Raw genomic sequence first — 54798 nt, forward strand, 5'->3', positions numbered from 1 at the left:
CCTCCGGGCGGCGCTCGACGTCCTCGCGGGCTCGGACGCGCACCTCGAGCGCGCGCGCGTCCTCTGCGAGCTCGGCGGCGACGAGCGCCGCCGCCACCGGCTCCCTGCCGCGCGCGACACCCTGCGCGAGGCGCTCGACATCGCGCATCGCCTCGGAGCGGATGCGCTCGCACGCCGGGCGGAGCAGGAGCTGCGCGCCGCGGCGGGGCGCCCCCGGCGGGCGCGGTCGACCGGCCCCGCCGGCCTCACGCCGCGCGAGCGCGAGCTGTGCGCGCTCGCCGCCGCCGGGCGGACGAACCGCGAGATCGCCGAGGACCTCTTCCTCACGACGAAGACCGTCGAGACCCACCTGCGCAGCGCCTACCGGAAGCTCGGCGTGAGGAGTCGCGGCGAGCTGCCGAAGGCGCTCGTGACCGAGTGAGGGCGGGCGTGCCGGTCGGTGCTAAACCCAGGGTGGGTACCCTGACGATTCGACCTTGCTGTGAGCGTACGGTCGGTGGTCGAGGTCCGTCGCGCGCTGTCGTCGCGACAAGCTCCTTGGACGCTCGGCAGGGGAAGGGGTCCGCGACGCTGCGCATCGGACGCAGCCGCCGTCGTGCCCCAGGAGAGAGAGCCCCATGCGCACCACCGAGAAGAGTCAGATCGACCGTGTCGGTGACCTGCTCCGCCGTGACCGCGCCCGTCGTGCGCGTGCTCGCGCCGCCGCGCTCGCCGGCGACGGGCTGGAGCGCCGCGAGAGGCGGGTCCCCGGCGGGCCGCGACCGCGCCCGGGCGGCTGGACGGAGCCGAAGCGACGCTGAGTCGCCCGGGGCAGCGTGCGCCCGGGCCGCGGCGCGTCAGCGCTGCGGCTCGGGCGCCTCGATGCGCTCGAAGTCGGGCTCGGTCGTGATGACGAGTGGGCACTCGGCGTCCGCTGGTGCCTCGTCGGGCGGAAGCTCCGGCTCGCAGCCGCCGAGCGTCTCCGTCGCGAGCGAGCGCCACTGGCGCCGCCCGTTCCAGGCCCAGCCGGCGAGCTGGCTCGAGCCGGCGGCGCGTCCGTAGGCGCCGGTGCGGATCTGGTGCCGGTAGGCGCCGCCGACGCCGCGCGTCGTGCATCCGCCGGGGTCGCCGAAGCACGTGATGTACCAGGCGACGCCGCCGTCGGCGAAAGACGGCGCGAGGGCGCCCTGGCCGCCGAGGCCGCTCGTGAAGTGCTGGAGCTGCCGCGTGCGCGTCCGGTCGACGGTCGTGAGGCGGACCTCGTTCTGGCCGAACCCGGCGGAGTTGTCGACCCGGTAGGTCCATGTCTGGCCGACCCAGCGGCCCCAGAGCTCGAGGTCACCGACGGTCGGCCGCTCGATGGGCCGGCACGGATCGGCCTCGAGCGCGACGCAGCGCTCGTCGGGGAGGTCCGCGAGGCGGTCCGAGGGCCGGGAGCGCGGTGCGATGAGCTCCTTCGTGTACGGCACGTCCTTCTCGTCGTAGCGGCGTGCGAAGGCGACGCGTCCGCGCCAGACGGTGGGCGAGTGCTCGTCGTGGCCGCGCGTGTTCGCGTTGTCGACCGGGCGCAGGTCGGCACCGGATCGGAGGTCGAGGACGTAGAGGTCGCATGAGCCGCGGCAGAGCGACATGATCGCCTGGGGCTCGCCGTTGGAGTTCGAGCCGACGTCGGCGTCGAAGCGCGTCGCCTGCGGTGGGACCTGCGGGAGGTCGGCGAGCATCCCGTCGCGATGGACGGCGAGCCGGAAGGCCGAACCGTCCCAGCGCGAGAACAGCGCGACGCCCGCGTGCTCGCGCACCTCCGTCGAGCGCGTGAGGGGGAGGATCGTCTGCGCGGAGGCGATGGCCGACGTCGCGAGGGTCACACCAGCCGCGAGGAGGACGAGCAGCGCGCGGCGCGGGCGCATCACTCCTGCGGCTCGGGCGCCTCGATGCGCTCGAAGTCGGGCTCGGTCGTGATCGTGAGCGGGCAGATCTGCTCGGCCGGCGGCTGCGGCGGGTTCGGCTCGCACCCTCCGAGCGACTCGGTCGAGAGGGAGCGCCACTGCAGCTCGCCGTCCCACGCCCAGCCGAGGAGCTGCGAGCGGTCGAAGGCGCGCGCGTAGTCGCCGGAGGAGATGCGGTAGCGATATGCGCCGCCGAGGCCGCGCGTCGTGCAGCCGCCGGGATCGCCGAAGCAGGTGACGTACCACGCCATCGCGCCGTCCGCGAACGACGTCGCGGTCGTCCCCTGGCCGCCGATGCCGCTGGTGAAGAACTGGACCTGCCGCGTCCTCGTCCGGTCGATCGTGGTGAGGCGGACCTCGTTCTGGCCGAACCCGGGGGAGCTGTCGACCGAGTAGGTCCACGTCTGGCCGACCCAGCGGCCCCACAGCTCGAGCGACGAGATGCGCGCGTCCTCGATCGCCCGGCACGTCGGCGGGTCGATCGCGATGCAGCGATCGTCGGGGAGGTCCGCGAGGCGGTCCGAGGGCCGGGAGCGCGGTGCGATGAGCTCCTTCGTGTAGGGCACGTCCTTGTCGGCGTAGCGGCGGGCGAACGCGATGCGACCGCGCCACACGCTCGGGGCCCGCTCGTCGTGGCCGCGCGTGTTCGCGTTGTTGACCGGGCGCAGGTCGGCGCCGGGTTCGAGGTCGAGGACGTAGAGGTCGCACGAGCCGCGGCAGAGCGAGACGATCGCCTGCGGCTCGCCCTTCGAGTTCGATCCGATGTCGAAGTCGAAGCGCGTCGCCTGCGCCGGGACCTGCGGGAGGTCGGCGAGGACCCCGTCGCGGTAGACGGCGAGCCGGTAGGCGGAGCCGTCCCAGCGCGAGAACAGCGCGATGCCCGCGTGCTCGCGCACCTCGGTCGAGCGGTCGAGCGGGAGGACGGTCTGCGCGCGGACCGCGGACGGGAGGAGGAGCGAGATGCCGACGAGGAGCGCGGAGGCGAAGAGGGCGAAGCGCATGACCCCCGAGTGCCCGGGCGCCGAGAACTCGAATCGTGCCCGTGGGCGACACGATCCGAGTTCTCGCCGCGCGGCAGTGCGCTCAGCCCCGCGTCACCGCCGGCGCGCCCTCGCGCTTGCGGGCCTGCATCGGGATGCCGTGCAGCGGGCGGACCGTCACCGTCGGGTCGAAGACGATCTTCGAGCCCGGGACGAAGTCGAAGCGGTAGCGCTGGGCGATCATCGCCGCGAGGATCGTCGCGTTCATCATCGCGAAGCCCTGGCCGACGCAGATGCGACGACCGCCGCCGAACGGGAGGAACGCGAAGCGCGGGATCTCCTTCGCCGCGTCGCCGATCCAGCGGCGCGGGTCGTAGCCGGACGGGTTCGGCCAGACCTTCGGGTCGTGGTGGGTCGACCAGATCGAGACCAGGACGAGCGTGCCCGCGCAGACGCGGTAGCCGCCGATGACGTCGTCTTCGACCGGCACGCGCTGGACGTGCCAGACGGGCGGGACGATGCGCATCGCCTCCTGGAAGCAGGCGGTGGTCCACGGGAGCCGGTCGACGTCCTCGGCCGTCGGGGGACGGCCGCCGAGGACCTCGTCGACCTCCTCCTCGAGGCGCTCGCGCGCCCACGGGTTCTGCGACAGGAGGTAGGTCATCCACGCGAGGCCGTGAGCGGTCGTCTCGTGGCCGGCGGCGACGAACGTCATGAGCTCGTCGAGGACCTGCTCGCGGTCCATCACCTTCCCGGTCTCCTCGTCCTCGGTCTCCATGAGGAGGCGCAGGAGGTCGTCGCGGTCGCCGTGCCCGTTCTGCAGGCGGTCGTCGATGATCGCGCGGCCGATGCCGGTGAGGACGCCGGCGCTCTGCATGCCGCGCCGCCAGCGGCGCGGGTTCGTCACCTTCGCGGCGGTCTGGATGTCCATGCCCGGGGCGTACTGCCCGATGGTGACGCTCGCCGACCGGCCGACCGCCCCCGCCTCGTGGAGGACGCTGCCGAGCGCCTGGCCGAACGCGCTCGCGTGGTCGCTGAAGTCGTGGCCGACGAGGGCGCGGCCGACGGTGTCGAGGCCGATGTGGAGGATCTCCTCGCTCACCTCGACGGTGCGGCCGTCCGCCCATGTCGCCTCCCACTCGTCGAGGGCGTCAGAGGCGGCGGCGGCCATGTGGTCGGCGAAGGGGACGAGGTGGCGCTTCGCGAACATCGGCTGGACGAGCCGGCGCTGGCGCTGCCACAGCTCGCCCTCGCTCGTCACGAGGCCCTTGCCGAGGACCGGCTCGAGCAGCTCGTACTGGTTGGACTTCTCGTAGTTGTCCTGGTTGGCGACGAGGACGTGGCGCACCGCCTCCGGACCGCGGACGACGACGACCTTCTGCTTCGGCGTGTCGAGGAGCGCGACGTCGCCGTAGCGGCGGCCCATCTCCTCGAGGAACTCGAGCGGCCCCTCCTGGGTCCGGATGCGCAGCAGCCAGCGTCCGACGGCGCGGCCCCGGGGGCCGGGGGGCAGAGGCGCCGTCGCGGGGTCGGGAGCCGGGGGGCGACCCGTCGTTGCGGCGGGCGGGGTCGTGACGTCCGTCATCTCGCTTCTCCTCGTGTCGTACGCGACAGGACGGAAGGTACAGATATGTACCTACGTTTGTGTAGTTCCCGTCACGCTCGCGCTCGACACCGATGTGAGGACGTCGGCGGCCGGACGCGACGGATCGTCCAGGAGACCGTCGACGCGTCCGCCCGAGAGCTCGCGCACCTTCGCGGCGAGCGCCGGGGCGTCGAGCGGCCGCTGCGGCGAGCCGAGCGCGGCCTCGACGCGCGCGACCTCGCGCCCGCTCGCGTCGAACATGCGCGCCTCGGACTCCAGGAGACCGTCGTCGGTCTCGACGACGACCTTGCGGGCATCGGCGCGGACCTCGTCGTCGACGTCGTCGAAGGCCGCGAGGCCGGGGACGCCGCGCCGCAGCGCGAAGGCCGCGAGGTACGGGATCGAGAACTTCGCCTCGAGGCCGGTCGTCACGTCGTCGAGCGCCGCGGCCCGCCGCGACACCGGATGGACGACGACCGTGAGCGCTTCCCCGGCCGCGACGGCGGCCGACTCGCGGGCGACGAGGGCGCCCTCGATCGCTCCGTGCGTCTGGAGGCAGCACGGGTACGCCTTGATCCACATCTCCTCGAAGGCCGACGGCGCCTGCCCGCCGCCCGGAGCGGCGAACGTGGCGGCGAAGGCCTCCTCGAAGCCCGCCGGACCCGTCTCGATGCGCGCGGCGTCGACCTGCGCCCCGGCGGCGGCGAGCCGCGCGGCGCGGACGCCCGCGGCGGCGGCGAGGCCCACCTGCAGCGACTTGCCGTCGGACCCGAACGCCGCCCGCAGTCCCCCCGCGCGGAGAAGCGCCAGGGCGGAGGCGGTCCGCGTGTCGGCGCCGAGGAGCCGCGCGGCGGCGACCGCGGCGCCCACGACGCCCGTCACCGCGGTCGGGTGCCAGCCGCCGTCGTAGAGCGCCGGGTGCGAGGCGCGGGCGAGGGCGCCCATCGCCTCGACGCCCTCGCGGTAGGCGTCGAGCATCGCAGCGACGTCCGCCTCGGCGTCGGCCGCGACCGCGACGGCCGCGGGCGCGACGGGGGCGCTGAGGTGCGCGAGCCCCGGGAGGTAGGTGTCGTCGAAGTCGAGGACGTGGCCCGCGGTGCCGAGCCAGGCGACGCGTCCCTCGAGCGAGTCCGCGACGGCGGCGGCGGCGCGCGCGGCGGGCTCCGTCGCGCCGCGGACGGCGCAGGCGGCCCAGTCGGCGAGGCACGCGGCAGGTTCCATGCCCCCATGATGCCGCGGCCGCGGAGTCGAACGCCATCTCTCGGCGTCAGGGCGGCGAGCCGGTGTCCGGCGGGGCCCCGCGCACCCGGGCGAACCACGTCCGGTGATGCGGCTTGATGCGGATGGATCGCCGGCGAGCGGGTGATGAGATGGCCGCGTGCGTTCCGCCCTCCTCGCGCTCTGCGCCGCGCTCACCGTCGCCGCGCCGGCGGCCGCCCTCGCCCATGAGCCCTCGCCGCCGACGCCGGCGCTCCTCGCCGAGCTCGACGAGGTGCTCGACGACCGCCGGGACGCGAGCGACGTCCCCGGGCTGTCGGTCGCGGTCGCGACCGCGGACGGCGTCATCCACGGCGCCGGCTTCGGCGAGGCGGACGAGGACGGGCGCGCCGTCACGGCCGACACGCCGTTCGTCACGGGGTCGAGCGGCAAGGCGTTCACCGCGCTCGCGGTGATGCAGCTCGCCGACGACGGCAGCGTCGACCTCGACGCGCCGGTGCGGCGCTACGTCCCCGAGCTGCGCCTCGCCGACGCCGACGCCGCCGACGCGATCACCGTGCGCCACGTCGTGCGGCACACGAGCGGGATCCCCGCCGGCGCGGGAGGGCCCGTCCTCGCCTCCGCACAGGACGGCACGCCGCTCGAGGCGGTCGCCGAGGTGTCGGACGAGTCGCTCGTGAGCGAGCCGGGGGCCGAGTTCCACTACTCCAACGTCAACTTCGTCCTCGCCGGGCTCGTCGTCGAGCGGGCATCGGGGATGCGGTTCGCCGACCACATGGAGCGCCGCGTCTTCGAGCCGCTCGGCATGACGCGGACCGCGACGGCGCTCCCCGACGGCGTCGCCACGGGCTCGCGCTACTGGTTCGGGATCCCACGCTGGCACGGACCGACCTTCCGCCCCGGGCTGCAGGCCGCGGGCTACTACGTCTCCACGGCGCGGGACATGGCGCGCTTCGCCAGGCTGTTCCTCACCGAAGGCGTCGTCGACGGCGAGCGGATCGTCTCGACGCGCGGCCTCCGCGAGCTCATGGCGCCCGGCCGCGACGCCGAGCTCGGGCCGTGGGCGGAGGGGGCCGAGGCGCGCTACGCGATGGGGTGGTTCGTCGGCGGGCCGTGGGACGCGCCGGTCGTCTTCCATCCGGGCAACACCCCGGACTCGAGCTCGATGCTCGCGGTCGTCCACCGCGAGGGCGTCGCCGTCGCGGTGATGACGAACGTGAGCAACGAGCTCCCCCTCCCGGGCAATCCGAGCGTGCCCGACCGGCTCGGCGCGACCGCGGTCGACGTCCTCCTCGGCGAGGAGGTGGGAGGGACGAGCGCGACGACGTTCTACGCGGTGTTCGACGCGATCGTGCTCATCGTGCTCGCGCTCCTCGCCGTCGCCCTCGTGCGCGCGGTCCGGCGGCTGCGCGCCGCCGAGGCGCCGGAGGGGCATCGGCGGCGACGGTCGGCCTCCGCGGCTGCGCTCGTCCTCGGCGGCATCGTCATCGCGCTCGCCCCGGCGATGACCGTGGGCTGGTCGGCGAGCTGGCTGTGGGCGCCGGACCTCACGCTCGTCCTGCTCGTGACGGGCGTGCTCGTCCTCACGATCGGGGTGCTGCGGATCGCGACGCTCGGCGCCGCGTCACGGCGGGCCCGGCCGTGAGCCACAGGAGCACGAGCGGCCACGTCCGCCCGCGCCGGATGTCGTAGTCGGCGAGCATCTCGTCCCAGGAGAGCTTCCCGACGACCCGCCCGAGCGTGAACTCGAACGCGACGGTGAGGACGAGCCACGCCGATCCGACACGGAGCGCCTCCCCGTCCGAGCGCAGCGGCCAGCGCCGCTGCAGCACGCGGAAGTAGAGCGCGAACGCCCCGATCGCGGTCGCCGTCGAGACCTGGTGGCGCACGGGCTCGGGCATGCCCTGCCCGAGCACCTTCTCGCGCGCGATCCCGTTGGCGACGCCGATGCCGGCGCCGCCGAGCCACGCCTGGATCCACCGGCGGGTCATGGGGGAAGGGTAGTGGCGAGGGCGTGCAGCTCCGCCCGCCCGCGCCGCTCTGCGGGTCAGCGCGCGCGGGCCTGCACGCGCTTCCGGATGTTGAGGAGCTGCCGGCGCTGCATGCCGAAGTGGATCGGGTGCCAGACGAGCTCGAGCATCAGGCGCGCGGCGAGGCTCTCGTGCCACCCCCGCACCCGGGTGAGGAGGCGCGTGCGGGTCTCGTCGATCGGCTCGAGGACGAAGGTCCAGCTCATGGAGCCCGTCTCTTCGCCGAGGACGAGCGCACGCTCGGGCTCGATGCCGCGGACGATGAAGCCGTCGTCCGCTGTCGGCGTCCATGGAAGGACGTCCCCGACCTCGAGGTGCTGGAACTCGGGGACGATCCGGTCGGCGCTCGGGACGCCGCCGTTGTCGAGACCGTCGTAGCTGTAGACGCCGGCGCGCCTGCACCCCGCCTGGACGAGCCACGGCCAGATGTCGCTCGGCCGGCCGTGGATCGTGATGCCGTTGGTCCACTGGACCTTCGCCGGCACGATCTCGTCGCCGGGCAGCGGCCGGCGAGCCTCGTCGCCGAGGGGCCGCACCGGGCGCCGCGACCAGCGACCGGTGACGATCACCGCCGCGAGCCGTATGCCGTCGCGGAGGCGGTTGACGAGCGACGGATCGCCGCCGCGCAGCCAGCGCCATCCGATCTCCCAGTTCTCACGCCGGGTCCGGGACTGCTGCTCCATGCCTGTCGCGGTCATCGAGGTCACCTCGGTTCCTCGTCGGAGGCGCCTCCCGTCGCAGCGTGGAACCCGCAGCGTGGAACCGCGACCCGTGCGGCGCATCGGGGAGGACCGCGGATGCACCCTCAGGGGTTCTCCGCAAGGCCCGCGAGCAGCACGGTGGCCCGCCGCCCACGCCTCCGCCTGCATCCTGGCCGTCACCTCTGCCGGGGAGCACCCGGTCCGCGCGCGCAGTTCGCGATGATCCCGCCCGCACATGTCGACGATCTACGTCAGCGGCCACCGCAACCCCGATACCGACTCCATCGCCTCAGCCGTCGCCTACGCCGAGCTCTGCGCGCGTCTCGACGACGCGCACACCTACGAGCCCGTCCGCCTCGGAGACCTGAACGCGCAGTCGCGGTGGGTGCTCGAGAGAGCGGGCGCGAGAGAGCCGGACCTGCTCGAGCACGTGATGCTGCGGGTGCGCGACGTCATGCAGCGCGACTTCTACGTCGCCGGCAGCGACGACTCGGTGCGCGACGTGGGCCTCGCGATGGCGCAGCGCCGCCTCGACGTCGTGCCGATCGTCGACGACGAGAAGCGACTCGTCGGCGTCCTCACCGAGCGGGCGCTCGCCCGCCGGTACATCCGCGAGTCGCGCGAGGCCTCGACCCTCGTCGACACCCCCACCCGGGTCGACGCGATCGCCTCGGCGGTCGAGGGCGAGATCCTCGTGAGCGACGGGCCGCTCGTGTCCGGGCGCGTCTGGGTCTTCGCGATGGACTCGCGCTGGGCCGACAGCGGGATCGGCGCCGGCGACGTCGTCGTCGTCGGGAACCGGGAGGACGCGCAGCGGCGCGCGCTCGAGGCGGGCGTCGCGCTGCTCATCGTCTCCAACGGCGTCTCTCCCGAGGAGGCCATCCTCGAGGAGGCCCGCGCGCGGGGGACGGGCGTCATCAGCTCGCCGCTCGACAGCTACGTGTGCGGCCGCATGACGACGCTCTCCGCGCCGTGCAGCGTCCTCATGGACCGCGAGCCGCTGCAGGTGGGCGGGGACGACCTCGTCACGGACGTCACCGAGCTCATCAAGGACGTCCACTACCGGGCCGCCGTCTGCGTCGACCACCGCGGTCGGCCCGAGGGCCTCGTCACCCGCTCGGATCTCGTGAACCCGACGCCGCGCGACGTCATCCTCGTCGACCACGCCGAGATGGCCCAGAGCGTGCCGGGCGTCGAGCAGGCGCACATCGTCGAGATCCTCGACCACCACCACATCGGCTCGATCGAGACGCGGCTCCCGGTCCGGGCGACGTTCGACCCGGTCGGGTCGACGTCGACGCTCGTCGTCGAGCGCTTCCGCCGCGCCGGCGAGGCCCCGTCCGCCGCCGCGGGCACCCTGCTCCTCGGCGGGATCCTCTCCGACACCGTCATCCTCACCTCGCCGACGATGACGTCCCGCGACCGCGAGGCCGCCGTCTACCTCGCGGAGCTCGTCGGCCTCGACCTCGAGACGTTCGGGCGCGAGATGTTCGAGAACGGCTCCGACGTCCGCGAGGCCTCCGCCGAGCAGCTCGTGCGACAGGACGCGAAGGGCTACGAGCTCACCTCGGGCACGATGGTCATCTCCCAGCTCGAGGTCGTCGGCAGCGTCCTCGACGACCGCATCCCCGAGCTGCTCGACGCCCTCCGCGAGGCCCAGAAGGCCGAGGGGCACGTCCTGCGCGCCCTCATGCTCACCGACATCGTCGCCCAGGAGACGCGGCTCCTCCTCGCCGGCGACACCGCGCCCGTCGAGCGCGCGCTCCCGCAGGACGTCGTCGACGGCGTCGTCCACATGCCCGGCGTGATGAGCCGCAAGAAGCAGGTCGCGCCGCTGCTCCTCGGCGCCTTCTGACCGGCGGGGGCGGGGCCGGCGGGCCGGCCCCGCTGCGCCGGACCGCCTACATCCGGAAGATGCCGAAGCCCGGGTCGCCGAGCGGGGCGTGGCCGCAGGCGGTGAGCGCGCGCGAGAGCACCGTCCGCGTCTCGCGCGGGTCGATGACGCCGTCGTCCCACACGCGGGCGGTCGAGTACCACGGCTTCCCCTGGTGCTCGTACTGCTCGCGGAGCTGCTCGCCGACCTCGGGCTGGCCGACCTCGGTCATGACGACGCCGGCCTGCTCGCCGCCCATGACGCTGATCCGCGCGTTCGGCCACATGAAGAGGAACCGCGGCGAGTACGCGCGACCGCACATGCCGTAGTTGCCGGCGCCGTAGGAGCCGCCGATGATCGTCGTGATCTTCGGGACCCGCGCGCACGACACGGCGGTGACGAGCTTCGCGCCGTCCTTCGCGATCCCGCCCGCCTCGTAGTCCTTGCCGACCATGAAGCCGGTGATGTTCTGGAAGAAGAGCAGCGGGATGCCGCGGCGGTCGCACAGCTCGATGAAGTGCGCGCCCTTGAGCGCGGACTCGCTGAAGAGGATCCCGTTGTTGGCGAGGATGCCGACCGGGTGGCCGTCGACGTGCGCGAAGGCGCAGACGAGCGTCTCGCCGTAGAGCTGCTTGAACTCCTGCAGCTCGCCGCCGTCGACGACGCACCGCAGCACGTCGCGCACGTCGTAGGGCGTGCGGCCGTCGAGCGGGACGATGTCGAAGATCTCGTCGGGGTCCCGCCCCGGGGGCCGCGACTCGCGCCGCTCCCACGGGGGCGCCGGGGCCGGCGGCAGGGTGTCGACGATCCCGCGGACGATCTCGAGCGCGTGCTCGTCGTCGTCGGCGAGGTGGTCGACGACGCCGCTCGTGCGCGCGTGGACGTCGCCACCGCCGAGCTCCTCCGCGGTCACCTCCTCGCCGGTCGCCGCCTTCACGAGCGGCGGTCCGCCGAGGAAGATCGTCCCCTGCTCGCGCACGATGACCGTCTCGTCGCTCATCGCCGGGACGTAGGCGCCGCCGGCGGTGCACGAGCCCATGACGCACGCGATCTGCGGGATCGCGACCTCGGACATCGTCGCCTGGTTGAAGAAGATGCGACCGAAGTGCTCGCGGTCGGGGAAGACCTCGTCCTGCGCCGGGAGGAACGCCCCGCCCGAGTCGACGAGGTAGATGCAGGGCAGCCGGTTCTTGAGCGCGACCTCCTGGGCCCGGAGGTGCTTCTTCACCGTGATCGGGTAGTAGGTGCCGCCCTTCACCGTGGCGTCGTTGGCGACGACGACGACCTGGCGGCCCTGGACGGTCGCGATCCCGGTGACGACGCCCGCGCTCGGCGCCCCGCCGTCGTACATCTCCTCGGCGGCGAGCGGCGAGAGCTCGAAGAAGGGCGCGCCCGGATCGGAGAGTCGTCGCACGCGGTCGCGGGCGAGGAGCTTGCCGCGCGAGACGTGGCGCTCACGGGCCTTCTCGCCGCCGCCCGCACGTGCCCGCGCGAGGCGCTCGCGCAGCTCGGCGGAGAGCTCGAGGTGCCCGTCCCGGGGCGCGCTCACGACTCCACCACCGCGACGAGCGGCTGCTTGACGGCGACCTTGTCGCCCTCGCGCAGCGAGAGGCCCTCGACCGTCCCGGGCCAGGGCGCGGTGATCTGCAGCTCCATCTTCATCGACTCGAGCACGAGCAGCACGTCTCCTTCCTCGACGCTGTCGCCGTCGGCGACGCGCACCTGCAACACGGTCCCCGGCATCGGGGCCTCGAGCGACCCGGCCGGCAGCGACGAGCCGGACCGGTCGGCCCGCACCGTCCGGGTGGCGAGCTGGTAGCCGTCGCGCGCGGCGAGCAGCAGGTCCTCGTCCCACCAGGTCGCGTAGCGCCGCGTCACCCCGTCGATCTCGACGAGGACGTCGCCGTCACCGAGATCGCGGATGAGCTCGGCCTCCCACGCGTGCTCGCCCACGACGACGCGTCCGTCGTCGACGTGGATCTCGCCCTCGTCGACGTGGCGCCACCAGAGGCCCTCGGGGTGCGCGCTCCCCGCGGCAGCGACGGCGGCGGCGGGGAGGAGGTCGGCGGGGACGGTCGTCGCCTCGTCGTCGTCGCTCGCGAGGACGCGCTCGAGGAGCCCGGTGTCCTGCACGCCGTCGCGGACGTCCTCGCGGCGCAGGAGCGCCCGCGTGAAGGCGGCGTTCGTCGTCACGCCGAGCACCTCGAGGCCGCTGAGCGCTCGGTCGAGCCGGCCGATCGCGGTCGCCCGGTCGGGGCCGTGCGCGATGACCTTCGCGAGCATCGGGTCGAACGCGGTGCCGACCTCGACGCCCTCGCGGACGCCGGAGTCGACGCGGACTCCGTCGCCGGAGGGCTCGCGCCAGCGGCGCAGCACGCCGGTCGCCGGGAGGAAGCCCGCGGCCGGGTCCTCGGCGTACAGGCGCGCCTCGATCGCGTGCCCGCGGGGCACGAGCTCGTCCTGGGCGAGCGCGAGCCGCTCGCCCGACGCGACCCGGAGCTGCTGCTCGACGAGGTCGACCCCGTAGACGAGCTCGGTGACGGGGTGCTCGACCTGCAGCCGCGTGTTCATCTCGAGGAAGAAGAACTCGGAGCCGTCGGCGGGCGCGATGAACTCGACGGTGCCTGCGCCCGTGTAGTCGCAGGCGCGCGCGAGCGCGACCGCGGCCTCGCCCATCTCCGCGCGCATCGCCTCGTCGACGACGGGGGAGGGCGCCTCCTCGACGACCTTCTGGTGGCGGCGCTGCAGCGAGCACTCGCGCTCGCCGACGTGGAGCACGGTGCCGTGCGCGTCGGCGAGCACCTGCACCTCGATGTGGCGGGGGCGCTCGAGGTAGCGCTCGATGATGACCCGGTCGTCGCCGAACGCGGCCTTCGCCTCGCGCTGCGCCGCCGCCGTCGCCTCCTCGAGCTCGCCCTCCGCCTGCACGACGCGCATGCCCTTGCCGCCCCCGCCGGCGACCGCCTTCACGACGACGGGGAAGCCGCCCTCCGTCCCCTCGGGGACGACCGGCACGCCGGCGGCCGAGGCCGCCTCCTTCGCGCGGCCCTTGTCGCCCATGAGCTCGATCGCGCCGGCCGGCGGGCCGATCCAGGTGAGGCCGGCGTCGACGACCGCCTGCGCGAACGCGGCGTTCTCGCTGAGGAAGCCGTAGCCGGGGTGGACCGAGTCGGCGTCGCTGAGCGCGGCGGCGCGCAGGATCTCCTCGGCGTCGAGGTACGAGCCGATGCGCACCGCGGCGTCGCAGGCCTGCACGTGCGGCGCCCCGGCGTCGGCGTCGGTGAAGACGGCGACGCTGCGGCGCCCCGTCGCGTGGACGGTGCGGGCGATCCGCGCGGCGATCTCGCCGCGGTTCGCGATGAGGACGACCTCGACCGGCATGGCGGGACCCTCTCAGGTCACGCGCCGAGGGCGCGAGCGATGACCATCTGCTGGACCTCGTCGGTGCCCTCGCCGATCGTGAGGATCTTCGCGTCGCGGTACATGCGGCACACCGGGTACTCCTCGATGTAGCCGTAGCCGCCGTGGATCTGGACGGCCTCCTCCGCGGCGCGGACCGCGAGGCGGCCGGTCTTCAGCTTCGCCTGCGCGGCGGTGAGCGTGAAGTTGCGCCCCTGGTCCTTCTCCCAGGCGGCCTTGTAGGTGAGGAGGCGCGCCCCCTCGATCTCGGTCGCGATGTCCGCGAGCTTCGCCTGGATCGTCTGGAACTTCGAGATCGACCTGCCGAACGCCTTGCGCTCGTTCGCGTAGGCGAGCGCCTCGTCGAGGGCGCCCTGGGCGAGACCGACGCCCATCGCGGCGACGCCGATGCGCCCGATGTCGAGGATGTGGAGGAACTGCTTGAAGCCGGCGCCGCGCGGCCCGAGGAGGTTCTCCTCCGGGACCCGGCAGTCCGTGAACGTGAGCGGGCGCGTGTCCGAGGCGTTCCAGCCCATCTTCCGGTAGGGCTCGCCCTGCTCGTAGCCGGGCGCGTCCTTGGGGACGATGATGTTCGAGATCTCCTTCGAGCCGTCGTCGTGCGTGCCCGTGACGGCGGTGATCGCGACGTGGCCGGAGATGTCGGTCCCCGCGTTGGTGATGAACTGCTTCGCGCCGTTGATGACGAAGTCGCCGTTCTCCTGCGCGGCGCGCGTCTGGACGTTGCCGGCGTCGGAGCCCGCCTCGGGCTCGGTGAGGCCGAACGCCCCGAGCTTGCGCCCCGCGCAGAGGTCGGGGAGCAGCTCCTGCTTCTGCTGGTCGTTGCCGAAGAGGTAGACCGGCTGCGTGCCGAGCGACGTGTGCGCGCACATCGTGATCGCGACCGACGAGTCGATCCGCGCGAGCTCCTCGACGGCGATCGCGTACTGCAGCGAGCTGCCGCCGGAGCCTCCGACCTCCTCGGGGAACGGGATGCCCATCCACCCGAGCTCGCCCATCTTCTCCACGAGCTCGTAGGGGAAGAGCTTCTCCTTGTCGAGGTGCTCGGCCGCCGGGGCGACCTCGCCCTCCGCGAACTCGCGCACGGTGCGGCGCAGGAGCTCGGTCTCGTCGTCGAGGTCGAAGTGCATGCTCATGATGCCTCTCTCACGATACCGAATGGCCATTCGAATTTCGAGGGGCGATTCGGAACAGGGGCAGTTGCCGACGTGCGTCGGTCGCCACCGCCGCCGCGCGACTCGCCGAGAGCCGCCGCCGCGGCGCGAATGCGCTGCCTCGGTGGTGGTCAGACCTGCTCCGGGCCCGCGAGAAGCGGGCTCCGGGCGATCAGCGAGACGTTCTCGTCAGGGGGACGGCACCGCGGTCAGCTCGAGCTCGAGCTCGGCGGCATCCCCGACGATCATCTCGAAGGGCTGGGGCGGCCGGATCTCGAAGTCGTGGCGGTCGACCGTCGTCTCGGCGTGCACGTGCAGGTGGTCGTCGTGCTGGTGGATCGTGCAGTCGACGACGACCTCTCGCGACGTCCCGTGGACCGACAGCCGACCCCGCATCCGCATGCTCCCGTCGTCCGCGGGCGTGATCTCGTGGGCGTCGAACCGGATCTCTGGATGGCGCGCCGCGTCGAGGAACTGGGAGGACCGCAGGTGGGCGTCCCGTGGGGGCATGCGGGTGCTCACGCTCGCGGTCTCGATCGAGAGGTGCGCGGCGATCGGCCGCCCCTGGGCGTCGAGGTCGATCGTTCCGTCCAACGCGCGAAAGCGTCCGCGGACGGGCCAGAAGCCCATCTTCTTGACGAGGAAGGACGCGCGGGACGCCTCTCCGTCCAGCCGGTACCGGCCGGTCGGCGGCGCCTGCCCGTCGGGGCCATGGGAGGTGGTCGGGGCGGACTGCCGCTGGCTTGCCATGCGAGCTCTCCTCGTCGGTTCGATGGTGTGCGTCTTCGACTCGGACCCGGCTGCGGTCGGGAAGGGTTCAGACCCGCGCCTCGGCCCGGTCGATCGCCACGCGGCGTGGATCGCTGAACCGTCGCTTCCGGCCCGGGGTCCCACGGTGATGCGCGGTCCTCGCAACGAGATCCGACGGTTCCTCTGGTCGCTCGCGTTCTTCGCGTCGACGGTCGGCGTCGTCCTCCTCGTCGGGCTCTACCACTGAGCCGCGAGCGCAGCCGGCGCTGGTCGCCCGGCACCCTCCGCCGCGCCCTCGGTGAATCGCACCCGCGGACGTGGGGTCACACCGGTGGGACGACACCGGCGAGCGCGTGTTCCTGCAGGTCCATGCCGGGCAGCGCGTTCGTGTCAACGCCGACGGACGGAGGAGGCGCAGGACATGTCACGACCCACACCGATCGGAGCGGTTCTCCGCGGGCTGGCGGCGGGGGCCGCGGGCACCGCGGCGATGACCGTCTGGCAGGAGGCCTCGGTGAAGCTGCAGAGCGCTGAGGCCGACTCCGACCCCGGTTCCGACGCCGGCGGAGTGCAGGCGGAGAGCGACCCCTGGGAGCAGGCGTCGGCCCCCGCGCACGTCGCGCGCAAGATCCTCGGCGGCGTCTTCGACCGGGAGGTCTCCGCCGACAGGATCGGCCTCCTCACCCACGTGATGCACTGGGGGTACGGGACCGCCTGGGGCTCCGTCTACGGGCTCGTGCAGGGCTCCAGGGAAGACCGAGCGATCAAGGACGCCCTCGCGTTCGGGACGGGGGTCTGGGCGATGTCGTACGTGCAGCTCGTGCCCATGGGCCTCTCCAAGCCGCCGTGGAAGTACCCGGCGAAGGACATGGCGATGGAGCTGTCGTACCACCTCGTCTACGGCGCAGGGGTCGCTGCGGCATACGCGGCGATGGACGGCTGACCGCTGGCGGGCAGGTCGATCCGAGGGAACGCGCGGACCGCATCCGTGCTCCCGGCGACCGGCAAGTCACCTCAGAACGTGAGGATCTCGTACCCGTCGGCCATGAGATCGCGGATGCTCGGGTGGCCCTTGTACTCGTCGAGCAGGGGGATTCCCGCCTCCTCGATCTCCTCCTTGACGCCGTAGGCCCGCGCGCAGTAGACGCAGGCGCCCCGGACGCGGTCGCGAACATCCGCGAGAAGGCGGTGGTACTTCTGGTCCTCGTCCATCAGCACGGGCACCCAGCGGGTTCCGGCGCCGTCGAAGACGACGATCGCCTCGTCGCCGGCTTCCTTGAACTCCTTCGCGGTCGTGAGCGCGTTCGCCATCCGGCCCGTTCCTTCCGGGGTCTCGGAGTCGGCGAGCAGGATGATGGCGGCCTTCGGCATGAGTCGGTCTCCTCGGTGGGGTCCACGGATGCGACCCGGTCTCCGGCCGCGGCGATTCACGAACCCGTCCTGAATCGATCGCACGGGCGGCGCGGTCCGACTCCCGACCGTCGCCACACCGTGTGGTGGCCAGAGGCTCAGGAGAAGACCCATGGAACGAGAGCTCGACGTCATCGTCATCGGAGCGGGACCGGCCGGCGAGGTGCTCGCCGGACGGCTCGCCGAACGCGGCGGCCGGAGGGTCGCGATCGTCGAGCGCGAGCTCGTCGGCGGCGAGTGCTCCTTCTACGCCTGCATGCCCTCGAAGGCCCTCCTGCGCGCGGGCGAGCTGCTCCGCGAGGTCGGCCGGGTGCCGGGCGTCGCGCACCTCGCGGACGCCGGCCTCGACGTCGGCGCCGTCCTGTCGCGGCGCGACGAGGTCGTCGCCGGACACGACGACGCGGGCCAGGTGCCGTGGCTCGAGTCCCGCGGGATCGAGCTCGTCCGCGGCGAGGGCCGGCTCGTCGGCGAGCGCCGCGTCGCGGTCGGCGACGAGGTCCTCGTCGCGCGGGAGGCGGTCGTCGTCGCCGTCGGCACCGGTGCCCTCCTGCCGCCGATCCCGGGGCTCGCGGACGTCGAGGCGTGGACGAACCGCGAGGCGACGACCGCGGCGGCCGTCCCGCCGCGGCTCGCGATCCTCGGCGGCGGCGTCGTCGGGGTCGAGATGGCGCAGGCGTGGACGTCGCTCGGATCGTCGGTGACCGTCGTCGAGGCCGCCGGCGATCTCCTCCCGCGCGAGGAGCCGTTCGCCGGCGCCGCCGTCCGCGAGGCGCTCGTCGCCTCGGGGGCCGACGTGAGGACCGGCGTGCGGGCGACCGCGGTCCGGCGCGAGGGCGACGGCGTCGCGGTCGAGCTCGGCGACGGGACGGAGGTCACGGCCGACCGCCTCCTCGTCGCGATCGGGCGGCGCCCGCTCACCGACGGTCTCGGCCTCGAGGCGGTCGGGGTCGTGCCGTCGGGGCCGCTCGAGGTGGACGACGAGCTGCGGGTCGGGGGCAGCTCCTGGCTCTACGCGGTCGGCGACGTCAACGGGCGCTCGATGCTCACCCACTCCGCGAAGTACCAGGCGCGCATCGCCGCCGACGTCATCCTCGGTGAGGGGGCGGCCGCGACGGCCGACGGCCCGGGCGCGCCGCGTGTCGTCTTCACCGACCCGCAGGTGGCCGCGATCGGGCTCACGCTCGACGACGCGCAGGCCGACGGCCGCCCGGTCGTCGCGATCGACCTGCCCACGGGCGGGACCGCCGGCGCGTCCTTCCACGGACGCGGCGCGGCGGGGACGACCCGCGTGGTCATCGACACCGACCGCGACGTCCTCGTCGGCGCGACGTTCGTCGGCCCCGAGGTCGCCGAGCTGCTCCACGCCGCGACGATCGCGATCATCGGGGAGGTGCCGCTCGCACGCCTCGCCCACGCCCTCCCCGCGTTCCCCACGCGCAGCGAGCTGTGGCTGAAGCTGCTCGAGGCCTACGAGGCCGATGGCGGGTCGCTCCACGCGAGGGGTGCGCGTGCCGCGGCGTGAGGCCGGCGAGGACCCGCGCGTCGTCGTCCACGTCCTCAGCGGCTGCGTGCACTGCCACCGCGCGCGCTCGCTGCTGCGCCGGCGCGGCATCGAGCACGACGTGCGGTCGGGGGACGGGGTGCCCGGATTCCGGGCGGCGCTCGCCGAGCGGACCGCCGGCGCGACCGTCCCCCAGATCGTCATCGACGGCACCCCGATCGGCGGGGCCTCGGACCTCGCGCGCCTCGACCGGCGCGGGGTGCTGCGCGTGCTCGCCGAGGGGGGCGCGTTCCCCGCCGTCGTCGCACGGCGACGGCGGCTGCGGCCGCGGGCGTCGCGATGGGTCGCCGAGCGCCTCGCCGTCGACGGCCGCGTGCTCGAGCGAGCGATCGGTCCGGACGAGGAGGCCGCGCGCGCGGCTCTCGGCGCGGTCACGACGTCGCCGGACGCCCGCTGAGGAGCCCCAGGTTCGACACGATGAACGGGACGATGAAGTTGAGCGCGCAGCGGACCCAGGTCGCGGCCGTCGCGTCACCGGAGGCGATGATCTCGCCCTGGTTGATGAGCGTGAGCACCAGCCCGACGACGATCGCGATGCGGACGGTGCGGCGGAGGTGCTCGGGGCGAGCGCAGTAGCGGACGGAGTCGCGGAGCTCGGTCGGCATCGCTCGGACTCTCCCACGCCGGTCGCGCGCCATCGCTGAATCGTCTGCGCCGACGGCGGGTCGGAGGGCGCATGAACCTCCGCCATGCGCTCGCCGCGGTCCTCGCCGCGGGCTCCGTCGCCGTCCTCGCCGCCTGCGGGGACGACGATCCCACCGTCGCCGCGGCTCCCGCCGCGGCCTCCGGCTTCGAGGAGGTCGCCGAGGCGGCGCGCGGCCAGACGGTCCGCTGGTGGCTGTACGGCGGGGACGACAAGGTGAACGCCTACGTCGACGACGTCGTGGCGCCCGCCGCCGCGGAGCAGGGGGTCACGCTGGAGCGCGTCCCCGTGACCGATACCGCGGACGCGATCCAGCGCGTGGTCAGCGAGCGCCGGGCCGGGCGTGACAGCGGCGGCGCCGTCGACCTCATCTGGGTGAACGGCGAGAACTTCGCCGCCGGCAAGGAGGCCGGGCTCTGGCTCGAGGACTGGGCCGGCGACCTGCCGAACGCCCGCCGCTACCTCGACCAGGCCGACGCGTCGCTCACCGAGGACTTCCAGGTCCCGGTCGAGGGGCAGGAGTCGCCGTGGCAGCGGGCCGCGTTCGTCTTCGCCCACGACGCGGAGCGGACACCGGACCCGCCGGGCACGCTCGACGAGCTGCTCGCCTACGCGAAGGCGAATCCCGGCCGGGTCGCCTACCCGGCTCCCCCCGACTTCACCGGCTCCGCCTTCGTCCGGCAGGTCGTCGCCGAGAAGGGCGAGGACGAGGCGATGCGCTTCCTGCGCGAGCTCGCGCCGCACCTCCACGGCGAGGGCAGGACGTACCCGAAGTCCGAGGCGGAGCTCACGACCCTGTTCGGCAACGGCGAGGTCGACGTCGCGATGTCCTACGACCCCGCGTTCGTGAGCTCCGGCGTCCGCAAGGGGCAGCTCGCGAAGACGACCCGCCCGTTCCTCCTCGGTGACGGCGCGCTCCAGAACACGAGCTTCGTCGCGATCCCGGCGAACGCCGCCCATCCCGAGGGCGCCCAGGTCCTCGCGAACCTCCTCCTCGCGCCCGAGCTGCAGGCGGCGAAGGCCGACCCGGACTCGCTCGGCAACCCGACGGTCCTCGACCTCGAGAAGCTCGGGGACGCGCGGAAGCTCTTCCGCGAGGTGGCCCAGAGCCCGTACCTCCTCGAGGACCTGGGCCGGCCGGTCCCCGAGTTCGCCGCCGGGAGGGTCGCGCCCATCGAGGACCGATGGACGCGCGAGGTCCTTCGCGCCGGGCGGTGAGGGCCGGCCTCCCACGGGGCTCCCGGCGCGACGCCCTCGCGCTGGGCCCCGCCGTCGTCGTCACCGCCGTCCTCTTCGGCGGGGCGCTCGCCGGCGCGGTGCGGACGAGCCTCGTCCCGCTCGGCGGCGACGCGTCGCTCGACGCGTGGGAGGGGCTGCTCGACGACCCGGCGTTCGCCGACGCCGCGTGGTTCAGCCTGCGGCTGGCGGCGGTCAGCACCGTGATCGCCGCGGTGATCGCGATCGCGGTCGCGCTGCGGGCGCGCCGCAGCGGCGCCCTCGTCCGCGCGGCGCTCGCGCTCCCGGTCCCCGTGCCGCACCTGCTCGTCGCCGTCCTCGCCGTCGTCTGGCTCGCCCCCGGAGGCCTCGCCGACCGGATCCTCGGCGGCCTCCCGATCTCGCTCGTGCGCGACGACGGGGGGTGGGGGATCGTCGCCGTCTACGTCTACAAGGAGGTGCCGTTCCTCCTGCTCCTCCTCCTCGCCGCGCTCGGGCGCGGGCACGAGGAGCGCGACGAGGCCGCCGGCGCGCTCGGTCTCACCCGGATCCAGCGGCTGCGCTGGGTGACGTGGCCGACGATCCGCGCCCCGCTCGTCCTCGGCTCGACCGTCGTGTTCGCGTACGTCCTCGGCGCCTTCGAGGTGCCGCTCGCCGTCGGGCCCACGTATCCGCAGACGCTCGCCGAGTACGCGTACTCCTCGACCCAGGGCGACCTCCTCGCCGGGCAGGCGACGGCGGCGGCCGCGCTCCTCGTCACGGCGGTCGCCTCGGTGCTCCTCGCGACCGTCGCCGTCCGCGCCGCGAGGGACGTCCATGGCGCGTGAGAGCCGGTTCTCCCGGCCCGGCGCCGTGCTCGCCGCCGCGGTCGTGCTGCCGCTCCTCGCCCTCGTCGTGCGGGCCTTCGCCGACGCGTGGCGGGCGCCCGCCGTCCTCCCGCAGGAGCTCGGCCTGCGCGGCGTGCGGATCGCGTTCTCGGGCGAGGCCGCGGTCGCGCTCGGCAACTCGACGGTGGTCGCGGCCGCGACCGTCCTCGTCGCGCTGCTCCTCGCGTGGCCCGCGGCACGGGTCCTCGGCGAGCGGCGGCTGCGCCGCCCCGGTCCGGTCTTCCTCCTCCTCGCCGCCCCGCTCCTCGTGCCGCCCTACGCCGTCGGCACCGGCCTCAGCGAGTGGCTCATCCGCCTCGGCATCGACGGCTCGCGCGCGGGCCTCGTCGTCGGCCATCTCACGTTCGTGCTTCCGTACACGATCGTGGTCCTCCTCTCCGGCTTCGGCCCCCGGCTCGCTGCGCTCGAAGAGATGGCGAGCACCTCCGGTCTCTCGCCGGCGCGGCGCCTCGTCCTCGTCACGCTGCCCTCGGCGGCGCCGACGATCGCCGCCGCGGCGCTGCTCGGGTTCCTCGTCTCCTGGAGCGACTACGGCACGAGCCTCGCGGTCGGCGCCGGCGAGCCGATGCTCCCGCTCGTCCTCCTCCCGTTCGTGGGCGCCGACCCGCAGGTCGCCGCGAGCCTCGCGCTGCTCTTCCTCGCCCCGGCGGTCCTCGCCCTCGCCGTCGCCGTCCGGGCGGGCAGGAGGCCGCTGTGAGCGGGCGCCTCGCGTGCGAGGGCCTCACGGTCGCGCCGGGCGGGCGCCCCGTGCTCCGCGACCTCGACCTCGTCGTCGAGGCCGGCACCCGCGCCGCGCTCGTCGGCCCCTCCGGCGCCGGCAAGACGACGCTCTTGCGCGCCGTCGCCGGGCTCACCCCCCTGCGGTCCGGGGCGATCACGCTCGACGGCGAGCGCATCGACGGGACCCCGTCCCACCGGCGCGGACTCGCCGTCGTCTTCCAGGAGCCGCGGCTCCTCCCGCACCTCGACGTGCTCGACAACGTCGCGCTGCCGCTGCGCGCGATGGGCGTCCGCCGGGGCGAGCGCCGGCGACGTGCGGCGGCGACCCTCGGCGAGGTCGGCCTCGCCGCGCACGGTGACCGCAGGGTCCACGGGCTCTCCGGCGGCGAGCAGCAGCGCGTCGCGCTCGCGCGCGCCCTCACCGGCGAGCCGCGGCTGCTCCTGCTCGACGAGCCGCTCGCGGCGCTCGATCCCAACCGGCGCGACGACCTGCGGCGCGTCATCGCGCGCGTGCAGAAGGAGCGTGCGCTCACGACGCTCGTCATCACGCACGACCGGGCCGAGGCGGCGGAGCTCGGCGAGACGATCGCGCTCATGCTCGAGGGCAGGATCGTCCAGCACGACGAGCCGCGCGCCCTCTTCGAGCGGCCGTGCAGCGCGGCCGTGGCGCGGTTCTTCGGCGTCGCGAACCTCCTCCCGGACGGCGACGGCCTCCTCGCGATCCGCCCCGAGCACGTCCGGCTCACTCCTGACGCGCCGCTCCGCGGGACCGTCGTCGAGGCCGTCTACCGCGGAGATCACATCCGGGTCGTCATCGAGAGCGACGGGCGGCGCCTGCGCGCCCACGTCGATCCCGCGGGCGCTCCCGCGGTCGGTGAGGAGGTCGGCATCGACATCCACGTCGAGCGCGCCTGGCGACTGCCGGCGGGCTGAATGAATCGCCGACCCCCGGGGAAGGTCCGACACCTGATGCGACGCGACGGCACCTACGACCTCGTGATCCTCGGCGGCGGCACCGGCGGGCTGGTGAGCGCGTTCATCGCCGCCGCGGTGGGGGCGCGCGTCGCCCTCGTCGAGCGCGAGCGCACCGGCGGCGACTGCCTGTGGACCGGGTGCGTGCCGTCGAAGAGCCTGCTCGCGACGGCCGAGCTCGTCGAGGCCATCCGGAACGCCGACCGGCTCGGGGTCGACGCCGAGGCGCCCCGGGTCGACCTCGCGCGCGTCATGGAGCGCATCCGCGCCGTGCAGGCCGTGATCGAGCCGCACGACTCGCCGGAGCGCCTGCGGGCCGCCGGGGTCGACGTCGTCGCGGGCGACGGCCGCTTCGTCTCCGACCGCGCGCTCGACGTCGACGGGCGCCGTCTGCGCTTCCACCGCGCGATCGTCGCCACCGGCTCGGCGCCCGTCGTCCCGCCCGTTCCGGGCCTCGCCGAGGCGGACCCGCTGACGAGCGAGACGATCTGGGGGCTCCGTGAGCTGCCGCAGCGCCTCGTCGTCGTCGGCGGCGGGCCGATCGGGTGCGAGCTCGGCCAGGCGTTCGCGCGGCTCGGGTCACGCGTGTCGCTCCTCGAGGCGGGGGACCGGCTTCTCCCTCGCGACGAGCCCGAGGCGTCGGAGCTCGTCGCGCGGTCGCTCCGCGATGAGGGCGTGGACCTGCGCCTCGGCGCCGTGATGACCGGCGCGGAGACCCTGTCCGGCGGGGCGGCGCGCCTTCACGTCGGCGACGACGGGGAGCGGCTCGAGGCCGACCGCGTCCTCGTCGCCGCCGGGCGCGCGCCGCGGACGGAGGGGATCGGCCTCGACCTCGCGGGCGTCGACCTCGACGAGGGCGGCGCGATCGTCGTCGACGGGACGATGAGGACGAGCAGCCCCCGGGTCCTCGCCGTCGGCGACGTCACCGGAGGTCCGGCGTTCACCCACCTCGCGGCGCACCATGCGCGACACGCGACCCTCAACGCGCTCTTCGGGCTCCGACGTCGCGCCGACCGCGCCCCCGTCCCGTGGGTGACCTTCACCGATCCCGAGGTCGCGCACGTCGGTCTCACCGAGGCGCAGGCACGTGAGCGCTGGGGCGAGCGCGTCAGCGTCGCGCGCTCCGACCACGCCGCGCTCGACCGCGCGATCACCGCGGGCGCGACGAGGGGCGGCGCCGTGCTCGTCGGCGACCGCCGCGGACGGCTCGTCGGCGCGACGCTCATGGGGCGCGGCGCGGGCGACGCGATCGCCGAGCTCGCCGCGTGGATCACGGCGGGAGAGCGCATCGACCGGATCTCGCAGACGATCCACGCCTACCCGACCTTCGCCGAGTCCGCCGCCCGCGCCGCCGACGAGCACATCCGCGCGCGGGTCGCGACCCCTTCCACGCGGCGTCTCGTCGCTCCGCTGCTCGCGGTGCGGCGCCTCGCCTCGCGCCTGCGGTGAACCCCCGCGACGGACGCCGGGTCAGAGGGACCATGACCGTCATCGCCACCTTCGCCGGACACGAGATCGCGCGCAGCGACGACACCGTCGTCGTCGAGGGCAACCACTACTTCCCGATCGAGGACGTCGCGGAGGGGCACCTCGAGCCGTCCCGCCGCCGGACGCTCTGCCCGTGGAAGGGCATCGCCTCCTACTCGGACGTCGTCGCGGGCGACGCGCGCGCGCCCTCGGCCGCCTGGACGTACCGCCGGCCGACGCCGCTCGCTCGCCGGGTGAAAGGGCGCGTGGCGTTCTGGAACGGGGTCGAGGTGCGCGAGAGGTGAGGTCCGACCGGCTGTTCTGGGCGGTCGTCGCCGTCTGCGCCGTCCTCGCCGGCGCGATCCTCGTCGTGGGGCTCGGGGACCGCCCCCAGGCCGGCGACGGGCTCGCGCTCGCGCCCGCGCCGGACCGGCCCGCGCCCGCCGTCGCCTCGGCCGACGAGGCTCCTGGGCCGGCGACGCCGGAGGCGGCGCGCGCGCTGGTGCGCCTGCGCGCCGAGGCGCCGGCCGTCATCGACGCCGACCTCGGCGCGCGCCTCGACGAGCTGCGCGGCGTCCCCGTCGTCGTCAACATGTGGGCCGCGTGGTGCCCGAGCTGCCGCGACGAGTTCCCCGCGTTCGCCGAGGTGGCGGAGCGCTACGAGGGCAAGGTCGCGTTCATCGGGCTCGACTCCCGCGACGACCGCGGGGACGCCGAGGAGTTCCTGGCGGACTTCCCCGTTCCCTACCCGAGCGTCTTCGATCCCGAGGCCGAGCAGGCCCGCGCGATCGGGGCCGGCCGAGGATGGCCGACGACGGTCTTCTTCGACGCCGACGGCGAGCGGACGTTCGTGCGCCAAGGCGGCTACGTGTCCGCGGAGTCGCTCGACGCCGACGTGCGCTCCTATGCCCTCAGGCCTTCGCCGGACGCGGCAGCGCGACGACTGCGAGACGCACCCGCTGCGCGACCGTGACGAGGACCATCCCCGCGAAGACCCACGCGATCGTGCCCGCGTGCGTCGGGACGAGGCAGATGAGGCAGTAGGCGACGATCGTCTCGGTGCCCTCGGTGAGGCCGGTCGTGAAGCGCAGCGAGCGCTCGTCGCCGTAGTCGAGTCGGTGGCGCTCGACGAGCGAGGCGAAGCTGAGCAGGGCGACGTTGTTGAGGAGATAGGCCGCGAGGAGGACGACGCACGCGACGCGGGCGTCCGGGATCGCGATCGCGACGCCGACGACGAACCCGCCGTACACGACGAAGTCCGCGAGGAAGTCGAGCATCCCGCCGAGGTCCGTCGGGCCGCGCCGGCGGGCGACCGCCCCGTCGAGGCCGTCGAGCGCGCGGTTGAGCAGCCACAGCGCGAGCGCGGCCCCCCACGCGCCGAGGCCCGCCGCGACGCAGGCGCCCACGCCCGCGGCCAGGCCCGTCGCGGTGACGGCCCCGGCGGAGATCGGCGTCCGGCGGGCGGCGGCCTCGACGGCCGGCCGCACGACCGCGCGGGCGCGGGCGTCGAGCACCGTCAGGCCGCGGCGCGCAGCGCGGCGAGGATCGTCTCGGGCTCCGGGCGGACGCGGTAGTCGTCCGTCTGGTCGCTCATGACGATGCGCCCGTCCGCGTCCGTGACGACGACCGTGGGGAAGACCGTGTCGGGCTCGTAGCCCGGCATGCCCGGAGGCACGCCCGCCTCGTGGACGATGCCCAGCCGCGCCGCCGCCGCGAGGCCGGGGTCCCGCAGGTAGCGGAAGCCGACGTCGAACCGCTCGGCGAGCGCGCGCGTGTGCTCGTCGTCCTGCGGCGAGACGAGCGCGACGTCGACCCCGAGCGCCTCGAGCTCGCGCCAGCGGGCCGCCATCTCGGTCACCTGCCCGACGCAGAGCGGGCACCAGTTGCCGCGGTAGAAGAGGAGCGCGGTGGGCCGACCGCGCAGGTCGCCAGAGGTCACCGACCGCCCGTCGACATCGACGAACGCGAGGTCGCCGGGCAGGCGCTCGCCGACGGCGAGCGCAGCAGACTCCTCCCGGTCGAGGCGCGCGTACCACCGCAGGTACATCTCGGTCCCCGCCACCCCGAGCACCAGCGGGACGAGCGCCCGCCGCCGATCCCCGGCCGCGAGGCCCGTGAGCGCGGTCCCCGCGGCGGTCGCGCCGCGCACCCACGGGAGGTCGCGCGAGGCGCGGCCGCGCCGGCGGACGTAGAGGCTCGCGACGAAGGCGAGCGGGGCCCCGTGGGCGAGCACCGACCCCGTCTCGCCCGTCGCGTCCGCGCGCACGCGGCGGAGCGAGGCGGCGAGTGCGAGCCCGTTCGCGGCGAAGTAGGCCGGTCCGGCGTAGCGCTTCACGTTCATGGGTCCCTCCGACCCTCGTGCGGTCGAGACGGTTCATCGCCGGTCGCCCCGGCGCGGGGAAGCAGACGGCGCAGCGCGGCGTTCTCGCGCGGATCGTAGACCGCGTGCTGCGCGCAGGCCGGCACGACGCGCCCGTCCTCGGGGTGGGCCATCGCGTACGAGCACGCCTGCAGCCGCTCTTGGGCCGCGCGCACCTCGGGGTCCTCCGCGATCTCGCCGCGCTCGAGCGCCTCCCAGGCCGGGACGACGTGGCGGGCGTCCATGAAGGCGTGCACGACGAAGGTGAGTCCCCGGGGGCGACCGCGCAGGAGCGACCGCATTCCGACGCGGCGGGTGAAGCGGACGGCCCAGGCAGCGGCGGCGGGGACGATCGACGGGTGGCACGCGGCGAGGCGCAGCGCGGCGAGGGCGACGACGGCGCGGGGGCGGTCGGCGTCGAAGCCGGCGACGCGGTCCAGGAAGCGGTCGCGGACGCGGAGGTCGCGCGGGTCCGCGTCGTCGAGGAACGGATGCCAGCGGCCGCCGCAGACGACGCCGTAGGCCGCGCGATTGCAGCGCTCGTCGCCCATCTGGAGGTGCCGCCACGGCAGCCTGCGGCCGACGCCCGCCTCGATCTCCGCCCACACGCGGTCGATGGTCACGGGGGAGTAGTCCTCCTTCCACCGCGCCGGGTTGCCGACGTGCGCGGCGGGCTGGAAGGAGAGCATCCCGAACCGCGAGCCGAGGAGGGTGGAGACGACGTGGCCGACCTCGCCGAGGTTGCGCGGGGTGACCGTCATGTTGTGCGCGAGGTCCGCGCGGACGCCGTGCTCGGCCTCGAGGCGGTCGAAGACGTCCGTGAACGCCCGGCGCGCCGGGTCGAGGTCGCTCTCCCCGCGCGGGCGGGGCACGCCGCGGCGGCCGCGCATGAGCGAGTCGAAGTGGGCGGCGATCCGCAGGACGCGGAAGCGGGGCCGGCCGCGCTCGTCGACCGCGAGGTCGCGGAGGTGGTCCTCGTCGACGTCACCGTGGGTCATGCTCACCGGCTTGCGGCCGTGGGCGATCATCGTCTCGAGCGCGCGGACGTGGTCGGCGACCGGCAGCAGGCTCACCTCGCCGCCGATGAGCTGCGCGTGCTGCCCGGTGCCTCGCCGTTCGCGCAGGAAGGCCATCTGGCGGGAGACCACGGAGACGGTGTGCGGGCCGTCGGTGCGGACCTGCTGGGCCTCGCGCGAGTGGTAACAGGGGGTGCAGGCGAGGTCGCAGCGAGGGAACACGCCGTGCGTGCCCTCGCACCCGACCGTCCGCCGGCCCAGGAGCTGCGACGGCGTGCGCACGTGCGCAGGCAGCTCGGCCCACCGCGCGCGCAGCGCGGCGACCGTGTCCGGGTGATGCGGACGCGACGCCTCCCAGAGCGCCCGCCAGTGGCGCGGCGATCGCAGCATGTCAGCCCGTCATACCCGGCCGGCGAGATCGACGACCTGTTCCTCGTCGAAGGGGCCGAACCAGATCCCGCGCGCGATGCCGCTGCGGTCGAAGAGCATCGCCGCCGGCTGCCCCCGGATCCCGAGCTGCTGCCATGAGGCGAAGGAGGGGTCGTAGAGCATGCGGGGCGTGCGCAGCCCGTGCTCGTGCACGAAGGCCCGGGCCTCCTCCGCGGAGTCCTGCGTCCCGAGGCCGACGACCTCGACGACGTCGCGGTGCTCGCGCGCGAACGCCTCGACGTTCTCCGCCTCCGCGTTGCAGTAGGGGCAGTGCGGGGCCCAGAACCACACGAGCACCGGCCTCTCGCCGCCGGCGAGGTCGCCGACGTTCACGGTCCCGCCGGCGAGGTCCTCCACCTCGACGTCCGGGAGCGGCGGGCCCTCCGGCAGCGAGCCGCCGCTCTCCGAGTCGGAGGCCGCCGCGGTGGGGGCGGCCGGGGACTCGAGCGTCGAGGAGTCGCTGCCACAGGCGGTGAGCAGCGCAGCGGCCGCGAGCGCGGCGATGAGCAGGAGCAGGCGCGTGTGCATGTCGTCAGACCTCCGTGAGGAACGTGATGCCGAGATCGTCGAGGAGCTGCTGCGCCTCGCTGTTGAGCTGGACGAGCTCGCCGGTCCAGATGAGGACGCCCATGACGACGAGGACGACGCCGCCCGCCGTGAGCACCGCGCCGTAGTGGCGCTTCACGACGGCGAACGCCCGGGTCGCCCGGTCGAAGAAGATCGCGGTCGCGAGGAACGGCAGCGCGAGGCCGGCCGAGTACCAGGCCATGAGGTACGCCCCGCGGCCCGCCGACTCCGTCAGCGCGGACGCCGTGAGGATCGCGCCGAGCGTCGGGCCGACGCAGGGCGTCCACGCGATCGCGAACGCGGCCCCGGCGAGGATCGGGCCGCCGCGGCCCGCCCGCTCGAGCAGCCCGCCGACGTGCCACTCGCGGCTGAGGAGCGGCACGAAGCGCGAGGCGACGAAGACGACGCCGAGCGCGATGATGATCGCGGCCGACACCTTCTCGAGCGTCGCCCGCTCGGTCTGCAGGCTCTTGCCGACACCCGTCGCCGTCACCCCGAGGAGCACGAAGACGACGGAGAACGTCGCGACGAACAGCAGGCTCGGCACGAGCACCCGCCGGACGGACGCGGTGTCGTGCTCGTCGGGCCGCACTCCGCTCACGGCCGAGAGGTAGCCCGGGACGAGCGGCAGCACGCAGGGCGAGAGGAAGGACACCATCCCGGCGGCGAGCGCGGCGAGGACGCCGACCCCGGCGGAGGGATCGGTCATCGGCGGAGGCTGGCGCTCGAGATCGACACGGGTCCCGGATTCGACCCCGGTCGGGTCGAGACGATTCACGGAGCCCGCGTGAATCGATCCGCCCTCACGCGGGTCCCACCGTGCATGCGACCGTGGAGCCGGATGCGCCGGGACCATCGCTTCGCCCGCCGCCGGATGAGCGACGCGGTCGACGGCGAGCTCACGCCGCGTCAGCGTGCGCGCTTCGTCCACCACGTCGACGAGTGCCCGGAGTGCGGGCCGATGCTCCGCGGGCTCATCAGGGTGCGCGGCGTCCTGCGCACCCTCGGTGCGGAACCGCGGAGGGACGAGGGGTCGATCGCCCCGCTCGTCATCGACCGCCTCCGCGACGACGCCGACGCCGTCGGGAAGGGGCCGCGGCGGAGATGACTCCTGCGCCAGGTTCGCGGGCGACCCACCAGCCGTGGCAAGCTACGGCGCATGCCGCGAGGACGACGACGGTGAGCGCGCCGTCGGCGACGCCGCCGGAGGAGGCAGCGCTCATCGCGCGTGCCCAGAGCGGCGACCGCGCGGCCTTCGAGGAGCTCGTCCGCCTGCACGCGGATCGGCTGCACTCCGTCGTGCGCCGGCTCGTCGACGACTCGCACGAGGCCGAGGAGGCGACGCAGGAGGCGTTCCTCCGCGCGTGGCGGTCGATCGGCCGCTTCAAGGGAGACAGCCGCTTCTTCACGTGGCTCTACCGGATCGGCGTCAACGAGGCGAACCGCCTCACCGCACGGCGAGCCGCACGCGGCCGCACCGTCCATCTCGACGACGAGGTCGTGCAGCCCGCCGACCCGTCGCCCGGCCCGTCCTCGCGCGTCGAGCACGCCGACCTGCGCGCCGCGCTCGAGGCGGCGGTCCGCGGCCTCGATCCCGACTACCGCGCGCCCCTCGTCCTCCGCGACATCGAGGGCCTGAGCACGGCCGAGGCCGCTCAGGCCATGGGGCTCGGCGAGGCCGCCTTCAAGAGCCGCCTGCACCGCGCGCGGCTCGCGGTGCGGGAGGCGGTGCGGGACTATCTTCCCGAGGAGGCCGACGCATGATGCGCGCGATGCTCCTCCACCCCCTGCGATTCCTGCGTGACCACCGGCTCACGCAGGAGCACGCCTCGGAGTTCCTCGACGGCGAGCTCGATGCCGAGCGCCGGGCGAGGGTCGAGGCGCACGCCCACGTGTGCGCTCCGTGCGCCCGGCTGCTCGCGTCGCTGCGCAAGACGATCTCCGCGCTGCGCGGTCTCGGGGTGGATGCCGCGGCGCCGCCGGTCGCAGGCGAGGGACCCTCAGTGAGCGACGGCGTCATCGCGCGCCTGCGCGTCGAGGTCGACCGGCCCCGGCCCGACGGCTGAGCCGTCCGCTCCCGGCAGCGGCTGGGGGCGGCGGTGCCGCGACGTCCACGCGGAGACGCCGACGAGCGCGGCGACGGCGAGGAGGGAGGCGATGAAGCCCGGCGACCCCGGCCGCGTGATCGAGTCGCCGAGCGCGACGAACGCGACGCTGCCGGGCACGATGCCGACGAGCGTGCCCACCGCGTGGTCCCGTCGCCGCACCGACGAGAGCCCGAACGCGTAGTTGAGCGCGTTGAACGGCACGACGGGGAGGAGCCGGAGCGCGATGACCCCCCGCACGCCGCGGGAGCCGATCCACTCGTCGGCGGCGGAGGCGCGTCGTCCGAGGAGCCGACGCGTGCGCGCGCGGCCGAGACGGTGCGCGATCTCGAAGGCCGCCGCCGCGCCGAGCGTCGCGCCCGTGATCGTGAGGACGCTGCCCCACACCGGTCCGAAGAGCACGCCGGCGGCGAGCGACGGGATGGTCCCGGGGACGAGCGCCACGGTGAGCGCGACGTAAGCCGCGACGAACGCCGCCGGACCGAGCGGTCCGACGGCGTCGACGGCGTCCGTGAGCTGCTCGCGCACGGGCGCGTCAGGCCCGTGCCGCCGCCGCGCCGGCGGCAGGCGCGCGCACGTCCGCGGGAGGGCCGGCGAAACGGATGAGGAACGGGACGAGGAGGAGGCCGTAGCCGAGGTGCGCGAAGACCTCGAACGTCTGGTTCGGGCCCTCCTGGAACCACTCGAAGGCGATGCGGCCGAGGATCTGGAAGTTGACGAGGTAGAGGACGATCCCGAAGGCGGCACCGAGGCCGAGGAGGCGGCCGGCACCCTGCGCGAGAGGCGCCAGCGCGGCGAGCGTCGCGCCGAAGGCGGCCGCGAGGGTGAGGTGCACGACGAGCCCGACAGCGGCGTTCACCGGCTCGGGCTCCGGCGTGTCGGCGAAGTAGAAGATCGTCGACATGTCGTAGAGCGGGGCGACGGCCGGCAGTCCCTGGCTGTCGGCGTACCACATGTTCGCGAGGAGGAAGAGCAGCCCGGCGAACGTGCCGGCGACGACGCCGTACACGACGCGGCGGTCGAGGTCCTTCAGGAGCATGGGCGGGGTCCTTTCGGTGAGATGCGGTTGTCGGCGGTGGGACCGTCCGCCGCGGCGGACGATTCACACGGGACGCGATGAACCGAACCGCGCTGGGGGCGGTCACAGAGACGTGCCGCGCCTCCCCGCCGCGCTCGTCCTCCTCGCTCTCGCCGGCCTCGTCGTGCTGGCGGGCTGCGCCGACGACGGCGACCCGCGCTCCTCCTCCCCCCGGGGCGCGGGTGAGGCGGCGGCACTCGCCCTGGGCGGCATCGACGTCGCGGAGTGGGAGACCGACTTCACGCGCGCGTCCGTGCCGCTCGAGGAGATCCGCTCCGGCGGCCCGGGCAAGGACGGCATCCCGCCGATCGACGAGCCGGCGTTCACGACGGTCGACGAGGCCCGCGAGGTCCTGCCCGACAACGAGCCGGTGCTCGTCGTCGAGGGCGAGGAGACGACGCGCGCCTACCCGCACCGCGTCCTCGTCTGGCACGAGATCGTCAACGACGAGATCGACGGGGTCCCCGTGGCCGTGACGTTCTGCCCGCTGTGCAACACGGCGGCGGTGTTCGACCGCCGCGTCGCCGGGAGGACGCTGCGCTTCGGCACGACCGGGGCCCTCCGCCGGTCCGACCTCGTGATGTGGGACGACGAGACCGAGTCGTGGTGGCAGCAGATCACCGGCGAGGCGATCGTCGGCGAGCTCACCGGGGAGCGGCTCCGGCAGCTCTCGGCGCTCACGATCGGCGTCGCCGAGCTCGCGCGCAGCTTCCCGGAGGCCGAGGTCCTCTCCCAGGACACGGGCTTCGACCGCGACTACGGGGCGAATCCCTACGCGGGCTACGACGAGCCGTCCAGCGAGCCGTTCCTCTTCGACGGCGAGGCCGACCGGCGCCTCGAGCCCAAGCAGCGCGTCCTCGCCGTGCGGAAGGGGCGCGATGCGGTGGTCGTGCCGCTCGACGTCGCCCGCGAGCGGCGCGTCCTGCCGTTCACGGCGTTCGGTCGCGACCTCGTCGTCCTGTGGTCGCCCGGCGTCGCCTCCGCTCTGGACGAGGAGCGGATCGGCGACTCGCGCGACATCGGCACGGCCGCGATCTACGAGGCGGACGCCGTCGGGACGCTGCGCCCGTCCTCTCCCGGGCGCTTCGCGGGACCGGACGGGACGGTGTGGGACATCGCCGGGCGGGCCGTGTCGGGGCCGCGGCGCGGCGAGCGGCTGCAGCGGGCCGCCCACGACCAGCAGTTCTGGTTCGCCCTCGCCGCCTTCCTCACGGGCGAGGTGCGGATCGTCGAGAAGGGCGGGACGTCGTGATCGCGGCCGACCCGGTGGCGCGGGACACGTCGTCCTCGTCGAACGGGCGGCGGTGCGCTCCGACGGACGGCGAGCGCTGGGCGCGCGAGGAGCTCCACCGACTCCGCGGGCGGCGGTTCTCGCCGCCCGCGATCCACGCGTTCCTCGCGGAGTCGCGCCGCCGCAGTCGACGGACGCGCGCCGAGCGGCCCGCGGTCGCCCGGCAGGCGCGGCGCTGGGAGGCGGCCGGCGTGCTCGCCGCGGTCGCCTCCGCGGCCGCGCGTCCTGCGCCCCGGTCCGGCTTCCTCGTCGGGACGCTCACCTGGTGGGGCGCCGTCGCGGCGATGCTCGACTGGCACCTCGGCATGGTCGAGTCCGAGGCCGGGGAGCCGCGCGGTCTCGGCCCGGCCGATGCGCTCACGCTGGCGCGGGCGTGGAGCGTCCCGCTCGTCGCGGCCGATGCCCGCCCCGCCGTCCTCGCCGCGGCCGCCGCCACCGACGTCCTCGACGGAGCGGTCGCCCGCGCGAGCACCCCGACGCGCGCCGGAAGGGATCTGGAAGGACTCGTCGACGCGGCGGTGGTCCTCGCCGCGCTCCGGTGCCTGCAGCGCGATCGCCGGCTCGCTCCCGCGATCGCCGGCGTCGAGACGGCCCGGGTGGCGGTCGGCGTCGCGTACGCGGTGGCCGCGACCTTCGGACGCGCCGCGGCCCCGTCACCCGCCGTCGTGCGCGCGGGCCGGGCCGCCGCGCCCGCCCGCGTGGCGGGCCTCGTCGTGGCCGCGTCGGGAGCGCGACGAAGCGGCTCGCTGCTCCTCGCCGCCGGGACGGTCGCCGGCCTGGCGATGGCGGCCCGCGAGGCGCGGCTCCCCGCGCGGTGAGCAGGCTGCGGCGGCGCTACGCTCGGAGGCGCGATGAGGGTGGAGATCCTGTACTTCGAAGGCTGTCCCGGCTTCGCCGACCTGCTCCCGCGGGTCCGCGAGCTCATGGGGGACCGCGCGGAGATCGAGTTGCGCGCGATCGGGTCCGTCGAGGAGGCGGAGCGGGTCGGCTTCCTCGGCTCGCCCACCGTTCGCGTCGACGGCGCCGACGTCGAGCCGGGCGCGGACGAGCGCACCGACCACGGCATGAAGTGCCGGCTGTACCGGACCGAGCACGGGCACGCCCACGCGCCGCCGGACGAGCTGCTCCGGCGCGCGCTCCGCGACGAGAGGTGAGGCGCGGACGACCGTCGGGTCGGGCCCGTCGCCTACGCTGTCGCCGTGGCCACGCCGCCGACACGCCCCGCCCTCCGCGAGCGCTACGACCGCAAGCAGGCGCAGGTCGTCACCGACGCCGCGCGCGTCTTCGCGCGTGACGGGTACGACCAGACGACGGTCCAGGACCTCGCCGACGAGCTCGGGATCGCCGCCGGCGGCCTCTACCACTACTTCGGGTCCAAGGAGCAGCTCCTCATCCGGATCTGCGACCAGCTCATGGAGCCGCTCTTCGAGAGCGCACGCGCGCTCGTCGCCCGCGAGGAGGACGCGGCCGCGGCGCTCCGGGAGCTCGTCCGCATGTGGGTCGACCACGTCGTCGTCCATCGCGACCACATGCTCGTCTTCCAGCAGGAGCGCCACGTCATCGAGCGGGGCGAGCAGTGGCGCGGCGTCCGCTCGTCGCGCAAGGCGTTCGAGCGCCTCGTGGCCGACCTGCTCGCCCGCGTGCGCAGCGAGGGCGGCCTGCGCTCGAGCGACGAGCGCCTCGCGCTCTCCGCGCTCCTGGGCATGGTGAACCACACCGCGCAGTGGTTCCGCCCGCGCGGCCGCCTCACCCCCCGCGAGGTCGCCGACGGCTACCTCGAGCTCGTGCTCGCGGATTGAGCACGGCAGGCGCGTCCGCGTTCGGCGGAACGCTCGATCCGCGCACGTGAGAACCCCTCGCAAGAGGGATTCTTGCCGTCCGCGCGGGCAGGCCTGGCCGAAAAGTTGATCCGCGAACGCCGTCGCCCTCTGTATGTTCGCCCCCAGGAGAGAGAGAAGGGGGGCCTCGGTCCAGGGCCCTTGGAGAGACGGAAGGAGCAACGCCGGACGTGCTCGAGTTCGAAGGGGTCGAAGCGGTCTACGACGACGTCGTGCTCGCTCTGCGTGGAGTGAGCCTCCGCGTCGAGGAGGGATCGATCGTCGCCGTGCTCGGTGCCAACGGCGCCGGGAAGACGACCGCGCTGCGCGCCTGCACCGGCCTCCTCCCGGTCCACCGGGGCAAGGTCGTGAAGGGCCACGTCACCTTCGAGGGGCGCCGCATCGACGGCGAGGACGCCCCGACGATCGTCGACTCCGGCATCGCTCAGGTGATGGAGGGCCGGCGGATCTTCGCCGAGCTCAGCGTGGAGGAGAACCTCAAGCTCGGCGGGTTCGCGAAGCGCGGCGACCTCGGGGACGGCCTCGCTCGCATGTACGAGCTCTTCCCGGTCCTCGCGGATCGCAAGAACCGCACGGCGGGCTACCTGTCCGGCGGCGAGCAGCAGATGCTCGCGATCGGCCGCGCGCTCATGTCCGCCCCCCGCCTCCTGCTCCTCGACGAGCCGAGCCTCGGCCTCGCGCCGAAGATCATCAGCCAGATCCGCGACCTCATCGTCCAGATCAACCAGGAGGGGACGACGGTCGTCCTCGTCGAGCAGAACGCCGCCATGGCGCTCTCGATCGCGACGCACGGCTACGTCCTCGAGAACGGCCGCGTCGTCGTCGACCGCACCGCCGCGGAGATGCGCGAGGACGACGACATCCGCGAGTTCTACCTCGGCCTCGGCAAGGGCTCCGAGCACCACTCCTACCGCGACGTCAAGCACTACAAGCGTCGCAAGCGGTGGGCGGCATGACGAGCCTGCGCGACGCGCTCCCCGGCTCCGGCGTCACGACGGACGGCCCCGTCCTCGACGTCGACTCGATCACGCTCGGCTTCGCGGGCGTCACCGCGCTCGACGACGTCTCGCTCCGCGTCGACGACGACGAGCTGGTCGCGATCATCGGCCCCAACGGCGCGGGCAAGACGTCGATGTTCAACTGCCTCTGCGGCGTCTACCGGCCGCAGCACGGGCAGATCCGCTTCCTCGGCCGCGACATCACGCACGAGAAGCCGACGCGGATCGCGAAGGCGGGCGTCGCGCGCATGTTCCAGAACATCGCGCTCTTCGAGAACCTCACCGTGCTCGACAACCTCATGCTCGGGCGCCACCTCCACATCCGCTACGGGACGTTCGCCGCGTTCGTCTGGGTCGGGAAGGCCCGCCGGGAGGAGGCGCGCCATCGCGAGGTCGTCGAGGAGATCGTCGAGTTCCTCGAGATCGAGCCGTTCCGCAAGCAGCCCGTCGGCGCGCTCCCCTACGGCGTGAAGAAGCGGGTGGACCTCGGCCGCGCGCTCGCGATGGAGCCGAAGGTCCTCCTCCTCGACGAGCCGGTCGCCGGCATGAACGCCGAGGAGACCGAGGACATGGCCCGCTTCATCATGGACATCCGGCGCGAGCTCGCGATCCCGATGGTGCTCGTCGAGCACGACATGGGCTTCGTCATGGATCTCGCCGACCGCGTCCTCGTGCTCGACTTCGGCAAGCCCGTGACGACGGGCACGCCCGCCGAGGTCCAGCGCAACCCGGATGTCGTCCGCGCCTATCTCGGCGAGGAGCACGAGTTCCGGGAGGCCGCCTCGCCGTGACCGTCCCCACGATCGCCACCCGTGTCCGGGAGCGCGGCCGCGCGAGGCCCGACGCCGTCGCGATGCGGGCGAAGAGGCTCGGCATCTGGCGTGAGACGACCTGGGCCGAGTACGCCGACCAGGTCGAGCTCGTCGCCCACGGGCTCCTCGCGCTCGGCGTCGAGGCGGGGGACCGGGTCGCGATCCAGTCCGACAACCGCCCGGAGTGGCTCGTCGCCGACGTCGCGACGGTCGCGGTGCGCGGTGTCACCGTGGGGGTGTACCCGACGAGCCCGCCGGCGGAGGTGCGCCACGTCCTCGCCGACTGCGGCGCGGCGGTCCTCGTCGCCGAGGACCAGGAGGCCGTCGACAAGGTGCTCGAGGTCCGGGCGGACCTGCCCGCCCTCAAGCACGTCGTCTACATGGAGGAGCGCGGCCTGCGCACCTACGAGGACGACCTCCTCCTCTCGTGGGGGGACCTCGTCGAGCGGGGCCGCGCGCACCGCGAGCAGCACGCGGGCGCCGTGGAGGCGCTCTCCGACGCGGTCGCCGAGGACGACGTCGTCACCCTCGTCTACACCTCGGGCACGACCGGCCCGCCGAAGGGCGCGATGCTCACCGCCCGCAACGTCAACGAGGCGTGCCGCGTGATGATCGACGAGGACGGCGCGTTCGCCGGCGCCGACGCCGACGACCTCGCCGTCTCGTTCCTGCCGCTCGCCCACGTCGCCGACCGCCTCGGATCGACGTGGCACAACGCGCACACCGGCGTCCAGCTGCACTTCGGCGAGCCGGCCGCCGACCTCGCCGAGACCCTGCGTGAGGTGCAGCCGACGCTCTTCCTCGCCGTCCCGCGGATCTGGGAGAAGCTGCGCGGCGCCGTCGAGATCCGCATGGCCTCCGCAGCGCAGGTGAAGCGGGCGAACTACCGCTTCTGGATGCGGCAGGCGCAGCGGATCGGCCGTGAGCGCGCGGCGAACGGAGGCGCGCACACGACGGGCACGCGGATCCGCTGGGCGATCGGCTGGGTCTTCCTCTACCGGTCGCTCCTCGAGCGCCTCGGCCTGCGTCGCTGTCGCCACGCGCTGTGCGGCGCCGCGCCGATCGCCCCCGAGATCCTCGAGTGGTTCCTCGGGCTCGGCATCGCCGTCCACGAGGTCTACGGGATGACCGAGAACGCGGCCGTCGCGACCGTCAACCGCCCCGGGCGCATGAAGCTCGGCACGGTCGGCGAGGCGCAGCCGGGCATCGACCTGCGTCTCGACGAGCAGACGGGGGAGATCCTCGTCCGCCATTCCGCGGTCTTCGCCGGCTACTGGAACCGTCCCGACGCGACCGGCGAGGCGATCGACGACGACGGCTGGCTCCACACCGGCGACGTCGGCGAGATGGTGGACGGGACGTACCTGCGCATCGTGGACCGGCTGAAGGACATCGTCATCACGGCCGGCGGCAAGAACGTCTCGCCGAGCGAGGTGGAGGGCGCGCTCAAGGCCTCGCCGTTCATCAAGGAGGCGATCGTCGTCGGCGACAAGCGCCCCTACCTCGTCGCGCTCATCGGCATCGAGCAGGACGCCGTCTCGGCGTGGGCCCAGCAGCAGGGCATCCCGTTCACGACGTACGCCGACCTCGCGAGCCGCGAGGAGGTGATGCGCCTCGTCCAGGGCGTCATCAGCGAGGCGAACGACGCCTTCGCGCCGCCCGAGCAGGTGAAGCGCTTCCGCATGCTCACGAAGGAGCTCGACCAGGACGACGGCGAGCTCACGCCGACCCAGAAGGTGCGGCGCAAGGCGATCGCCGAGAAGCTCGGCCCGGTCATCGAGGACATGTACGAGGGCGGTCGCGTCTACCCCGGCGGGGACGCCCAGGAGGTCTACGGCGGCACGCTCGGCTCGCCGGCCGCCGCCACCGGGGGTGAGCGCTGATGGACGAGTTCCTCACCGCGACGGTCTCCGGCGTCTCGCAGGGCTCCGTCTACGCGCTCCTCGCCTTCGGCTTCGTGATCCTCTACTCCGGGACGGGGGTCATCAGCTTCGCGCAGCCGGTGGTCATGACGTTCGGAGCGTTCTTCGCGAGCGCGCTCGCGGTCGACAACGGCGTGCCGTTCGTCCTCGCCGTCGTCCTCGCGATCCTCGGCAGCGCGGTCCTCGGCGCCTCGCTCGAGCGGCTGGCGATGCGGCCGATGGTCGGCAAGCCCGTCTTCAGCGCCGTCATGGTGACCATCGGCCTCTTCATCGCGCTGCAGGTGGTCGTCGCCGACCTCATCGGCTCCTCCCAGCGTCGGGTCGGCGACCCGTGGGGGCTCGACCGCCTCGACGCCGGCGGCGTCACGATCTACCACTCCGACATCGCGAAGGTGCTCATCGCGATCGTCGCCGTCGTCCTGCTCGCGGCCTTCTTCCGGCGGACCCGCACCGGCCTCGCGCTGCGCGCGACGTCGCTCGACCAGGAGACCGCGCTCGCCCAGGGCATCCCGGTCGGCCGCATGTTCATGATCGCCTGGGCGATCGCGGGCGGACTCGCGGCGATCGCGGGCATCCTCATCGGGACCGGCTCCGGCGGCTTCGACCAGTCGACGACGCTCCTCGCGCTCAAGGCGCTGCCGGTCATCATCCTCGGCGGCCTCGACTCCGTCCGCGGTGCGATCGTCGGCGGCATCCTCATCGGGCTCGCGGAGGCCTACACCAAGGTCTACCAGCCCGAGCACGCCGCCTGGCTCGGGGCGAACTTCGACCAGGTCGTCCCCTACGTCGTCATGCTCATCGTGCTGCTCGTGCGGCCGTACGGGCTGTTCGGCACGCCGGAGGTGCAGCGCGTATGAGGAAGAGGATCCGCGCGCTCGTCGGTGCGCGTCCGGGGCTCGTCCGCCCGGCGCTCGTCACCTCCTACGAGAACGACCACGCGCTGTTCGGGTCGTGGACGAGGCGCCTGTGGGGCATCGCGTTCCTCCTCTTCCTCCTCTGGCTGCCGCTTCAGCTCGACGAGGAGTTCAACGGCCTCCTCACGGTCGCGTTCCTCTCGGCGATCGGGGCGATCGGGCTCAACATCGTGAGCGGATGGGCGGGGCAGATCTCGCTCGGCCACGCGTTCTTCCTCGGGATCGGCGCCTACACGGGCGCGGCGTTCGCCGGCGATCCCGACGACGATCTCATCGGCTTCGGCCTCGACATGGCGATCTGGCTCCCGGCGGCCGGGATCGTCGCCGGTCTCATCGGCCTGGCGATCGCGCCGGTCGCGATGCGGCTGCGCGGCCTGTACCTCGCCGTCGTCACGCTCGGTCTCGTCTTCATCGGCGGGCACGTGTTCTCGGCCTGGACCGACCTCACCGGCGGCGCGGGCATCGGCCGCGAAGCGGCGGGGCTGACCCTCTTCGGCGTCGACCTCGAGGAGACGAGCGAGCTCGGACCATGGACGCTCGACCGCGAGGTGAAGTTCTACTTCGTGAGCCTCGTGCTCCTGCTGTTCTTCGCCCTCCTCGCGAAGAACCTCACGCGCTCGGCGGTCGGCCGCGCGTTCGCCGCCGTCCGGGACCGCGACCTCGCCGCGGAGGTCATGGGCGTCGATCTCCTCAAGTACAAGCTCATCGCCTTCGGCGTCTCGAGCTTCTACGGCGGGATCGCCGGCGCGATGCTCGCCTCGTCGACCGGCTACATCGGTCCCGAGTCCTACAACCTGCTGCTGTCGATCGAGTTCCTCGCGATGATCCTCATCGGCGGCGTCGGGACGATGATGGGGGTCCTCATGGGCGCGGCGTTCGTCACGCTCCTCCCGCGGCTCGTCGAGGAGTTCCCGGCGTTCCTGCCCTTCATCGAGGAGGGAGCCAGCGGCGGCTTCCTCACGACCTTCCAGCTCCAGACGATCCTCTACGGCGTCTTCATCGTCGGCTTCCTGATCTTCGAGCCGCGCGGCCTCTTCGGCCTGTGGATACGCATCAAGACCTACTTCCGTTCCTGGCCCTTCAGCTACTGATGAGGCTGTTTCCCCAACAGAGGAGGAGAGATCCATGTTCACGTTGAGAGGAAGGTTCGCGGCGGTCGCCGCGTCCTTCGCGCTCGGGACGACGCTCGTCGCCTGCGGCGACGACGACGATGACGGCGGAGGCGGCGGCGGAGGCGGCGATGTCGAGGTCGGTCAGGGCATCACCTCCGAGCCGTGTCCCGGCGGCAACCCCGACCGCGGCTGCATCTACCTCGGCATCCTCTCCGACCTCACCGAGGGCCCGTTCGTCCCGCTCGCCCGGCCGATCACCGAGGCGCAGGTCGCCTTCTGGGACCGCGTGAACGAGGACGGCGGCATCGGCGGTGAGTACGACGTCAACGTCGAGGAGTTCACGCGCGACAACAAGTACAACCCGCAGGAGCACGTCGCGCGCCTCCGTGAGATCGAGCCGAACGTCGCCGCGCTCGCGCAGTCGCTCGGTTCCGTCATGACGCTCGCCGGCCTCTCGATCCAGGACCGGTCCGATCTCGTGGCGAACGCCGGCACCTGGTGGTCGGGCTGGGACGGCGAGGACGAGGGTCTCGTCCTCGAGTCCGGCGCGAGCTACTGCGTGCAGGCGGTGAACGGCATGGACTACATGGCCGGCGAGTTCGGCAAGCCCGAGTCGGTGCTGGCCGTCGCCTACCCCGGTGACTACGGCGGAGACCACAACGCCGGCGTCGAGCGCTGGGGCGAGGCCAACGACGTGGCCGTCGAGACGCTCGACACCGCGCCGAACGCGCAGGCCGGCAACCAGGACGCGGTCGTCGCCGCGATCCGGCGCCAGAACCCGGACGTCGTCGCGCTCGCGACCGGTCCCGCCGAGATGGCGGAGATCGTCGGCAGCTCGGTCGCCGCCGGCTTCGAGGGCGAGTTCATCGGCGCGATCCCGACCTACAACCCGGCCGTGCTCGAGAGCCCGGCCGGCGAGGCGATCAAGGCGAAGTACCGCCTCACCGCTCCGTGGGGTCCGTTCGGCACCGAGACGCCGGCGCACGACGCGATCGCCGAGTCGCTCGGCGGTCAGCCGCCCGAGAACGACGGCTACGTCTACGGCTGGATGTGGAGCTACCCGCTCAAGGCCGTGCTCGACAAGGCCTTCGAGGACGGGGACCTCACCCGCGAGGGCATCCGCAACGCGGTGGAGGGGTCGACCGCCACGTACGAGGGCGCTCTTCCCGACAAGCCGCTCGCGCCGGGCAACGTCGTGACGGAGTCGCTCATCGTGGCCCCCGATGAGGAGGCCCCGACCGGGGCGTCCGTCGTCGAGGACTTCGCGACCGGCTCGACGACCGAGCAGCTGTCGTTCGAGGAGCCCTGCGCCGCGGCGCAGTAGCCCGTCGCTGACAGCAGGTGGCCTCGTGCGGCCCGTCCCCTCCGGGGGGCGGGCCGCGGTCGTTCGTGGGTTCCTTCGGACCGTGGCGCGCCCACGGGGGGAAATCCCCTGCACCGACTTGCGCGGACGTGGGAGGATCGGAGGACGCGCCGGCAGGGGTCGGCGCCCGTCCGCCCACAGACCCTCAGAGGAGAGAGAGCCCGTGCTCGAAGGACTCGTCCAGCACGACCATCCGCTGACCGTGAAGATGATCCTCGACCGGATGCGCACCGTGAACGGTGACGGCGTGGTGAAGACGCTTCGCGCGCCCGGTCAGCTCGACGTCGCGACCTACGAGGAGGTCGGGGAGCGCTGCGACCTCCTCGCCGCCGGCCTCGCGTCGCTCGGCGTCCAGCAGGGCGACCGCGTCGGCACCTTCATGTGGAACTCGCAGGAGCACCTCGAGGCCTACATGGCGATCCCCTCGATGGGCGCCGTGCTCCACACCCTCAACCTGCGTCTCTTCCCGGAGCAGCTCGTCTACATCGTCAACCACGCGCAGGACAAGGTCATCCTCGTCGACGACTCGGTGATCCCGCTGCTCGCGCCGCACGTCGAGAGCTTCGAGACCGTCGAGAAGTACGTCGTCTGCGGCGACGGCGACGCGAGCGCGCTGCCGCAGGACAAGGTCGTCCGCTACGACGAGCTCCTCGCCGCGCAGTCCGGCGGCTTCGACTACCCGCAGCTCGACGACCACCAGGCGAGCGGCCTCTGCTACACGTCGGGCACGACGGGCAACCCGAAGGGCGTGCTCTACTCGCACAAGTCGACGTTCATCCACGCGATCGCCGAGTGCATGATCGACTCGATCGGCGTCTCGCGCGACGACATCGTCCTCCCGGTCGTCCCGATGTTCCACGCGCAGGCGTGGGGTCTCCCGTACTCCTGCACGCTCGTCGGCGCGGACCTCATCATGCCGACGAAGTTCCTGCAGGGTGAGCCGATCGCGAAGCTCATCGAGTCGGAGAAGTGCACGATGGCCGGCGCGGTCCCGACGATCTGGATGGACCTCCTGCGCTACGCCGACGAGAACAAGCCGGACCTCTCGACGCTGCGCGTCGTCCCGTGTGGCGGCTCGGCGGTGCCGCGTTCGCTCATGGAGGCCTTCGAGGAGCGTCACGACGTGCCGATCGTCCAGGCGTGGGGCATGACCGAGACCTCGCCGCTCGGCGCGGTCGCCCGCGAGCCCAAGGGCACGGAGGGTGAGGAGCGCTGGCGCTACAAGACGATGGCCGGCCAGCTCGCCCCCGGCGTCGAGGGCCGGATCACCGACGACGACGGCAACGAGGTGCCGTGGGACGGCGAGTCCACCGGTGAGCTCGAGGTCCGCGGCCCGTGGATCGCGAGCGCGTACTACGAGGACGACGCGCCCGAGAAGTTCCACGACGGCTGGCTGCGCACCGGCGACGTCGCGTCGATCTCCCCCCGCGGCTGGATCAAGATCTCCGACCGCGCGAAGGACGTCATCAAGTCCGGTGGCGAGTGGATCTCGTCGGTCGACCTCGAGATCGAGATCATGGCCCACCCGAAGGTCCGCGAGGCGGCGGTCGTCGCGATCCCGGACGAGCGCTGGTCCGAGCGCCCGCTCGCCTGCGTCGTGCCGGAGTCGCCCGGCGCGGTGAGCGCGGAGGAGCTCGCCGGCTTCCTCAAGGAGCGCGTCGCGAAGTTCTGGATCCCCGACGAGTACGCGTTCATCGACGAGGTCCCGAAGACCTCGGTCGGCAAGTTCGACAAGAAGGTCCTGCGGTCCCGCCTCGCCGACGGCGAGCTGACCGACCGCCACACGATCGAGGCCGCCGCCAAGGCCTGACCCGCCCGACCCGCCGAACCGGATTCCTCCGTGGCCATGTCAACGGAGGAATCCGGTTCGGCAGCCGGCGGGTAGGGTCCGCGCGATGCGGCTCGCTCTCATCGCCGACCTTCACGGGCACCTGCCCGCCGTCCCGGAGTGCGACGTCCTCGTCATCGGCGGGGACGTCACGCCTCCGCACGACCACGACGTCGCGTTCCAGGCGACGTGGCTCGACACCGATTTCCGCGGCTGGCTCGACGCGGCGCCCGCCGAGCACGTCGTCGGCATCGCCGGGAACCACGACTTCGTCTTCGAGAACGCGCCCGGCACCGTGCCCGGCGACCTGCGCTGGACCTACCTCGAGGACGAGGGGGCCGAGGTCGCGGGACTGCGCTTCTGGGGCTCGCCGTGGACGCCGTGGTTCTTCGACTGGGCGTTCAACGCGCCGAAGGGCGACGCGGAGGAGACGTTCCTCGGCGGCAAGTACGAGGGCGTGCCCGACGACGCGGACGTGCTCGTCATCCACGGCCCGCCGCGCGGATACGGCGACCGGACCGCGAGCGGGATGGACGTCGGCTCGACCGCGCTCCTCGACGCGCTCGACCGCGTGCGGCCGTCCGTCTGCCTCTTCGGCCACATCCACGAGGGGCGCGGCCGCTGGGAGCGCGGCGGCGTCGACCTCGTCAACGCCGCGGCGGTGAACCTCCAGTACGAGCTCGTCGCCGACCCGTTCGTCATCGCGGACGTGTGAGCGACGAGCGCGGGTGATGGCCCGCCGCCGCCGCAAGGACCTCGTCGTCGCCCGCGCGGGGGACCTCGTCGTCGAGCGCGACCCGTCCCGGCCGACCGGGCGCCTGCTGCGCCAGGCGGACATGGACGCCTCGTACGTCGACCTCGCCGACGAGCGGCACGTCGAGTTCGACTACCTGCGCTGGGCGCGCATCGTCCTCGAGGAGGCCCGGCCGGCCGTCCGCCGGGTCGTCCACGTCGGCGGCGCCGGCTGCGCGCTCGCCCGCGCGCTCGCCGCCGCCGACCCGGGGTCGCGGCACGAGGTCGTCGAGATCGACGAGACGGTCCTCGACGTCGCCCGCGCCCACCTCGGGCTGCGCCGCGCGCCGGGCCTGCGCGTCCGCGTCGGCGACGGGCGCGAGCGGATCGCCGCGCGGGAGGACGCGAGCGCCGACGCGATCGTGCTCGACGCCTTCACCGGTGCCCGGGTGCCGCGCCACCTCGCGACGGCGGAGGCGCTCGCCGACGCCGCGCGGGTCGCCCCCCTGTGCGTCGTCAACGTCGTCGACCAGCGCGACCTCGACGACGCCCGGGCGATCGCGGCGGGACTCCTCTCCGCCTATCCGCGCGCGCTCGCGCTCGGCGCGGGCGTGCTGCGCGGGAACGTCGTCCTCGTGGGCTCCTCGCTCGCCCTGCCGCTCGACCGCATCTCCGCCCGCGCCGCCGCCGACCCGTCCCCGGCGAAGGTCGTCGCGCCCGCGGCGCTCGAGCGCCTCGTCGGGGGACGCCCGCCGTGGCGCGACGCCGAGCGGTGAGACCATGGTCGCCTTTGCGTTACTACCACTGGTAGGATCATGGTGTGAAGCTGAGCGTGAGCTTGCCCCCGGAGGACGTCGACTTCCTCGATGCCTACGCCACCGAGCACGCCCTCGACTCGAGGTCCGCCGCGCTGCAACGCGCCGTTCGCGCGCTCCGCACGACGGAGCTCGCCACGAGCTACAGCGACGCGTGGGCCGAGTGGGAGAGCGAGGAGGACGGCGCCTGGGACGCGACCTCCGGTGACGGGGTCTGATGCGACGCGGCGAGGTGTGGCTCGTCGACCTCGAGCCGGTGGTCGGGAGCGAAGCGGACAAGCTCCGGCCAGCGGTGATCGTGAGCACCGATGCCGCCAACGCGACCGCCCAGCGCCTCGGGCGAGGCGTCCTCACGGTCGTCCCCGTGACCTCGCGGACCGAGCGGATCCACCCGTTCCAGGTCCTTCTCGTCGCCGGCGACGGTGGCCTGCCGCGCGACTCGAAGGCGCACGCCGAGCAGGTGCGCTCGATCGCGGTCCAGCGGTTCCGGACGCGTCTCGGCCGTCTCTCCACGGAGAGGCGACGCGCGATCGACGACGCGCTGCGGCTGCATCTCGAGCTCTGATCGCGCCCGTTACCCTCGCCGCATGGCCGCCGACACGACCCACGTCCGCCTCGACGTCTCCGACACGGGCGTCGCAGATCTCGTCCTCGCCTCTCCCGACACCGGCAACGCCTACTCGGCCGACATGGCCCGGGACCTCCGCGCCGCCGTGGAGGAGATCGCCCGCCGCGACGACGTCCGCGCCGTCGTCCTCTCCGCCGAGGGCAAGGCGTTCTGCGTCGGTGGGGACCTCGCGTGGATGGCCGCCGCCGAGGACCGTCGCGAGTCCCTGCGCTGGCTCGCCGACGAGGCGCACGCCTCGCTGCTCACCCTCCTGGGCCTCGACGCGCCGCTCATCGCGAAGGTCCAGGGCGTCGCGGCCGGGATCGGCATGAGCTTCGTCGGCGCCGCCGACATCTCGATCGCTGCGCGCGGCGCGACGTTCACGGTCGCCTACACGGGCGTGGGCCTCTCGCCCGACGGCGGCTCCTCGTGGATCCTGCCGCGCCTCGTCGGGTACAAGCGCGCGAGCGAGCTCATGCTCACGAACCGCCGGATCACCGCCGACGAGGCGCTCGCCTACGGCTTCCTCACCGACGTCGTGGAGGACGGCGAGCTCGACGCGGCGGTCGACGGCCTCGCGGGCCGGCTCGCGGCCGGCCCGACCCGCGCCTACGGCGCCGTGAAGCGCCTCCTCCGCGAGAGCGCGACCGCGTCTCTCGCCGACCAGCTCGACGCCGAGGCCGAGTCGATCTCGGACCTCGCGGCCTCGCCGACCGGCCGTGAGGGCGTCGACGCGTTCCTCGCGAAGCGGCGCCCCGAGTTCCCGGCCTGAGGGTCCGGGGACCGGCGGCCTCCCAGCCGGCTCCCAGGAAACTCCCAGGTCTGCCGTCAGAATGCCTGGCATGCAGGCGCCACCGGCGAACGGCCAGCGCATCCTCGTCGTCGACGACGAGCCGAACATCGTCGACGTCGTCGCGATGGCGCTCCGCTACCAGGGCTTCGACGTCGCCTCCGCGGGGACCGGCCAGGAGGCGCTCGCGCAGGTCTCGTCGTTCCGGCCCGACCTCATGATCCTCGACGTCATGCTGCCGGACATGGAGGGCTTCGACGTCGCGGAGCGCCTCGGCGCGCAGCGCGCGGACGTCCCGATCGTCTTCCTCACCGCGCGCGACGCGACCCCGGACAAGATCCGCGGCCTCACCGCCGGCGGCGACGACTACGTCACGAAGCCGTTCAGCCTCGAGGAGCTCGTCGCGCGCATCCGCACGATCCTGCGGCGCACGGGACGGACGGGCCCGGAGTCGAGCCGCCTCGTCTTCGAGGACCTCGAGCTCGACGAGGACACGCGCGAGGTGAGGCGCGCGGGCGAGCCGATCGAGCTCACCGCGACCGAGTACCGGCTGCTGCGCTACTTCCTCCTCAACCCGCGTGTCGTCCTCACGCGCGCGCAGATCCTCGACAACGTCTGGGAGTACGACTTCGGCGGCGACGCGCGCGTGCTCGAGACCTACGTGAGCTACCTCCGCAAGAAGCTCGACGTCCACGGGCCGCCGCTCATCCACACGGTGCGCGGCGTCGGGTACAGCCTGCGGCTGCCGCGATGAGCGCCGACCGGCTGTCGCTGCGCGCACGGCTCCTCGCGGGGGTCGCGCTCGTCGCGGCGGTCTGCCTCGTCGTCGTCGGCGTCGTCGTCTACGCGCAGCAGCGGGACTTCCTCCTCGACCGCGTCGACGAGCAGCTCGCGGCTGCGCCGGCCCTCGCCGGCCGGGTCCTCGCCGGCGAGCGCCCCTTCCGGCCGTTCGGCGGGCGGTTCGGGCCCGGCCGCGACCCGCGTCCCGGCGACGGGCCGCGCGGCGACGGGCCCCCAGGCGGCCCGGCCGCGTCCCTGCCGCCGGGCGTCTACGTCGAGCGCCGGGCCACCCCCTCGGGCGAGGCGCTCTCCGCGGTCGTCCTGGGCTTCGGCGGGGAGGCGCCCTCGCCGCCCGAGGTCCCCGGGACGGTCGACGTCGGCGAGACCGTCACCGTGCCGTCCGAGGACGGGAGCCTCGACTACCGGCTGCGCGCCGTGCCCGGGCCGGCCGGCGGGGCGATCCTCGTCGTCGCGATCCCCTTGTCGAGCGTCGACGAGCAGCTCGACGAGCTCCTCCTCGTCGAGGTCGTCGTCATCGGCGGCGGGCTCCTCCTCATCCTCGCGCTCGGCTGGTGGGTCGTCCGCGTCGCGCTGCGGCCGCTCGACGAGATGGGGGAGACGGCCGGCCGCATCGCCGCCGGCGACCTCTCGCAGCGCGTCGAGCCGGCGGACGACCGGACGGAGATCGGGCGGCTCGGCTCGTCGCTCAACGCGATGCTCCACCAGATCGAGGAGGCCTTCGACGAGCGGGCGCAGAGCGAGGAGCGGCTGCGGAGGTTCCTCGCCGACGCCAGCCACGAGCTCCGCACGCCGCTCGCCTCGATCCGCGGCTACGCCGAGCTCTACCGCATGGGCGCGGTCCGCGACGAGGAGGCCGCGGCGCGCGCGATGAGCAGGATCGAGCAGGAGGCGGCGCGCATGGGCGTCCTCGTCGAGGACCTCCTCGCGCTCGCCCGCCTCGACGAGGTCCGCGACGAGGTCCGCGAGCCGGTGGACGTCGGCGAGCTCGTCCGCGACGCGGCCGACGACGCGCGGGCGACCGCGCCGGACCGCACGGTCGAGCTCGCGGTCGAGGGGGACGACCTCGTCGTCGTCGCCAGTCCCGACCAGCTCCGCCAGGTCCTCGCGAACCTCGTCCGCAACGCGCTCGTCCACACCCCGGACGGCACCCCCGTCGGGCTGCGCGCCGACCGCGACGGCCCCGACGTGCGCATCGTCGTCCACGACCGCGGGCCGGGGCTCCCCGAGGGCGTCGGCGAGGAGATCTTCGACCGCTTCTGGCGCGCGGAGGCCGAGCGCGGGCGCGGAAGGGGACCGGCGGGCGCGGGGCTCGGCCTCGCGATCGTCGCCGGGATCGTCCGCGCGCACGGCGGCACGGTCACCGCCCGCGACGCCGATGCGGGCGGCGCGGAGTTCGAGGTCAGGCTGCCGGCGGTGGAGTGAGGGCGGTCGGCCTCGCGGTGGCGGCGCGAGGCGGGGCGAATCCAACGCGCGTTCGATTCGCCCCCATATAGGGGGTCAACTCAACGCGCGTTGGATTCGCCCCGCCCCCCCGGTCCCGCGCGGTGGTTCGGCGGATCGGGCCCTCACCGCGCCGGGCGCACCAGCCACGCCACGAGGAGCGCGACCGCCGCGAGCACGCCGGCGCTCACCGCGAGCGCCGCGTGGAGGCCGTCCACCCACGCGGTCGCGTCGGCGCCGGTGAGCCGGTCGCCGCGGTCGGCGGCCTCGGTCGCGCTGGCGAGGATGACCGTCCCGAGGACGGCGACGCCGAGCGTCTGGCCGACCTGCCGGGCCGCGTTGTGGATCGCGGAGGCGAGCCCCGCGCGAGCGGGCTCGACCGCGCCGAGCGCGGCGACGGTGGCGGGCGGCAGCGCGATCCCGACGCCGGCGCCGAGGAGCCCGAAGATCCACCAGAACGCGCCGTAGCCGGTGTCGGGCTCGAGGCGCAGGAGGAGGAGGGACCCCGCGCAGGCGACCGCGATCCCGAGGAGCATCGGGACCCGCGGGGCGAAGCGCGCCGTGAGGCGTCCCGAGATGGGCGCGAGGAGCGCGGTCGCCGCCCCGAGCGGAAGGAGGCAGAAGCCGGACTCGAGCGCCGAGCGGCCCTGGACCTGCTGGAGGAACGCGGCGAAGTAGACGGTGGCGCCGATGAGCGCGAAGAACATGACGGCGCCGACGAGGTTCGCCGCGACGAAGGCCGGCCGGCGCAGGAGGGCGAGGTCGATGAGCGGCTCCGGGTGCCGGCGCTCCGTCGCGACGAGCGCGACGAAGGCCGCCGCGGAGAGCGCGCCGACCCCGAGGACCTCCGGGGAGCCCCAGCCGAGCTCGCGGCCCTCGATGATCGCGAAGGCGAGCGCCCCGACGCCTGCCGTGACGAGCACGGCGCCCGCGACGTCGAAGCGGTGCGGGCTCGGGTGCGCCGGGACGCGCGGCAGCGCGCGGGTGCCGGCAACGAGGAGCACGAGGGCGATCGGCACGTTGACGGCGAAGACCGCCCTCCAGCCGAAGACCTCGACGAGGATGCCGCCGACCGTCGGCCCCGACGCGAGGCCGACGCCCGAGCCGGCCGCCCACACGCCGATCGCGCGCGCACGCGCGCGGGGATCGGGGAACGCGGCCGCGAGGATCGCGAGCGAGGCGGGGAGGACGAACGCGGGCCCGACGCCCTGGACGACGCGTCCCGCGATGAGCACGCCGACCGACGGGGCGACGGCGCACACGAGCGAGCCGAGGCAGAAGGCCGTGAGGCCGAAGAGGAACGCGCCTCGCCGGCCCCGGCGGTCGCCGAGCACGCCCGCGGCGACGAGGAGCGAGGCGAAGACGAGGATGAACGCGTCGACGACCCACTGGAGGTCGGTCCCGGCGGCGTCGAGGTCGCGCCCGAGGAGCGGCAGCGCGACCGCGACGACCGAGGCGGAGGCGATCGAGAGCACCTGCGCGCCGACGAGGACGGCGAGGACGATGCGCGGGCGGTGCGGGGGCGGCACCGCCCGGAGCCTACGCGGCCGCGGGGCCGCGCCCGGGGCTCACGCCTCGGGCAGCGAGGGGCGCGTGAAGGCGTCCGAGCTGCGGACGACCGTGTTGCGACCCGCGGCCTTGCCCGCGTAGAGGGCGCCGTCCGCCTTCGCGATGAGCTTCTCGGCGTCCGTCGCGTCCTCCGGGAACGCGGCGACGCCGGCGGTGATCGTCGGCGACGGGAGCACGAAGCCGCGGAACGGCACCTCGAGCCGGGCGACCGCGTCGCCGAGCCGCTGCGCGTGCTCGACGGCGTCGGCGGCGTCGCAGTCGGGGAGGATGACCGTGAACTCCTCGCCGCCGTAGCGGCAGACGACGTCGGAGGACCGGAACGACTCGCGCAGCTCGTGGGCGACCGCGACGAGGACGGCGTCGCCGGCGGCGTGCCCGAAGCGGTCGTTGTAGGCCTTGAAGAGGTCGATGTCGAGCTGCACGACCGCGACGTCGGTGTGGGTCCGGTGCGCCCGCGAGAGCTCGCGCGTGAGCGTCTCCTCCATGTAGCGCCGGTTGAACAGGCCCGTGAGCGGGTCGCGGATCGACAGCGTCCGCAGCTGGTCGCGCATGCGCAGGTTCGCGGCGGCCATCGCGATCTGCCGGGCGACCGTCGTCGCGAGGGACGTCGCGTCCTCGAGGCGGCGGCCCACCTCCGGGTCGCGGTCCGTCGAGAAGACGTGCAGCGTCCCGCGCGTGTCGCCCTGGCCGACCATGGGGACGCAGAGGCAGTATCCGACCTCGTCGGGGAGGTGGGCGCATCGCGGCGCCGACGGACCGGAGACGTGCGGCTGCCCGCGCCGCAGCGCCCAGCAGTCCGCCGCGAGGAAGACGGTGTCGTCGCGCTCGGGTGCCGCGCCGTCGGCGGTCCAGCGGGAGCTCATCGCGAGGAGCCCGCTCTCGGGGTCGATCGTCGAGATCCCGCCGGCGAGCCCGGGGAAGAGGGCGGCGCCTGCGCGCCCGCCGACCGCGAAGGCCTCCTCGACGGTGACGCAGCTCTGGAGGAGGTCGCCGAGCTCGTTGAGCCGGCGGATCTCCGCGTTGGCGCGGGCGAGCTCCGCGAGCTCGTTCGCCTCCCGCTCGTCGCGCTCGCGCTCGTCGGTGACGTCGCGTGCGACGACGACGAGTCCGTCGCTGAGGCGGGTCGCGCGGATGTCGAAGGCGCGGCGCGTGCGCCTGCCGGTCCCCCACTGCTCCTCGTGCCAGGCGGTCGGCTCGATCCACGGCTCACCGGTGAGGACGACGCGCCGATAGGCGTCGAAGAGGCCGGCGGGACCGTGCTCGGGGAGCATCTCGAGGAGCCGCCGCCCGAGGAGCTCCTCGCGGCGGTACCCGGTCATGGCGCAGACCTGCCGGTTCGCGAACTCCCAGCGGAAGTCGACGATCACCCCGCTCTCGTCGCGCACGGTGCTGAACACGGAGAGGGCGTCGTGGAGGTGCTCCACCGACTCGCGGAAGCGCTCCTCGCTGAGGCGCAGAGCCTCGGCGGCAGCTTCGCGGCCGGTGACGTCGCGCCAGGTGATCGCCACCCCGTCCTCGAGCTTCCACGCGCGCAGCTCGAAGACCCCGTCGAGCTTCTCGTCGGTGTACGCGTAGGAGGGATCCGACCACGGAAGGCCGGTCTCGACGACCCGGGCGACGGAGGCGAGGAAGCCGGTCTCCTCGATGCCGGGGACGACAGCGCTCATCCGCGTGCCGACGAGCTCCTTCACAGGCCGGCCGTAGGTGCGCGACCCGACCGCGTTGATGTACGTCCAGGTGAAGTCGACGATCTCGTCGTCCTCCCGCACGGCCTCGAGGATCGCGAAGCCGTCGAGCATGCTCTCGAGGCTCGTTCGCATCCGCTCCTCGCTCGCGCTGAGGCGGTCCTCGATCGCGCGCCGCTCCGTCGCGTCGCGGATCGCCGCCGCGACGAAGGTGTCGCCGTCGTGGCGGATCGGGCTGAGGCTGATGTCGACCGGCACCTCGGTGCCGTCGGCGCGGACGGCGGCGAGCGTGTGTCCGCCGACCATCGGGCGGGTGACGGGGGCTTCGCCGTAGTCGTCGCGGTGCCCCGTGTGCCGCGACTTCGCCCCCATCGGGACGAGGACCTCGACGGGGCGTCCGACGAGATCCTCCATCCGCCATCCGAGGAGCGTCGTCACCTGCGCGTTCGCCAGGCGGATCCGGCCGTCGGCGTCGACGACGACGATCGCGTCCGGCGCCGCGTCGAAGAGCTGGGCGAAGAACGCGGCGTCGAGCTGATCAGTGCTGGACATGGGCGGCGGGGAAGCGCTGCGGACCTCGCGTGCGGGGGCGCGGGGACCGCCTCACCTCTCCCTTATCGGCAACCCGTCCACCCGACTTGACGGGTTCTTCGCGGCCGGCCGTTGGCACCGTGCCAACAAACGCTACGATGAAAGACAGCCGCCGACCACCCACCGTCGGCATGCCCGCGGACGCTGTTCCCGGCGCCGCGAGGACAGTCCCGAGAGAGACGAGGAGTCGACCGACCATGAGCAGCACCGAGGCGTACGTCTACGACGCGATCCGCACACCCCGCGGCAAGGGCAAGCACAACGGGTCCCTGCACAACGTCAAGCCGGTCGACCTCGTCGTCGGCCTCATGCACGAGACGCTCGTGCGCAACGACCAGCTCGACCCCAACGACGTCGACGACGTCGTGCTCGGCTGCGTCTCGCCGATCGGCGACCAGGGCGGCGACATCGCCAAGACCGCCGCGATCAAGGCCGGCCTGCCGGACACCGTCGCCGGCGTCCAGCTCAACCGCTTCTGCGCCTCCGGCCTCGAGGCCGTGAACCTGGCCGCGCAGAAGGTCGCCTCCGGCTGGGAGGACCTCGTCCTCGCCGGCGGCGTCGAGTCGATGTCGCGCGTCCCGATGGGCTCCGACGGCGGCGCCTGGGGGATGGATCCCGAGACGAACTTCGACACCGGCTTCGTCCCGCAGGGCATCGGCGCCGACCTCATCGCGACCGTCGAGGGCTGGGACCGCGAGGACGTCGACCGCTTCGCCGTCCGCTCGCAGGAGCGCGCCGCCAACGCGCGCGAGAGCGGCTACTTCGACAACTCGGTCGTCCCGGTGAGGGACATGAACGGGCAGGTCGTCCTCGAGAAGGACGAGTTCATCCGCCCGGGCACGACGGTCGAGAGCCTCTCGGGCCTCAAGCCGTCCTTCGCGATGATGGGCGAGATGGGCGGCTTCGACGCCGTCGCGCTCCAGAAGTACCACTGGATCGAGAAGATCAACCACGTCCACCACGCGGGCAACTCGTCGGGCATCGTCGACGGCGCGGCCCTCGTCGCGATCGGCTCGGAGAAGGCCGGTGAGCGCGCCGGCATGAAGCCGCGCGCCCGCATCGTCGCGACCGCGCTCTCCGGCGCCGACCCGACGATCATGCTCACGGGCCCCGGCCCGGCCTCGAAGAAGGCCCTCGACAAGGCGGGCCTCAAGGCCGACGACATGGACCTCATCGAGATCAACGAGGCCTTCGCGGCCGTCGCCCTGCGTCTCGTCAAGGACCTCGACGTCGACATGGAGAAGGTCAACGTCAACGGCGGCGCCATCGCGATGGGTCACCCCCTCGGCGCGACCGGCGCGATGATCCTCGGCACGATCATCGACGAGCTCGAGCGCACGGGCGGCCGCTACGGCCTCTGCACGCTCTGCGTCGGCGGCGGCATGGGCATCGCGACGGTCGTCGAGCGCGTCTGAGCGCCCCGGCGGAACACAGAGGAGAACAGATGAGCCACACCGAGACGATTCGCTGGGAGCAGGACGCCGACGGCGTCGTCATCCTCACGCTGGACGATCCCAACCAGTCCGCGAACACGATGAACGCGGACTTCATGGCCTCCTTCCACGCGACGGTCGAGCGCCTCGCGGGTGAGGTCGAGAAGGGGTCCGTGAAGGGCGTCGTCATCACCT

57 protein-coding genes (1 of these 57 only partly in view) are annotated in these 54798 nt (G+C 73.8%); 36 read left to right on the top strand and 21 right to left on the bottom strand.

Annotated features, from left to right (window positions below; translation table 11 throughout):
- The coding region (locus ACME2J_RS04925) for a helix-turn-helix transcriptional regulator (protein ID WP_495543762.1) at positions 1-421 on the top strand (421 nt) is incomplete at its 5' end.
- 415 nt (positions 422-836) lie between these two features.
- On the opposite strand, the gene ACME2J_RS04930 is transcribed toward ACME2J_RS04925, so the two are convergent.
- The 4 genes from ACME2J_RS04930 to ACME2J_RS04945 form a co-directional block, all read right to left on the bottom strand.
- On the bottom strand, positions 837-1886 hold the full coding sequence (locus ACME2J_RS04930) for a hypothetical protein (protein WP_495543763.1): 1050 nt from the start codon (positions 1884-1886) through the stop codon (positions 837-839).
- A complete protein-coding gene (locus ACME2J_RS04935; RefSeq protein ID WP_495543764.1) occupies positions 1886-2926 on the bottom strand; it encodes a hypothetical protein in 1041 nt (346 codons plus the stop codon). Before ACME2J_RS04935 ends, ACME2J_RS04930 begins: the two co-directional genes overlap by 1 nt.
- A gap of 82 nt (positions 2927-3008) precedes the next feature.
- On the bottom strand, positions 3009-4490 hold the full coding sequence (locus ACME2J_RS04940; protein WP_495543765.1) for a cytochrome P450: 1482 nt from the start codon (positions 4488-4490) through the stop codon (positions 3009-3011).
- Positions 4491-4541: 51 nt separating this feature from the next.
- Entirely contained in the window at positions 4542-5711 is a 1170-nt protein-coding gene (locus tag ACME2J_RS04945; protein ID WP_495543766.1) for an MmgE/PrpD family protein, read from the bottom strand.
- A 157-nt stretch (positions 5712-5868) separates the two neighbouring features.
- Here ACME2J_RS04945 and ACME2J_RS04950 point away from each other — a divergent pair, with 157 nt between their 5' ends.
- Positions 5869-7353, top strand: a complete 1485-nt coding sequence (locus ACME2J_RS04950; protein ID WP_495543767.1) for a serine hydrolase domain-containing protein — start codon at positions 5869-5871, stop codon at positions 7351-7353.
- Here the strand turns inward: ACME2J_RS04950 and ACME2J_RS04955 are convergent.
- Both ACME2J_RS04955 and ACME2J_RS04960 read right to left on the bottom strand, forming a co-directional pair.
- The gene (locus tag ACME2J_RS04955) at positions 7292-7699 is read right to left on the bottom strand and encodes a hypothetical protein (RefSeq protein ID WP_495543768.1); all 408 of its coding nucleotides are present in this window, start codon (positions 7697-7699) and stop codon (positions 7292-7294) included. The genes ACME2J_RS04950 and ACME2J_RS04955 overlap by 62 nt on opposite strands.
- Before the next feature lie 56 nt (positions 7700-7755).
- Positions 7756-8436: a hypothetical protein gene (locus ACME2J_RS04960; protein ID WP_495543769.1), complete on the bottom strand. Its 681-nt coding sequence runs from the start codon at positions 8434-8436 to the stop codon at positions 7756-7758.
- A 238-nt stretch (positions 8437-8674) separates the two neighbouring features.
- Between ACME2J_RS04960 and ACME2J_RS04965 the strand changes: the two genes are divergently transcribed.
- Entirely contained in the window at positions 8675-10294 is a 1620-nt protein-coding gene (locus ACME2J_RS04965; protein WP_495543770.1) for a putative manganese-dependent inorganic diphosphatase, read from the top strand.
- A 46-nt stretch (positions 10295-10340) separates the two neighbouring features.
- Here the strand turns inward: ACME2J_RS04965 and ACME2J_RS04970 are convergent, their stop codons facing one another.
- The 4 genes from ACME2J_RS04970 to ACME2J_RS04985 all read right to left on the bottom strand — a co-directional run bounded on the left by ACME2J_RS04970 (position 10341) and on the right by ACME2J_RS04985 (position 15633).
- Positions 10341-11861, bottom strand: coding sequence for an acyl-CoA carboxylase subunit beta (locus tag ACME2J_RS04970; protein ID WP_495543771.1), 1521 nt, complete (start codon positions 11859-11861; stop codon positions 10341-10343).
- The gene (locus ACME2J_RS04975; protein ID WP_495543772.1) at positions 11858-13693 is read right to left on the bottom strand and encodes an acetyl/propionyl/methylcrotonyl-CoA carboxylase subunit alpha; all 1836 of its coding nucleotides are present in this window, start codon (positions 13691-13693) and stop codon (positions 11858-11860) included. The genes ACME2J_RS04970 and ACME2J_RS04975 overlap by 4 nt, the downstream gene beginning before the upstream one ends.
- 17 nt (positions 13694-13710) lie before the next feature.
- Positions 13711-14859 (bottom strand): acyl-CoA dehydrogenase family protein, encoded by a 1149-nt coding sequence (locus ACME2J_RS04980; RefSeq protein WP_495543848.1) that lies wholly within the window; start codon positions 14857-14859, stop codon positions 13711-13713.
- A 213-nt stretch (positions 14860-15072) separates the two neighbouring features.
- Complete coding sequence (locus tag ACME2J_RS04985) at positions 15073-15633, bottom strand: YceI family protein (RefSeq protein WP_495543773.1); 561 nt, start codon at positions 15631-15633, stop codon at positions 15073-15075.
- A gap of 421 nt (positions 15634-16054) precedes the next feature.
- On the opposite strand from ACME2J_RS04985, the gene ACME2J_RS04990 reads away from it, so the two are divergent.
- Complete coding sequence (locus ACME2J_RS04990; RefSeq protein WP_495543774.1) at positions 16055-16576, top strand: hypothetical protein; 522 nt, start codon at positions 16055-16057, stop codon at positions 16574-16576.
- 71 nt (positions 16577-16647) lie between these two features.
- On the opposite strand, the gene ACME2J_RS04995 is transcribed toward ACME2J_RS04990, so the two are convergent.
- Positions 16648-17004 (bottom strand): DsrE family protein, encoded by a 357-nt coding sequence (locus ACME2J_RS04995; RefSeq protein ID WP_495543775.1) that lies wholly within the window; start codon positions 17002-17004, stop codon positions 16648-16650.
- 151 nt (positions 17005-17155) lie between these two features.
- Here ACME2J_RS04995 and ACME2J_RS05000 point away from each other — a divergent pair, with 151 nt between their 5' ends.
- The gene (locus ACME2J_RS05000) at positions 17156-18565 is read left to right on the top strand and encodes a dihydrolipoyl dehydrogenase family protein (protein WP_495543776.1); all 1410 of its coding nucleotides are present in this window, start codon (positions 17156-17158) and stop codon (positions 18563-18565) included.
- The gene (locus ACME2J_RS05005; protein ID WP_495543777.1) at positions 18552-19001 is read left to right on the top strand and encodes a glutaredoxin domain-containing protein; all 450 of its coding nucleotides are present in this window, start codon (positions 18552-18554) and stop codon (positions 18999-19001) included. Before ACME2J_RS05000 ends, ACME2J_RS05005 begins: the two co-directional genes overlap by 14 nt.
- On the opposite strand, the gene nrtS is transcribed toward ACME2J_RS05005, so the two are convergent.
- Positions 18976-19209 (bottom strand): nitrate/nitrite transporter NrtS, encoded by a 234-nt coding sequence (gene nrtS / locus ACME2J_RS05010; protein WP_495543778.1) that lies wholly within the window; start codon positions 19207-19209, stop codon positions 18976-18978. The two genes, ACME2J_RS05005 and nrtS, sit on opposite strands and share 26 nt — an antisense overlap.
- 71 nt (positions 19210-19280) lie before the next feature.
- Here nrtS and ACME2J_RS05015 point away from each other — a divergent pair, with 71 nt between their 5' ends.
- Genes ACME2J_RS05015 through ACME2J_RS05045 form a run of 7 tightly spaced genes read left to right on the top strand, consistent with a single transcriptional unit; the run spans position 19281 to position 25481 of the window.
- Complete coding sequence (locus ACME2J_RS05015) at positions 19281-20465, top strand: ABC transporter substrate-binding protein (RefSeq protein WP_495543779.1); 1185 nt, start codon at positions 19281-19283, stop codon at positions 20463-20465.
- Complete coding sequence (locus ACME2J_RS05020; protein WP_495543780.1) at positions 20462-21289, top strand: ABC transporter permease subunit; 828 nt, start codon at positions 20462-20464, stop codon at positions 21287-21289. Before ACME2J_RS05015 ends, ACME2J_RS05020 begins: the two co-directional genes overlap by 4 nt.
- On the top strand, positions 21279-22046 hold the full coding sequence (locus ACME2J_RS05025) for an ABC transporter permease subunit (RefSeq protein WP_495543781.1): 768 nt from the start codon (positions 21279-21281) through the stop codon (positions 22044-22046). The genes ACME2J_RS05020 and ACME2J_RS05025 overlap by 11 nt, the downstream gene beginning before the upstream one ends.
- Positions 22043-23002, top strand: a complete 960-nt coding sequence (locus ACME2J_RS05030; protein WP_495543782.1) for an ABC transporter ATP-binding protein — start codon at positions 22043-22045, stop codon at positions 23000-23002. Before ACME2J_RS05025 ends, ACME2J_RS05030 begins: the two co-directional genes overlap by 4 nt.
- A gap of 36 nt (positions 23003-23038) precedes the next feature.
- Positions 23039-24490 (top strand): dihydrolipoyl dehydrogenase family protein, encoded by a 1452-nt coding sequence (locus ACME2J_RS05035; RefSeq protein WP_495543783.1) that lies wholly within the window; start codon positions 23039-23041, stop codon positions 24488-24490.
- Positions 24491-24522: 32 nt separating this feature from the next.
- Positions 24523-24813 (top strand): DUF427 domain-containing protein, encoded by a 291-nt coding sequence (locus ACME2J_RS05040; protein WP_495543784.1) that lies wholly within the window; start codon positions 24523-24525, stop codon positions 24811-24813.
- Positions 24810-25481, top strand: coding sequence for a TlpA family protein disulfide reductase (locus ACME2J_RS05045; RefSeq protein ID WP_495543785.1), 672 nt, complete (start codon positions 24810-24812; stop codon positions 25479-25481). Before ACME2J_RS05040 ends, ACME2J_RS05045 begins: the two co-directional genes overlap by 4 nt.
- On the opposite strand, the gene ACME2J_RS05050 is transcribed toward ACME2J_RS05045, so the two are convergent.
- From ACME2J_RS05050 to ACME2J_RS05070, 5 genes are read right to left on the bottom strand one after another with little or no spacing between them, the layout of a single operon-like run.
- Positions 25420-26022, bottom strand: coding sequence for a CDP-alcohol phosphatidyltransferase family protein (locus ACME2J_RS05050; protein WP_495543786.1), 603 nt, complete (start codon positions 26020-26022; stop codon positions 25420-25422). The genes ACME2J_RS05045 and ACME2J_RS05050 overlap by 62 nt on opposite strands.
- Positions 26023-26024: 2 nt before the next feature.
- Positions 26025-26849, bottom strand: a complete 825-nt coding sequence (locus ACME2J_RS05055) for a peroxiredoxin family protein (RefSeq protein WP_495543787.1) — start codon at positions 26847-26849, stop codon at positions 26025-26027.
- Positions 26846-28273: a radical SAM domain-containing protein gene (locus ACME2J_RS05060; protein WP_495543788.1), complete on the bottom strand. Its 1428-nt coding sequence runs from the start codon at positions 28271-28273 to the stop codon at positions 26846-26848. Before ACME2J_RS05060 ends, ACME2J_RS05055 begins: the two co-directional genes overlap by 4 nt.
- Positions 28274-28282: 9 nt before the next feature.
- Positions 28283-28840: a TlpA family protein disulfide reductase gene (locus tag ACME2J_RS05065; RefSeq protein ID WP_495543789.1), complete on the bottom strand. Its 558-nt coding sequence runs from the start codon at positions 28838-28840 to the stop codon at positions 28283-28285.
- 4 nt (positions 28841-28844) lie between these two features.
- Positions 28845-29588 carry a cytochrome c biogenesis CcdA family protein gene (locus ACME2J_RS05070; RefSeq protein ID WP_495543790.1) on the bottom strand — a complete coding sequence of 248 codons (744 nt, stop codon included), beginning with the start codon at positions 29586-29588 and terminating at the stop codon, positions 28845-28847.
- Positions 29589-29720: 132 nt separating this feature from the next.
- On the opposite strand from ACME2J_RS05070, the gene ACME2J_RS05075 reads away from it, so the two are divergent.
- The 3 genes from ACME2J_RS05075 to ACME2J_RS05085 all read left to right on the top strand — a co-directional run bounded on the left by ACME2J_RS05075 (position 29721) and on the right by ACME2J_RS05085 (position 30945).
- Complete coding sequence (locus ACME2J_RS05075; protein ID WP_495543791.1) at positions 29721-29987, top strand: zf-HC2 domain-containing protein; 267 nt, start codon at positions 29721-29723, stop codon at positions 29985-29987.
- Positions 29988-30058: 71 nt separating this feature from the next.
- Positions 30059-30643: an RNA polymerase sigma factor gene (locus tag ACME2J_RS05080; RefSeq protein ID WP_495543792.1), complete on the top strand. Its 585-nt coding sequence runs from the start codon at positions 30059-30061 to the stop codon at positions 30641-30643.
- A gap of 8 nt (positions 30644-30651) precedes the next feature.
- Positions 30652-30945 carry an anti-sigma factor family protein gene (locus ACME2J_RS05085; protein ID WP_495543793.1) on the top strand — a complete coding sequence of 98 codons (294 nt, stop codon included), beginning with the start codon at positions 30652-30654 and terminating at the stop codon, positions 30943-30945.
- On the opposite strand, the gene ACME2J_RS05090 is transcribed toward ACME2J_RS05085, so the two are convergent.
- Together ACME2J_RS05090 and ACME2J_RS05095 are read right to left on the bottom strand one after the other, a co-directional pair.
- Positions 30880-31512: a TVP38/TMEM64 family protein gene (locus tag ACME2J_RS05090; protein ID WP_495543794.1), complete on the bottom strand. Its 633-nt coding sequence runs from the start codon at positions 31510-31512 to the stop codon at positions 30880-30882. The genes ACME2J_RS05085 and ACME2J_RS05090 overlap by 66 nt on opposite strands.
- Positions 31513-31519: 7 nt before the next feature.
- A complete protein-coding gene (locus tag ACME2J_RS05095) occupies positions 31520-32023 on the bottom strand; it encodes a hypothetical protein (protein WP_495543795.1) in 504 nt (167 codons plus the stop codon).
- 112 nt (positions 32024-32135) lie between these two features.
- Between ACME2J_RS05095 and ACME2J_RS05100 the strand changes: the two genes are divergently transcribed.
- From ACME2J_RS05100 to ACME2J_RS05185, 18 genes are all read left to right on the top strand, one after another.
- The gene (locus ACME2J_RS05100) at positions 32136-33314 is read left to right on the top strand and encodes a DUF3179 domain-containing protein (protein WP_495543796.1); all 1179 of its coding nucleotides are present in this window, start codon (positions 32136-32138) and stop codon (positions 33312-33314) included.
- Entirely contained in the window at positions 33311-34171 is an 861-nt protein-coding gene (locus ACME2J_RS05105; RefSeq protein WP_495543797.1) for a CDP-alcohol phosphatidyltransferase family protein, read from the top strand. The genes ACME2J_RS05100 and ACME2J_RS05105 overlap by 4 nt, the downstream gene beginning before the upstream one ends.
- Positions 34172-34204: 33 nt before the next feature.
- Complete coding sequence (locus tag ACME2J_RS05110; protein ID WP_495543798.1) at positions 34205-34507, top strand: DF family (seleno)protein; 303 nt, start codon at positions 34205-34207, stop codon at positions 34505-34507.
- Between the two features lie 45 nt (positions 34508-34552).
- Positions 34553-35152 carry a TetR/AcrR family transcriptional regulator gene (locus ACME2J_RS05115; RefSeq protein WP_495543799.1) on the top strand — a complete coding sequence of 200 codons (600 nt, stop codon included), beginning with the start codon at positions 34553-34555 and terminating at the stop codon, positions 35150-35152.
- A 209-nt stretch (positions 35153-35361) separates the two neighbouring features.
- Positions 35362-36147, top strand: coding sequence for an ABC transporter ATP-binding protein (locus ACME2J_RS05120; protein ID WP_495543800.1), 786 nt, complete (start codon positions 35362-35364; stop codon positions 36145-36147).
- A complete protein-coding gene (locus ACME2J_RS05125) occupies positions 36144-36980 on the top strand; it encodes an ABC transporter ATP-binding protein (RefSeq protein WP_495543801.1) in 837 nt (278 codons plus the stop codon). Before ACME2J_RS05120 ends, ACME2J_RS05125 begins: the two co-directional genes overlap by 4 nt.
- Positions 36977-38884, top strand: a complete 1908-nt coding sequence (locus ACME2J_RS05130) for an AMP-dependent synthetase/ligase (protein WP_495543802.1) — start codon at positions 36977-36979, stop codon at positions 38882-38884. The genes ACME2J_RS05125 and ACME2J_RS05130 overlap by 4 nt, the downstream gene beginning before the upstream one ends.
- Positions 38884-39780, top strand: coding sequence for a branched-chain amino acid ABC transporter permease (locus ACME2J_RS05135; protein WP_495543803.1), 897 nt, complete (start codon positions 38884-38886; stop codon positions 39778-39780). Before ACME2J_RS05130 ends, ACME2J_RS05135 begins: the two co-directional genes overlap by 1 nt.
- Positions 39777-40928 carry a branched-chain amino acid ABC transporter permease gene (locus ACME2J_RS05140; protein ID WP_495543804.1) on the top strand — a complete coding sequence of 384 codons (1152 nt, stop codon included), beginning with the start codon at positions 39777-39779 and terminating at the stop codon, positions 40926-40928. The genes ACME2J_RS05135 and ACME2J_RS05140 overlap by 4 nt, the downstream gene beginning before the upstream one ends.
- Before the next feature lie 34 nt (positions 40929-40962).
- Positions 40963-42273 carry an ABC transporter substrate-binding protein gene (locus tag ACME2J_RS05145; protein WP_495543805.1) on the top strand — a complete coding sequence of 437 codons (1311 nt, stop codon included), beginning with the start codon at positions 40963-40965 and terminating at the stop codon, positions 42271-42273.
- A 202-nt stretch (positions 42274-42475) separates the two neighbouring features.
- Entirely contained in the window at positions 42476-44122 is a 1647-nt protein-coding gene (locus ACME2J_RS05150; RefSeq protein WP_495543806.1) for a long-chain fatty acid--CoA ligase, read from the top strand.
- A gap of 85 nt (positions 44123-44207) precedes the next feature.
- Positions 44208-44855, top strand: coding sequence for a metallophosphoesterase family protein (locus ACME2J_RS05155; protein ID WP_495543807.1), 648 nt, complete (start codon positions 44208-44210; stop codon positions 44853-44855).
- Positions 44856-44871: 16 nt separating this feature from the next.
- Positions 44872-45648 carry a spermidine synthase gene (locus tag ACME2J_RS05160; RefSeq protein WP_495543808.1) on the top strand — a complete coding sequence of 259 codons (777 nt, stop codon included), beginning with the start codon at positions 44872-44874 and terminating at the stop codon, positions 45646-45648.
- A 44-nt stretch (positions 45649-45692) separates the two neighbouring features.
- Complete coding sequence (locus ACME2J_RS05165; RefSeq protein WP_495543809.1) at positions 45693-45905, top strand: ribbon-helix-helix domain-containing protein; 213 nt, start codon at positions 45693-45695, stop codon at positions 45903-45905.
- A complete protein-coding gene (locus ACME2J_RS05170) occupies positions 45902-46252 on the top strand; it encodes a type II toxin-antitoxin system PemK/MazF family toxin (protein ID WP_495543849.1) in 351 nt (116 codons plus the stop codon). Before ACME2J_RS05165 ends, ACME2J_RS05170 begins: the two co-directional genes overlap by 4 nt.
- Before the next feature lie 22 nt (positions 46253-46274).
- Positions 46275-47066 (top strand): enoyl-CoA hydratase/isomerase family protein, encoded by a 792-nt coding sequence (locus ACME2J_RS05175; protein WP_495543810.1) that lies wholly within the window; start codon positions 46275-46277, stop codon positions 47064-47066.
- 70 nt (positions 47067-47136) lie between these two features.
- A complete protein-coding gene (locus ACME2J_RS05180; RefSeq protein WP_495543811.1) occupies positions 47137-47838 on the top strand; it encodes a response regulator transcription factor in 702 nt (233 codons plus the stop codon).
- Positions 47835-49307, top strand: coding sequence for a sensor histidine kinase (locus ACME2J_RS05185; protein ID WP_495543812.1), 1473 nt, complete (start codon positions 47835-47837; stop codon positions 49305-49307). Before ACME2J_RS05180 ends, ACME2J_RS05185 begins: the two co-directional genes overlap by 4 nt.
- Positions 49308-49450: 143 nt before the next feature.
- On the opposite strand, the gene ACME2J_RS05190 is transcribed toward ACME2J_RS05185, so the two are convergent.
- Positions 49451-50854, bottom strand: coding sequence for an MFS transporter (locus tag ACME2J_RS05190; protein WP_495543813.1), 1404 nt, complete (start codon positions 50852-50854; stop codon positions 49451-49453).
- Between the two features lie 39 nt (positions 50855-50893).
- Positions 50894-53131, bottom strand: coding sequence for a diguanylate cyclase (locus ACME2J_RS05195; RefSeq protein WP_495543814.1), 2238 nt, complete (start codon positions 53129-53131; stop codon positions 50894-50896).
- Between the two features lie 236 nt (positions 53132-53367).
- Here ACME2J_RS05195 and ACME2J_RS05200 point away from each other — a divergent pair, with 236 nt between their 5' ends.
- Both ACME2J_RS05200 and ACME2J_RS05205 read left to right on the top strand, forming a co-directional pair.
- The gene (locus ACME2J_RS05200) at positions 53368-54585 is read left to right on the top strand and encodes an acetyl-CoA C-acetyltransferase (RefSeq protein ID WP_495543815.1); all 1218 of its coding nucleotides are present in this window, start codon (positions 53368-53370) and stop codon (positions 54583-54585) included.
- Between the two features lie 29 nt (positions 54586-54614).
- On the top strand, positions 54615-54798 hold the beginning of the coding sequence (locus ACME2J_RS05205) for a 3-hydroxyacyl-CoA dehydrogenase NAD-binding domain-containing protein (RefSeq protein WP_495543816.1). Its footprint extends 2024 nt past the window's final position; only the first 184 of its 2208 coding nucleotides appear in the window; it begins with the start codon at positions 54615-54617; its stop codon lies beyond the right edge, outside the window.

The sequence above is a fragment of the Paraconexibacter sp. genome, assembly GCF_059438195.1.

What these genes read in the sequence shown, in the direction of transcription:
- ACME2J_RS04930 (WP_495543763.1), bottom strand. Translation starts at nt 1,886, where the DNA reads ATGCGCCCGCGCCGCGCGCTGCTCGTCCTCCTCGCGGCTGGTGTGACC.
- ACME2J_RS04935 (WP_495543764.1), bottom strand. Translation starts at nt 2,926, where the DNA reads ATGCGCTTCGCCCTCTTCGCCTCCGCGCTCCTCGTCGGCATCTCGCTC.
- ACME2J_RS04940 (WP_495543765.1), bottom strand. Translation starts at nt 4,490, where the DNA reads ATGACGGACGTCACGACCCCGCCCGCCGCAACGACGGGTCGCCCCCCG.
- ACME2J_RS04945 (WP_495543766.1), bottom strand. Translation starts at nt 5,711, where the DNA reads ATGGAACCTGCCGCGTGCCTCGCCGACTGGGCCGCCTGCGCCGTCCGC.
- ACME2J_RS04955 (WP_495543768.1), bottom strand. Translation starts at nt 7,699, where the DNA reads ATGACCCGCCGGTGGATCCAGGCGTGGCTCGGCGGCGCCGGCATCGGC.
- ACME2J_RS04960 (WP_495543769.1), bottom strand. Translation starts at nt 8,436, where the DNA reads ATGACCGCGACAGGCATGGAGCAGCAGTCCCGGACCCGGCGTGAGAAC.
- ACME2J_RS04965 (WP_495543770.1), top strand. Translation starts at nt 8,675, where the DNA reads ATGTCGACGATCTACGTCAGCGGCCACCGCAACCCCGATACCGACTCC.
- ACME2J_RS04975 (WP_495543772.1), bottom strand. Translation starts at nt 13,693, where the DNA reads ATGCCGGTCGAGGTCGTCCTCATCGCGAACCGCGGCGAGATCGCCGCG.
- ACME2J_RS04980 (WP_495543848.1), bottom strand. Translation starts at nt 14,859, where the DNA reads ATGCACTTCGACCTCGACGACGAGACCGAGCTCCTGCGCCGCACCGTG.
- ACME2J_RS04985 (WP_495543773.1), bottom strand. Translation starts at nt 15,633, where the DNA reads ATGGCAAGCCAGCGGCAGTCCGCCCCGACCACCTCCCATGGCCCCGAC.
- ACME2J_RS04990 (WP_495543774.1), top strand. Translation starts at nt 16,055, where the DNA reads ATGTCACGACCCACACCGATCGGAGCGGTTCTCCGCGGGCTGGCGGCG.
- ACME2J_RS04995 (WP_495543775.1), bottom strand. Translation starts at nt 17,004, where the DNA reads ATGCCGAAGGCCGCCATCATCCTGCTCGCCGACTCCGAGACCCCGGAA.
- ACME2J_RS05000 (WP_495543776.1), top strand. Translation starts at nt 17,156, where the DNA reads ATGGAACGAGAGCTCGACGTCATCGTCATCGGAGCGGGACCGGCCGGC.
- nrtS (WP_495543778.1), bottom strand. Translation starts at nt 19,209, where the DNA reads ATGCCGACCGAGCTCCGCGACTCCGTCCGCTACTGCGCTCGCCCCGAG.
- ACME2J_RS05015 (WP_495543779.1), top strand. Translation starts at nt 19,281, where the DNA reads ATGAACCTCCGCCATGCGCTCGCCGCGGTCCTCGCCGCGGGCTCCGTC.
- ACME2J_RS05025 (WP_495543781.1), top strand. Translation starts at nt 21,279, where the DNA reads ATGGCGCGTGAGAGCCGGTTCTCCCGGCCCGGCGCCGTGCTCGCCGCC.
- ACME2J_RS05035 (WP_495543783.1), top strand. Translation starts at nt 23,039, where the DNA reads ATGCGACGCGACGGCACCTACGACCTCGTGATCCTCGGCGGCGGCACC.
- ACME2J_RS05040 (WP_495543784.1), top strand. Translation starts at nt 24,523, where the DNA reads ATGACCGTCATCGCCACCTTCGCCGGACACGAGATCGCGCGCAGCGAC.
- ACME2J_RS05055 (WP_495543787.1), bottom strand. Translation starts at nt 26,849, where the DNA reads ATGAACGTGAAGCGCTACGCCGGACCGGCCTACTTCGCCGCGAACGGG.
- ACME2J_RS05060 (WP_495543788.1), bottom strand. Translation starts at nt 28,273, where the DNA reads ATGCTGCGATCGCCGCGCCACTGGCGGGCGCTCTGGGAGGCGTCGCGT.
- ACME2J_RS05065 (WP_495543789.1), bottom strand. Translation starts at nt 28,840, where the DNA reads ATGCACACGCGCCTGCTCCTGCTCATCGCCGCGCTCGCGGCCGCTGCG.
- ACME2J_RS05070 (WP_495543790.1), bottom strand. Translation starts at nt 29,588, where the DNA reads ATGACCGATCCCTCCGCCGGGGTCGGCGTCCTCGCCGCGCTCGCCGCC.
- ACME2J_RS05075 (WP_495543791.1), top strand. Translation starts at nt 29,721, where the DNA reads ATGCGCCGGGACCATCGCTTCGCCCGCCGCCGGATGAGCGACGCGGTC.
- ACME2J_RS05085 (WP_495543793.1), top strand. Translation starts at nt 30,652, where the DNA reads ATGCTCCTCCACCCCCTGCGATTCCTGCGTGACCACCGGCTCACGCAG.
- ACME2J_RS05095 (WP_495543795.1), bottom strand. Translation starts at nt 32,023, where the DNA reads ATGCTCCTGAAGGACCTCGACCGCCGCGTCGTGTACGGCGTCGTCGCC.
- ACME2J_RS05110 (WP_495543798.1), top strand. Translation starts at nt 34,205, where the DNA reads ATGAGGGTGGAGATCCTGTACTTCGAAGGCTGTCCCGGCTTCGCCGAC.
- ACME2J_RS05125 (WP_495543801.1), top strand. Translation starts at nt 36,144, where the DNA reads ATGACGAGCCTGCGCGACGCGCTCCCCGGCTCCGGCGTCACGACGGAC.
- ACME2J_RS05135 (WP_495543803.1), top strand. Translation starts at nt 38,884, where the DNA reads ATGGACGAGTTCCTCACCGCGACGGTCTCCGGCGTCTCGCAGGGCTCC.
- ACME2J_RS05140 (WP_495543804.1), top strand. Translation starts at nt 39,777, where the DNA reads ATGAGGAAGAGGATCCGCGCGCTCGTCGGTGCGCGTCCGGGGCTCGTC.
- ACME2J_RS05145 (WP_495543805.1), top strand. Translation starts at nt 40,963, where the DNA reads ATGTTCACGTTGAGAGGAAGGTTCGCGGCGGTCGCCGCGTCCTTCGCG.
- ACME2J_RS05155 (WP_495543807.1), top strand. Translation starts at nt 44,208, where the DNA reads ATGCGGCTCGCTCTCATCGCCGACCTTCACGGGCACCTGCCCGCCGTC.
- ACME2J_RS05160 (WP_495543808.1), top strand. Translation starts at nt 44,872, where the DNA reads ATGGCCCGCCGCCGCCGCAAGGACCTCGTCGTCGCCCGCGCGGGGGAC.
- ACME2J_RS05175 (WP_495543810.1), top strand. Translation starts at nt 46,275, where the DNA reads ATGGCCGCCGACACGACCCACGTCCGCCTCGACGTCTCCGACACGGGC.
- ACME2J_RS05180 (WP_495543811.1), top strand. Translation starts at nt 47,137, where the DNA reads ATGCAGGCGCCACCGGCGAACGGCCAGCGCATCCTCGTCGTCGACGAC.
- ACME2J_RS05185 (WP_495543812.1), top strand. Translation starts at nt 47,835, where the DNA reads ATGAGCGCCGACCGGCTGTCGCTGCGCGCACGGCTCCTCGCGGGGGTC.
- ACME2J_RS05195 (WP_495543814.1), bottom strand. Translation starts at nt 53,131, where the DNA reads ATGTCCAGCACTGATCAGCTCGACGCCGCGTTCTTCGCCCAGCTCTTC.
- ACME2J_RS05200 (WP_495543815.1), top strand. Translation starts at nt 53,368, where the DNA reads ATGAGCAGCACCGAGGCGTACGTCTACGACGCGATCCGCACACCCCGC.